Origin of the sequence: Polyangium sp. 6x1, from assembly GCF_029946515.1 — a bacterium.
GTDB lineage: Bacteria > Myxococcota_A > Polyangia > Polyangiales > Polyangiaceae > Polyangium.
In genome coordinates this window covers 1-55,221 of sequence record NZ_JARZHH010000073.1, presented here as the reverse complement: position 1 = coordinate 55,221, position 55,221 = coordinate 1, and the positions used below count along the sequence as shown (strand labels likewise).

The window sequence follows — 55,221 nt, the reverse complement described above, 5'->3', positions numbered from 1 at the left end:
AGTGGCGGCGCGGGCGGCAGTGGCGGCGCGGGCGGCAGCGGCGGCGCTGGCGGTATCGGCGGCGCAGGCGGCACAGGCGGTATCGGCGGCGCAGGCGGTATCGGCGGCGCAGGTGGGCAAGGCGGCACAGGCGGCAGCGGCGGCGCGGGCGGCATGGGCGGCGCAGGAAACGGCGGCGCCGGGGGCCAAGGCGGCTCCTCGCTTCTCTGCGGCAACGACCTCATCGAGCCGGGCGAGACCTGCGACGACGGCAACACCATGCCTGCCGATGGTTGCTCCTCCCAATGTCTCCTCGAGCCCGGCACCACCTGCGGCGACGCCGTCGACCTGCTCGCCAAGGGCCAGATGCAGGGCGAGACGCTCGTGTATGCCGGCACCACGATCGGCTCTCCCGTCCTCGGGTTCGGCGCGCCAACCTGCTCGGCCGGCGGCACGATGGCGCCTGCGATCGTGCATCGATACGTCACGGGCTCGTCTCCCGCGCGCGTGACCTTCGAGACCACGGACATCGGCGGCGCGCTCGACGATACCGTCGCCTGGGCTTACCTCGACTGCCTCGACACCAGCGCCGAGCACGCTTGCGACGACGACAGCGGCGACGGCCCCCTCGCGCGCGTCGAAACCGCGGTCTTGCCGCCCGCGACGCCCGTCTTCCTCGTCGTCTCGGGTTATGCGGCGGCCGACGTCGGCCCCTACGAGCTCCGCGTCACCGAGCGGCCTTTCGCCCCCGTCGAGGCCTCGGGCACCTGCGCAATGCCCTCCTCTGCATCCGCGGGCAACTACGCCGGCACCACGCTCGCCGCGGACGCCGCTGACCTCTCCGCGAGCTGCACCGGCGGCGGCCCCGAGGCCGTGTATGCGCTCACGCTCTCCGGCCCGGCCGATCTCTCGGTCCGCGTCGCGCCCTCCTCGCCCCTCTTCGACGTCGGCGTATACCTGCTCGACGCTTGCGCCATGAATGCAAACGAGCTCGCTTGCGCCGACGCCGAGCTCGGCGGCCACCCCGAGTCGTTTGACCTGACGAACCTCGCCGCCGGCACGTATTACGTCGTCGTCGACGGCTTCAGCGCGATGGATGTCGGCGCGTATGGCCTCGAAGCGACGATCCGCCCCGTCCTCGCCTCGGGCCTCGCCTGCGATCCGTCTGGAAAGACAAACCGCTGCGCCGCCGGCGCGGCCTGCGTCGACCTCGGCATGGGCCCCAAATGTGCCGCGGTGACGAACCTCCTCGCGCAGGATTTCTCGACGAACTTCGACCCGTTCTCCACCGTCGACGCCGGCGGTGACGGCAAGGGCTTCTACCGCTGCGACCCGCTCCTCGGCTGCCCCCAGGACAACACCACGGGCAGCGCCTCCGGCGGCGCTTACATGCTCGTCAAGGACGAGCTCGACGTCGCGCTCGACGGCGAGATCCTCGCCTCCCCGACCCTCGACGCGGCCCCGTTCACGCGCGTCTTCCTCGAATTCGACCACAATTTCGACCACTGGACCTCGGCCACGGACCGCGCCGCGGTCGAAATCTCCGTCATGGGCGGGCCTTTCAGCCCCATCGCCGCGTACACGCTCGACGCTTCGGGGCACGTCCGCATCGACCTCTCGGGGCTCGTCGCGGGCAAGCCCTTCGCCATCCGCTTCCATTACGACGACCAGACCGCCGGAGGCGACGCCCTCGCCGAGGAATGGCGAATCGACGACGTCCACGTTTACGGATTGTGACGCTCGCGCCCGACGCGGCGCACCATCCCTCGCGGCCTATCGCGAGGGTGGACGACGCTATCCAGCGGGAGTATGGGAGCGGGGCGAAACGTCCCGTTGCGTGACGGGGAGGAGGAATTCCATGAAGGTCTACGGTCATCCGGCGAGCACGTGCACGCGCAAGGTCCTTTGCGCTCTGGCAGAGAAGGGCGTGGATTACGAGTTCGTGCTCGTCGACATCATGAAGGGCGAGCAGAAGAGCCCCGAGCACCTCGCCCGCCATCCCTTCGGCGTCGTGCCGGTCCTCGAGGACGACGGCTTCGTGCTCTACGAGTCGCGCGCGATCCTGCGTTACCTCAACGCGAAGCTCGGCGGCCTCGCCCCGACGGACGCGAAGGACCTCGGGGTCATGGAGCAGTGGATCAGCGTCGAGCAGTCGTACTTCAGCCCGCCCGCGATGAAGGCGATCCTCGAGATCTTCTTCTCGCCGATGAAGGGCACGACGCCGGATCCGGAGGTCGTGAAGAACGGCAAGGAGGGCGCGGCGAAGGCCCTCGACGTGCTCGAGCGCGCGCTCGTCGGCAAGGAGTTCATCGCCGGCTCGTTCTCGATCGCGGAGATCACGTACGCGCCGTACTTCCAATACCTCTTCGACACGGGCCTCGGCGACATCGTCAAGGAGCGCCCGAACGTCGCGGCGTGGTGGAGCCGCATCAGCGAGCGCCCGTCCTGGCAGAAGGCGATCGGCAAGGCCCGCTGATTCGTTCGACGTCGTAAGAAATGAAAAAAGGCGCGCCGCCCGGGGAGAACCGGGGGCGCGCCTTTTTCGTTTCGCTCACTGCGAGCGCACGATCAGGTGGAAGCCGAACTCCGTCTCCACGACGTCGCTCATCTGGTTCACGGACAGCTCGAACGCCGCGTCCGCGAAGTTCTTCACGACCATCGAGCGCTCGATCTCCCCCACGGAGCCGCCGCGCGACGCCGCGCCGGGCTCCTCGCTGTACTCCTTCACCATCTCGTCGAAATCCGCGCCCTCACGCAGCTTGTCGCGCGCCTCCATCGCCCGCAGACACGCCTCCTCGCGCGTGCGCTTCATGGACGCGTCGGCGTTTTTCGACCCGGCGTACCTCACGAGGATGTGCTTGACGGTCACCTTCGGCGGCTCGCCGCTGAACTTCGCGCGCTGCGCGTTTGCCGTAGCAATACATTGTGCGGCCTTCTCCGCGTCCGGCCCGGCCGGCGCCGCCTCGGGCTTCGGCGCCTCGGCGACCTTCTCGGGCGCCTTTTCCGCGGGCGTGACGGGCTCCGGAGCTGCGCCGCCGCACGCCACGAGCAGCGTCGCGGCGAGGAGCGTCACGAAACCGCCTTTTCCTGCCTTCATCATTCCTTTTCTCCTTCTTTGTCCTTCGGCGCCTCGACGTTCGCCGCCTTCGCCTCAGCCGGCGCCGCCGCCGCGCGGTCGATCCGCTCGCGCAGCCGCCGATATGCATCCTTCATGCGCCCTCGATGCGCGCTCACCACGATCGCCAGGCCCACGAGCCAGAGCACCGCGATCGGGGCGACGGCCGTGTCCGTCACGTACACCAGCGTCGGACGGAACGGCCGATCCTTCGTCACGAGCTCACGGCTCGCGCTCATCGAATGCCGATAATCCGGCAGCGGCAGCGGCACCGGCGTCACGCCCTCCAGCACCCCGCCGCCCTTGTCCATCCAACCCTTGCCCGCCCGATCTTCGTCGAGCTTTCCGCCGCTCGCCGCCGTGGCCGGCGCCGAGGCCGTCTGCGGCGGCGGCTCGTAGCGGAGGTCCGACGATTTCATCGGCGCCCGCGAGCCCATCGCGGCGAGGCCGACGAGCCCCACGAACCCGAGCCCGCCGAGGAGCACGACCGTCGCGGCCACCCGCGCCGTGCCCTTCGCGAACACGCCCACGAGCCAGATGAGCCCCCAGAGCCCCAGCGCGATGAGCGAAAGAATGAACCCCGGCTCCCAGAGGAACCACAACGACGCGAGCACGATTCCACCCAGAATGCGGAGCGTCCGCAATCGCGACGCGCTCGTCCCCGGCCCCGGCCGCACCGCGGCCCACCCGGCCGCGAAGCCGATGCCCGACACCAGGAGATCGCTCCCCTCCACCGCCCATTTCGGCCGATCCCCGCCGAGCAGCGCCAGCGGGAACACCCCCGCGGGCAACCCCACGGTCAGATGCATGCGGCTCGCCGTCAATGCATACGACGGCATCGGCACCGTCACCGTCCCGAAGAGCGGCTTCAATCCCGTCTGCGAGAGCGATTGCACCTGCACGGATTGGCTCCCCGTCCGGAGGGGCACCAGGATCTCCTCCGCGTCCGCGCCCTGCCGCATGATCCGCTCGGCCTTCCCCGACGTGGACAGGAAGATCGGCCGGCCCGACGGGGCGAACGCGAGGTAATCGACGCCATTGTTCTCGTAGTTCACGTGATCCTGCGAGACCACGTCTCCGCGCGCCGTCACCACCACCGTCCGCTGGTGCGATTGCACCACCGCCGCGAGCGCGTCCACGGCCGCGAGCGGTGTCACGGCCGCCTCCATCTTCTGGCCTTTTTGCACCAGAAACAGCCGCGACGTCGGCTGCGACCGTGGAATGGGCGACTCGGCCGAATCGACCTGCCGCGCGTCCCCGGTCACGGCCACGCGATGCTCCGGATCGCTCTCGAGGAGCCACCACTCGTAGCCCGATCGCGCGTCCGGCGCCATCGCCTCGAGCTTCGCGAGCGTGCCCGTGATCGTCATCTCCGCCGTCCGGCCCGACGTCGGCAACACGAGCTCATTTCCCTCGACGCGGAAGCCCGTCGCGCCCGTCACGTCGAGCACCTTCTCGCCGAGCGTGAGCGGCAATCGCACGACCCCGAGGTCCGTCCCCGAGCGCATCACGAGCCGATATTCGAAGCTGATCTCGCGCCCCACGCGCACCGCGCGCGAGAGCTGGAAGACCGTGGGCCCCGCCTCGGCCGCCTTGTCTTGCCGGCTCAGGTGGATCGTCGTCCCCAGGATCCCGGACAAACGCGACCCCTCGACCACCGCGCCCGCCGCGAGGTCCGCCTCCAGCGTGTTCAGCGGCCCGGCGATCTGCAGCGTCAGATCGGTCCCGAGCGTCATCTTTCCTTTGAGCACGAACCGCTTGGCGGACGTGTGCAGGAAATACCGATCGCCCTCGAATCCGATCGCCGCTTCCTTGTCGTTCTCGGTCACGCCTTCGAGCCGCACCTCTTTCGGTGAACCGAACAGCGGCACGTCGACGGCCCCGTCCGCGAGCACCCGACCCACGAGCTCGAATTCGAGCGGCCCCTCCCCCACCCGGCCCGAGAGCTTCAGCGTCTCGAGCGTATAACATCGCGCCGCGCACGAAGGCCCCTTGCCCCGGTCCGCGATCCATTTCGACAGCGCGTCGAGCTCCCCGGCCCAGCCGCCCGGCGTCGGCGCCGGTTGCACGGGAGCCGGCGCCGCGGGCGGATCGGCCGCGCGCGCCATGCCCGGCGCGAGGATCAGGGCCGCCGACAGGATCCCGAGCGAGCGCCGCTTCAGGCCGAGAGAATCGCCTCGATCGGCAGCGCTCGCCCCAGGATCCGCTCGATCGTCGAGACGGGCGTCCCCGCGGCGGGCTTCACGTACCGTGCGTTCTGGTGATCGTCCGACGATGCCGTCCAGCATTTTTTATGCTCCTCCGCGAATGCGCGGAACGACTCGGCCACTTCCGCCTTGTGCCGCGACGTATAAACCTCGATCCCGCTCGACCGCAGCAAGACCGCGCGCGTCCTCTCCTTGTCGCGGTACCGCCCCGGATGGGCCACCACGTCGAGCGCGCCGTCCTCGCGGATGCAATCGATCGCCTCCTCCGGCGTCCACCCGAAGAGCTCCCGATCCTCCTCCCAGAACCGCACGTGATGATCACGGAACGCCGGAAACAACGTCGTCCGCGACGCGACGCGGTCCAGCATCGATTGCAGCGCCGGAAAATCGGCCGGCGCGAGCGCCTCGAATTCCCCTCCCGGATCGATCGCGCGCCGCTCCTCCTCCGTGATCCCTTCCATCCAGGCGAGCACGAACGCCTTCCATTTCGCCTGCACCCGCTCGCCACGCCGGTAGAGCGCCGTTTGCCGGAGGAGCGGCAACATCGAGAAGCGCGGCGGATAATACGCGAGCACGTGAAACTGCTCGGCCCGATCGGTCCCGAAATGCAGGAACGACGTCACCTCGAGGGCCGGCAGGAACAAGAGCCCCGCGTCCGCCGCTGCCCGCGCGGCGCGCGGCACGGCGGCGAGCACGTCGTGATCCGCCACGGCGATCGCGCGCATCCCGATCTCGCGACGGAAATTCACGTACGCCTCCGGCGTCGCGCGGCCGTCCGAGAACGACGTGTGCCCGTGCAGGTCCGTCGGGATCTGCATTCAGGGCAGCGTGTTCGTGATCGAGAACGAATAATTCGTGAAGGCCCCGTTCGGGTTGTCGTACTTGTCGGCCTTCAGCACCTTCGCGTTGTCCGCGTACCACTTCTCCGTGATGTTCGCGAACCCCGTGTAATCGGCGACGAGGTACGTCTTCACGTGCGTGTACATCATCATCCGCCGCGCCTTCGCGGGCACCTGGATCGTCGCCTCGTACGTCACGCGCCCCGCGCCCACGAACCGCGAATTCGGGGTCTCCGTGAGCGGCGCCTCGGGCCGCCAGTCGAGGCCGTCGTCGAAATGCACCCCGTAGGAGACCTCGTGCACGATCTTGCCGTAAATCGGGATCGTCACCATGCCGAACCGGCTCGCGCTCTGCGCCTTGCCGATCTGCGTGTCGATCAGCGATTTGTCGACGACCACGTCGGCCCGCCAGTCCGACACCGCGAGCAGGAGCTCGGCCCCCGCGATCGGATCGTCGCCCTCGACGATCCGGTTTCGTTTCGTCGACTGCGCCGAATCCATGAACAAGCTCTTGTTCGGCAGCTCCCCGCCGAACACCGCGAGCTTCGAAAGCTCCGCCGCCGTGATGCTCGCGGCCACGCCCGCGGGCGCGAGGTCCGTGATCGTGACCGCGAACGTGAGCCAGTCGGCCTTCGACGGCACGATGAACGTCTTCGTGATCGCTTTGAGCCCATACGAATCCGCGCCGCTGTACGTCGTCACCGCGGCCTTCAGGGAAGCGATCGTCGTCGCCTTGTCGATCGCGCTCACGGTCACCGTCGCCGTGATCTGTTGCAGCCGCGCGAGATCGGTCGGCAGCGGGCTGCCCGGGTAGAGCTTGTCCCAGAGCAGCCACACGGGCAGCTCGATCGAGAGCGCCTGGCCGGCGCGCAGGAACTCGTCCGTGTTCGCGTTGACGAGCTTCACCGTGAAGTTGCCCGGAAAGCCGTCGAGCGCGAGCGTGCCCGTGCCCGGCGAGAGCAAATCCTCGGCCTCGGCGATCGGCTCCTCGCCCGGCTCGATCGGCTCGGCCACGCACCCGGTCTGCGCCCCCGAGAGGGCGATGAGCCCCGAAGCCGCGGCGACGCCCGTCCCCGCCTTTCGCACCCTCACCTTGATCATTGCCCGAGGGTAAGATGAAGCCGCGTGCCGCGACAAGACCCGACCACACCCCTCCTTCGTGATCCCACCTCGCCGCCCGATCTCCTTTCCGTCCACCTGCGCGCGCGCGGCGCCTTCCCCGGCGCGAAGCCGAGCGCGCCCGTGGAGCTCCTCGGCGAGGCGTGCGACTGGCAAACGGGGATCCCGCTCGCCTCGACGCCGGGCGCGACGCCCGACGAGCGAATCGCCGAAGCCACGCTCGACCTCCCCGTCGGCCTGTATTCGTACAAGCTCCGCGCGGGCGGCGTCTGGTCGCTCGACCTCGACAACCCCCGGACGCGCTCGCGGGATCGCATTCGAAACAGCGTCCTCTCCGTCGGCGGCGCGCCCGAGCCGCTGCTCTTCGCCCCCGCGCCGCCGTTCGTCGTGCGAGCGCCCGAGGAGGACCATTTCATCCTGATCGCCGGCCTGCGCCGCGGTCATGGTGATTCGTTGCGCCTCGCATGGGAATCCGGCGACGAACGCGGCGCCCTCGAAATGACCCGCGCCGCCGAGGAGGACGAGCACCTCTTCTTCCGCGCCGAGCTCCCGGGCCCGGCGAGGCCCACCCGCATTCGATTCGATCCCGGCCCGAACGAGGCATTTTCCCTCGTCCCCGGCCCCGCGGACGATCTTCCCGCCTGGTGGAAAAACGCCGTCGTCTACACGATCTTCGTCGATCGTTTCGCCCCGCGCCCCGGCGCCTCCTGGGGCCACGATCCCGGCCGTGATCGCCCCGCCGGCGGCCACCTCGACGGCATTCGCCTCGCATTGCCGCGCCTCGCCGACCTCGGCGTCACCGTCCTTTATCTCACGCCCACGATCGTCGCCGCCTCCTGCCATCGTTACGACCTCGTCGATCCTCTCCAGATCGACCCGGCCCTCGGCGGCGAACCCGCCTTCGAGCGCCTCGCCTCGGAGGCCTTTTCCCGCGGGATCCGCCTCCTCGTCGACCTCGCCTTCTCGCACGCCGGCCGCGGCTTCCCGCCCTACGAGGACGTCCGCGCCCGCGGCCTCGACTCCCCGTTCGCCGCCTGGTTTCACTGGACAACCCCCTCCCGGGGCGCGCCGAAGCTTCGCCATTACGGCCGGCGCAAAGACGCCCCCTTGCTGAACCTCGATCACCCCGAGGTCCGGGCCCTCGTCCTCTCCGCCACCTCCTGCTGGGCGAAGCGCGGCGCCTCTGGCCTGCGCCTCGACATGGCCGCCGAGGTCCCCCACGACCTCGCCGTCTCCCTTCGCGACACCTTCCGCCGCGACAAACCCGACGCCGTCGTCCTCGGCGAGCTCGTCCCGGCGCACGCCCACCGCTGGACGAGCCGCGGCGCCCTCGATTGCGCCACCGATTTCGGCTTCCACGACGTCCTCGTCGATTTCCTCGCCAAACGCGCGATCCCCGCCGAGCTCGCGGCGCAGCGGCTCGCCCTGCTCGACCTCGATCGAGGCGCCCCCGGCGCCCGCTCGCTCCGGTTCGTCTCGACACACGACCACCCCCGCTTCGCCAGCGTCGCCCGCAAGCACGGCGGTCCTTCGGGCCGAAGCTTGCTCGGCCTCTTTTTCCTCCTCGCGTGGCCCGGCGTCCCCTCGCTTCTTTATGGCGAGGAATACGACCTCTTCGCCGAGACCCCGATCGCCGAGCCCGAGGACGTCTGGCCCGATCGAATGCCCCTCCCCCTCCGCCCGGATCCCGCCGGCGAGCGCGCCTTTGCAATCATCCGCTCCCTCCTCGCTCTCCGCGCATCTCACCCCGCGCTCCGCCGCGGCGCGCTCGAAATCCTCTTCGCCGAGGGCGGCCTCTTCATCTTTCGCCGCGCCCACGCGGGCGAGGTCCTCGACGTCGCCGTCAATGTCGCTTCCCCCGTCGACGTCGACCTCGAAGACGACGCATTCCCCTCCGCGTCGCTGCTCTTCGCGCTCGGCGAGGCGCGGCTCGCGGGCCAGACGCTCACGCTCGCCACGGACGCGGCGGCGCTCGTCCTCCGCGCCCGCTGAGGGCCCTGGCCACGGGCGCCCGATGCGCTACGCTGAAGGGCGACCCCGGCCCGACCGGCGCACGGAGCTTGCCATGAAAAACCTTTTTCATTTTGCAATTCTGATCCCGCTCGCCTCCGCGTCCCTTTATGCCTGCGACCACGAAGAGGGGGAGGGCGTCCCCGCGGGGTACGAGGACGTCGTCTACGGCGGCGCGACCACCGACGAGGCGCTCGCCGCCTTCCTCGCCGCCACCGAAGCGAGCCCGCCGGCGAACGTCGCCTCCCAGGCGCCCACGCTGACGTCCCCCATGGCCGGCGCGCTCCCGGCCTCCACCATTCCCACGTTTTCCTGGCTCGTCGGCGCCTCCTCGCGCCTCACGCCGCCCGCGCCCCCGGCTCTGCTCCGTGCCGAGCCCCGCGACGAGCCGCTCCTCGCCCCGCTCGCCGCGCTCCTCGGCCCCGTCCGCGCGGCGCATGCGCACGGCACGCCGTTCACGGGGTATGCGACCTGGCTCGTCGTCTCCTCGGACACCGATCCCAAGCTCGCCCGCGTCTTCACGAGCGAGACCTCGTGGAAGCCCACGGATTCGGTCTGGGCGCGGATCACCGCGGCCAAAGCGCCCATCACGGTCGAGCTCCAGGGCGCGCAGCTCGTCGACAACCGCATCGACATGGATGGCGGCCCCTTCCAGGGCAGCAAAACCACCTTTACGATCACGCCATGACCGCGATGCACCTTCGCGCCTTCGCCGCCGCCGCCCTGCTCACCGCCCTGCCCGCGTGCGGGGAGCCCCCGATCGAATATCGCTACGACCCGTACACGGGCGACGCATTCCCCGATCGACGCGAGCCCGTCGCCGTCCCCGCGGGCGGACTCGGAATCGTCACGGACAGCCTCTCGGACACGCTCTCGCTCCTCGACCTCGGCACCGGCGAAAAGCGAGGGTTTGTCCCGGTCGGCCGTGATCCCGTCGGGCTCGACGGCCCGCACCACGTCGCCGTCGATCGAGCGGGAGGCTTCGCCTACATCGGCCTCTCGTATCCCGTCGTGGCGACGGGCGGCCCGCACAGCTCGCACGGCAGCAGCATCCAGCCCGGCTACGTGCAAAAGCTCTCGCTCGCCGATTTCCGCATCCTCGGCCAGGTCCGCGTGGACGCGAATCCCGGCGACATCGTGGCCTCGGACGACGGCCGCCGCGTCGTCGTCTCCCATTTCGATCTCCAGCGCGCCATCAAGAACGCAGGCAACCTCGACAAGGCCCGCGCCACGCTCGCGCTCGTCGACCCCGACGCCGTCCTCCCCACGGGCTCGGTCGATCCGGCGCGGATCACGACCTGCGTCGCGCCGCACGGCATGGTCCTCTCGCGGCCCGACGGCGCCCGCGCGTACGTCGCCTGTTATGGCGAAGACGTCGTCGCCGTGGTCGACCTCGACAAACGCGAGGTGCTCGATCGAATCCCCGTCGACGCCTCCGGCGCCTCGATCGGCGATCCGAAATATGGCCCCTATTCGGCGGTCCTCTCCCCCGACGGAAAAACCCTGGCGCTCGGCAACACGGTCTCGAAGGACGTGCGTTTCTTCGACGTCGAGGCGAACGCGATGGATCCGGACCGCCAGATCGACACGCTCGGCGCGCCCTTCTTCCCGGCCTTCTCGGGAGACGGAAAGCGCCTGTGGATCCCCACGCAATCCCCGGACGCGCTCGTCCTCTGGGACCTCGAATCCGACCAGGAGATCACCCGCCGCGATTTCACGGCCACGGAATGCAAATGGCCCCACGTCGCCGATCGGCTCGACGACGCGCGGCTCGTCCTCATCTGCGAGGGTGATCACGTGGCGCCGGGCAAGGTCCTCGTGCTCGACGCGGCGACGCTCGCGACGCAAAGCGAGGCCGTCGTCGGCGTGTATCCCGACGGCATTGCCCAGATCCCGGGCTCGGCGCCCTGAGCCGACGCGGCCTCGGCGCTTCCATCTCCGTTGCCCAGGACTGCGAGCACAGAAACACGCGGGATCCCGGCGCATGGCGTTGTTCACGGGCTCCCGCGTGTATGGGCAATTGACACCCTGCCCATCGCGGTGGTACCGATGACCGCATGTCTCAATTGACGAATTTTCTCGAGCGCAGGCTCGCGCGACGCTTTCGCGCGCATGACCACGATCTCAATGGATTTTTGCAGCGACGTGACTTCGAGGTATCGGCCGTGCGTATGGCCGAGGAGTTCGGCCACGGGCCCGAATCTCCGGCCCGGCAAAGGCTCGTCGAGATCAGCTTGGGCTTGTGGGAGCACCTGCGAAAGGTCGCCGATTTCGACGCAGACGATCGCATCAGCTTGGCCGAGTACAAGGCTGCGTTCGCGGCGGGCATGCTCGAGACGCCGGAAACGTTCGATCAGAGCTATGTCCCCTACATCAACGCGGTGATGGACGTCGTCGATCTGGACCGCGACGGGAGGCTCACCGTTTCCGACGAGGTTCGCTGGATGGCCTCGTTGATGCGCGTGCCCGAACAGGTTTCTCGAGATGCGTTCCACCGCATCGACAAGGATGGCGACGGCTTCATCACCGTCAGCGATCTGGTCGAGGCCATTCGCGGTTATTACTTCGACGAATCGCCCGACTCCCCCGGCCACTGGCTACTCGGCCCGCTCGATTCTTGACCCCGAACGAGCTCGGTCATCCTTGCTCGCACGCCTTTCGTTCCGGCTTGCGGCCCCAAACCTGAAAGAACAGATGCGAAACGACCAGTGTATCGGGGTCGTCGCAATGGCGCTTCAGGTCTCGCGTGAGCGCGTTCAGCTCGTCGTCCTTGGCGAAGCCGCCCCTGACGAGCTCGTCGCGGACATTCTGGATGAAGTCGAGGAAGATGCTCCGGCGGTTATGGCCGTGCGGGTAGACGTGGGTCACCGGATTCACTTGAATCTCCGCGATCCCGGCGTCACGCAGCATCCGGTGGACTCTCCTCCCGATGAACAGGTCGACGCCCCTTGCGCGCGAATAGGCCTGAAAAATCTCGAACAGACGATCCCAGGCCGGGGAAGGCGGGTCGCACATGTGCGGTAGATAGTCTGCCTCGTGGCTCGCGATGACGCCGCCGGGACGCAGCAAAGAGACCATCTCTTCGACGACTCGTTCTGGCTCTGGAACGTTCACGAGCAGCAACCGACAGAACACCACGTCGAACGACGCTTTGGGCAGGTTCGTGGCCCTCGCGTCCCCTTGCACGACCTCGACGTTGGTCAGCCGTTGCTCCGCCACATACTCCCGTGCCGAAGCGACGAAACCCTCGTTCTTGTCCAGCCCGACCACGGTCCCAGACGGCCCCACGCGCTCGGAGAGCTGCTCGAGCACCCCCTGCGGCCCGCAGCCGAGCTCGAGGGCCCTTGCGCCCGGGCGAATCTGGCATCGATCGAGAAGCCACCGGGCCTCACCCGCGAGTTCCTCGATCTGCTTGCGGAGACGCTCTTCCTCCCGCTCGCTCTGCCCGAGCAGATAGATGTCGGATGCTGACATGCATTTCATCTCCTGAGGAGGGTGTTGGGACGTCAAGGAATTCCCAGATATGCGAGCAGATCCCCCATCTGCTCGTCGGACAGCACCTCCATCGAGAATGGCGGCATCTGCCCGCCGTACCCCAAAAACCCGCCGTGCCGCGTCTTCTGCACGAAGACGAGCCTCCGTTGCTCCGCCGTGTACGTGCCGAGCGGGTGCTCCGCGAGCGTCTGGTCCGGCAGAATGGGTGCCCGCGCCACGAGGCGGCCCTCGCCCGTCTTCACGGCGCCGTGGCAACTCTCGCAGGCGCGCGCATACACGCTCCCGCCCGCGGTCGCGTCGCCCGAGGGCGGCGCCGTGATCTGCACGGGCACCGTGAACGGCCAGGCCTCCTCGTCCGCGGGCCCCGCGGGCAGCGCGTCGAGGTATGCGAAGAGCGCGCGGCCCCGCTCGTCCTCGGCCGTCCAGGATTTGCTCGACAGCATGAAATAATAGAGGCAATGGTTCATCGAGCGGAGCAGCTCGACCTCCATTCCGCCCCAGTACGAGGCCCGCCGCGTCACGCCCGCGAGCGGCGCGCCGGGCAGGATCGGCCCGTCCGCGGACGGCTTCGACGTCGGGTGGCACGTCGCGCAGGAGAACGCATTCGCCTGGGTCTCGGTGAGGGTCGGGTCCGAAAAGAGCGCCTTGCCGTGCTCCTCCGCGGAAGCCTCCACGATCTCGGGCTCCGGTTCACACCCGCAAACGAGCCCCGAAAGGAGCGAGGCTCCGGCCAGAAAAGACATCCATCGCATAGGGCCCATCCTAGCAGCCGCCCATCGAGCTGGCTTGTGCCCGCCGCGCAGGCTGTAGTATCACCCCGGGAACCGTGCCCACGTACACCGGCGACGCCACCTACGACCTCGTCCTCTCGATCGCGCTCGGGTTTGCCCTGTTCGTCTCGGTCGCGGCGTGGTTCGTCCCCTCGCCTTATGGCCGCTTCGCGAGCCCGCGCTTCGGCGTCGCGCTCGACCCGCGCCTCGGCTGGTTCCTCATGGAGCTGCCCGCGACGCTCGCGTTCCTGACCTTCTACCTCCGCGGCCCGAACCGCGGCGCGCTCGTCCCGCTCGTCTTCCTCGGGATGTGGCTCCTCCATTACGGCAACCGCGGCTTTTATTTTCCGCTCTCGATGCGCGTCCCGAAGGGCCAGCGCTCCACGTTCGGGCTCCTCGTCGTGGGCACGGGCATCCTCGTCACCTCGATGCACGGCTACCTCCACGCCGACTTCATCACGCGCCTCGGCCCCCATTACGGCCCCGAATGGCTCACGGACCCGCGGTTCCTCGTGGGTTTCGTGATCTATTACATTTCGTTCGCCTTCACCTTGCACTCGGACTCGATCCTCAGGAACCTGCGCACCCGCGCGGAGGTCGAGAGCGGCGAGCGGATCTACCGCATCCCGCGCGGCGGCCTCTTCCAATGGGTCACGAACCCGAGTTACCTGACCGAGCTCACGGGCTGGGCCGGGTTTGCCCTCTGCACGTGGTCGCTCGCCGGCGTCTTCATCTTCGCCATCAGCGCGGCGAACCTCGTGCCGCGCGCGTTCGCCACGCACACCTGGTACCGCGAAAAATTCCCCGATTACCCGCGCGAGCGACGCGCCCTCGTCCCGTTCATCCTGTAGGGACCAGGATTCCGAGCGCGACGAGCCCTTCGAGCCCCACGAGCAGGCGGCGATCCCCGAGCGGCGCAGAGGCCCGGAGCGCGGCGAGCGCCTCGTGCGCGGGGCGCGGGCTCCGCAGCAAATCGAGCAGGGAGGCGATCGCCTTCGGCGGCACGAGCGACTCGACCGGCGCGATCACGTGCGCATCGGGCTCGCGCCCGTCCCAGCGCAGCATCGTCCGCGGATCCAGGGAGATCACCTCGGTTTGCCAATCGACCGCCTGGCGCCGCTTCCAGAAGAGCGCCTCGGAGAAACGCCGCTCCATGCTGTAATAACGACCGCGGCGATCCTGGTGCCCCGCGAGAAACACCGCAGGATCCGTGGCCGGCGCGGAGAGCGCCTCCGCGCCCGTCGAGAGCGCCCGATCGATGTCCGCCGCCGCCTCGATCGCCGAACGAAGGCCCCGCGTGACGCCGTCACCGGCCAGCGGATCCCCCGCGACCAGCGCGTCCCCGACCGCGCACCAGCGCGCGCCCCGGCCCGGCAGGAGCATTCCCGTGTCGGCTCGCACCATGCGCGGCGCCTCGTCCACGGTGCATCCTTCGGCGAGCGCCTGCACGTGGTTCGTCCGCGCGAGCGCCTGACGGAATCGCCCGAGCGGGTCCATGCGATGCGTCGTGGTCCAGAGATCCGGATCCGTGAGCAGCACGAAGAGCAGCGTTTGCCCCGGCTGCGGCGCGACGTACCACCACCCCTCCTCCGCCGATTCCAGGAAAAGCTCGGGCTCCACGTCCCGGCCCGCCGGGGGCTTCATCCGTACGACGATCGCAATGGCCCTGTCGCAGGCGACCCAGCGCCGCACGCTCGATCCGATCGCGCCCGCGGGCGCGCCGCGGCCGCTCGCGTCCACGAGGAACCTGCACCGGTATTCGTCGCCCTCGCGCGAGAGCACGCGAAACCCGCCAGCGGCCTCCTCGATCGTCGGGGCCCCCGTCTCTTCACGAAGCACGGCCCCATTTAGCGCCGCGGCGCTCGCGAGCATGGCGTCGAAGCGCGCGCGGTCCACGTGAAACCCTTCGCCGAGCGGATGGACGATCGACGAGCGCGTGGCGATCTCCGCCGAGCCCCAGGCCGACCGAACGCCTCGAAATGGCACGCACGCCTCGGCCCGGAACGCCTCGCCGACCCCGAGCGTGGCGAGCAGCGGCTCGATTTCGGGCCCGAACGTCTCGCCCACGCGCGGCCGCTCGAGCCGCCCCCGTTCGAGGACGACCACGCGGTGACCGCGGCCGGCCAGCGCAATCGCGGCGGCGAGCCCTGCCGGCCCGCCGCCGAGCACCACCACGTCGTGAATGTCCGTCACGGAAACCGGGGCGACCGCGCGTTGGGTTCGGCCATTCCCGGAGGCTACCGCCCTCGTTTGTCCCCGTCAATGAGGGATGAGGGCCATTTGGCGAGCCTCAGAAGTATGGACGGAAGAGAACCATCCCGTACGGTGCGGTCGTGTAGGCGCCGCTGCCGAACGTTTGCGCCTGGGCGCCGGCTTCCAGGGCGAGGCCGAGGATGTCGGCGATACGCACGCGATAGCCCACGCGCCCCGCGCCGCCGAACCCGTAGATCGAGTCGACGCCCCAGAGGAACGCGAGCCCCGCCGTGGCGCCGATGTAAAGCCCGTCCTTGCCAAACGGGGAAAACTCGACCCGCGGCCCCACCGTGCCGAACACCGCCGTCGTGTTCTTCACCCAGCCGCCGAACGGCGGCGGCTCGCAGTTGTTGCACTCCGCTTGCGGCGCGAGCCCCGGGTCGAACGTCTGGTACGGCCCCTCGCGCCCCATGCTCTTCTCGATCGTCGAGAGCTCGAGGCCCAGCGAGAGGCGATCGCTCACGTTGTAGCCCGCGTGGATGCCGAGCGTCGCCGCCACGTAGGCCGTGGGAATCACCATCGGCACGCGCACGGTCTGGTACGCCACGCCGCCCGAGATCCCCAGGTGGAACAGGCGGGGCTTGACGACCACGGCCGGCGCGTCCGCGGCCGCCTCCGCGGGCGGCGCCTCCTCGGCGGCGCTCGCGGCAGAGGCCGTCACGAGGGTTGCGAGAAGCGCGAGCTTCGAGGCGACGATAAGGGAGATTCGCATGCGGTCACCTGCCTGTGCCCCTGCGCGGGGTCTCGGGGGACGCGCTTCCTGGCCGTCCCGGGCTTCGTCCGGGCGATCGGCAATGAACATGCCCGGCCCCGAACGTCCTGAAAAGCCCGTCCAATGCCCCTGACGCTCCGCGCCATTTGCGCAGATTGTGAAACGTCCGTTGCGCAATTCGCGCAACCCGCCCCGGGCCCCTTGCGCAATCCGGCCAAACCGTGGCCGACATCACACACGCTCACGTTCCGCCCGGCGCGGCGTCTCCCTGGGCATGGTCGCTCGCGTGGAGTTTCCCGCGGCGATGGTATACGTTGCGCGCCACGCTCACCCGGGAAGAACCACGATGTCCGTTACCGAAACCAACGCCCCGAAGGCCCTCGAAGCCGCCGAGGGCACCCTCGCCGTGGAGGAGGTCGCCCGCCACCCGCTGCCGGGCATGGCGATCCCCGATCAGGTTGCTTTCAGCCCTGACGATCGCCTGATCACCTACCTGAAGAGCCCCGAGCGCAGCCTCGTGCGGCAGCTCTTCGTCTTCGATCCTGCGTCGGGATCGGAGAGCCTCTTTGTCTCGCCGCCCGACGGCGGCACGACCGAGGAGAACGTCTCGCTCGCGGAGGCGCTGCGCCGCGAACGACAACGCCAGCGCGAGATCGGCGTCACCACGTACGCGTGGGCGACCCGCGCGAGCCGCGTGCTCGTGCCCATCAAGGGCGATCTCTACGTGCAAGACGGGCCCTCCGCCCCGCTGCGCAAGCTCGTCGCGGCCGGCGGCGCGCCGATCCTCGACCCGCAGCTCTCGCCCGACGGCGCCGCGGTCGCGTTCGTCCGCGACGCCGAGCTCCACGTCGTCGACGCGACCGGCGGCGCGCCGCGGCAGCTCACGTCAGGCGCGCGCGGCACGGGCAAGACGCACGGCCTCGCCGAATACGTGGCGCAGGAGGAGATGTCGCGGCACCACGGGTACTGGTGGTCGCCCGACGGGCAATGGCTCGCGTTCGCCGAGGTCGACGAGACGCACATTCCCATCTATCGAATCGTCCACCAGGGCAAGGCGCAGGCGGGCGCCGAGGCCGAGGAAGACCACCATTACCCGTTCGCCGGCAAGGAGAACGCCCGCGTGCGGCTCGGCGTCGTCTCCGCGTCGGGCGGCGCGCCCGTCTGGATGGATATGGGCTATGGCGAGGAGGTCTATCTCGCCCGCGTCCATTGGCTCGCGGGCAAGAGGCTCGTCGCGGAGGTGCAAAATCGGGCGCAGACCTGGCTCGAGCTCGTGGCCTTCGACCTCGCGACGGGCGCGCGCACGCGCCTCTTGCGCGAGGAGACGAAGGTCTGGATCAACCTGCACGACCTCTTCCGCCCGCTCGCGGACGGCGGCTTCTTGTGGGCCTCCGAGCGGACGGGGTATCGACACCTCTATCGATACGATCACGCAGGAAACCTCGTCGCCGAGCTCACGCGCGGGGCGTGGATGGTCGACGACGTCCGCGGCGTCGATGAAAAGGGCGGCTTCGTCTATTTCACGGCCACGGCCGCGAGCCCGCTCGAATGCCACCTCTATGCCGTGCCCCTGGGCGGCGGCGAGATGCGGCGCATCACGACCGAGCCCGGCATGCACGTGGTCACCTGCGACCGCGCGTGCCGCCGCTTCGTCGACGTTCATCACGCGAAGGATCGCCCACCGACGGTCAAACTCCGCTCGATCGACGACGGCGCCGTGCTCGCCACGCTCCACGACGAGTGGGATCCTCGCATCACCGCGCTCGGCCTGACGCCGCCCGAGATCGTCTCGTTCACGTCGCGGGACGGCGAGACCCTGCACGGCGCGCTCTATCACCCGCCGGCGCATTTCGGCAAGGGCCCGTTTCCGACGATCGTGTACGTCTATGGCGGCCCGCACGTCCAGCTCGTGACGAACGGCTGGAACATGACGGTCACGATGCGCCCGCAATGGCTGCGCAGCCTCGGCTACCTCGTGGTCATGGTAGACAACCGCGGCAGCGCGCGGCGTGGGCTCGCGTTCGAGGGCGCGATCAAGCACCGCATGGGCTCGATCGAGGTCGACGATCAGGTCGACGGCGTCCGCTGGCTCGTCTCGCAGGGCCTCGCGGATCCTTCGCGCGTCGGCGTGTATGGCTGGAGTTATGGCGGGTACATGGCCGCGATGTGCCTCGCGCGCGCGCCCGAGACCTTCAAGGTCGCGGTCGCCGGCGCGCCCGTCACGCACTGGGACGGCTACGACACCCATTACACCGAGCGGTACATGGGCATGCCGTCGGAGAACCCGCGCGGCTACGAGGAGAGCAGCGTCATGCGCCACGTCGAGGGCATCCGCGGCAAGCTCATGCTCGTGCACGGCCTCATCGACGAGAATGTTCATTTCCGACACACCGCGCGGCTCCTCAACGCGATGATCGCCGCCCGCAAGCCGTACGACCTCCTCCTCTTCCCCGACGAGCGCCACATGCCCCGCCGGCCGCAGGACCGCATCTACATGGAGGAGCTCATCCGCGACTATTTCGTGCGGAACCTCTGAGGCACAGCACACAGATCCGACGGAGACGTCGCTGCAACGAGCGGCCTCTGCTGGTTCTTGACATGTCTGGCGTTTCCATCTAGAAGTTGAAAGTCACTTTCATCTATGCGGATGAGACGCTCGACCTCGGCCGTCCTGTTCTTTGGGGCATCGCTCCTGCCTCTGGCGGCGGCGCGCGCCGAGGAGCCTGCGTCGAGCGGCAAGGATAAGGACAAGGGCGCCGAGGTCGTCGTCACCGGGACCCGCACGCCGGAGCAGAGCCAGCGCGCCACGGTGCGCGTCGACGTCGTCACCCGCGACGAGGCCGAGCGGCGCGGCGCGACGAACGTGGCCGAGGCCATCGCGGGTCAACCCGGCGTCCAGATCAACCCGTCGGCCTACGGCGATATCGGCAATCCGAGCGCCATCCAGATCCAGGGCCTCGACCGGCAACGCGTGCTCATCCTCGAAGACGGCGAGCGCGTCATCGGCGACGTGGGCGGGGCGATCGATCTCTCACGAATGCCGCTCTCGGACGTCGCCCGCGTCGAGGTCGTCGCCGGGCCGATGAGCTCGCTTTATGGCACGAGCGCGATCGGCGGCGTCGTCAATGTCGTCACGGGACAACCCCTGCACCCGGGCTTCAGCGGGCGGGCGCGGCTCGAGGGTCGCAATCGCCGCGGGGTCATCGCGCAGGGGAACGCGGCGTGGCGCGGAGAGCGGCTCTGGGCCACGCTCGACGGCAATTTCTTCCGCACGGACGGCGTCTCGCTCGTCGAGGACGCGGTCGACCTCGCGATGCCCTCGCGCCTGCAGGGAATGCTCGGGGTCCGCGTCGGCGGCAACCTTAATGAGCGCACGCGCATTCAGGGCCGCGTGCGCTGGATTCACGACGCGTCCGAGGGACGAACGAGCCAGATCGTCCCGGGCCTCGGCACGTACCGGATCGACCTGCCGCAGCGCACCGATCGATTCACCGTGCACCTCGTCGAGCTCGTCGATCTCGGCCGGGGCCGGTCGCTGCGGCTCGCGCTCGGGCAACAATGGGCGTTCGACACGACCCAGAAAGACCGCTACGAGTCGCCGATCGACGAGACCCGCGAGCGCACGGCGACGCTCTCCAGCCTGGAGACGACGGCCACGTTCGCCGACGGCCGGCGCACGTGGGTCGTGGGCATGCGGACCGAGGTGGAAAAACTCTCGCAATCGCTCACGCGCGCCGAGCTCGTGAGCGGCAGCGTGCAGACGAGCACGATCGAGGAGCTCGTCCCCGTCACGCTGGGGAGCGTCGCGGGCTATGCGCAGCTCGGCTGGAAGCTCTTCGATTCGCTCACGCTGCTCGCGGGCGGCCGCGCGGAGATGCACCTTCGTTATGGCGGCGTCGCCGTCCCGCGGCTCGCGCTCTCGTACCAGCCCACGTCGAGCGTCACCGTGCGGGCCTCCGTCGGGCGCGGGTTTCGCGCGCCCGCGGCGAAGGAGATCGGGTTCGCCTTCGATCACGGCGCGCTCGGCTATCGCGTGCTCGGCAATCCCGACCTCCGCCCCGAGACCTCGTGGGGCACGAGCGGGGACGTGAGTTATCGTTCGAAAAACGGGTTTCAGGTGCGCGGCAGCGTCTTCGCGAACTGGATCGACGGCCTCATCGACATCGACATCCGGCCGGCGGCGAGCCAGGGCGGCATCGACGATTACACGTACCGCAACATCGGCCGCGCGCGCACGTTCGGCGCGCAGATCGACGGCTCGTATACGCTCGCGGGCGTCCTGCGCGCGGAGGCCGGGTATTCCTATCTCTGGACGCGCGACGACGAGCACGAGCGCCCGCTCGAAGGGCGCCCGCCGCACACGGTGGTCAGCGCGCTCCGGGCCGATTTGCCCTGGCGGCTCGAGCTCGTGGCCCGGTATCGAATGGTCACCGACGCCTTCCTCGACGAGGGCTTGCGCACGCCCGGCTTCCAGACGATCGACGCGCGGATCGCGCGTCCGATCTTTCGTGGGGCCCGCGCCTATGCCGGGGTGCTCAACGCGCTCGGCGTCCAGAAAGACCCCAGCCGATTGGGCGACCAGCGGCCGGTCCAGGGGCGGACCCTTTATGTTGGCCTCACGGCCGATTTTCCCGCGGAGGAACCATGAAACGATCCTTTTTGGCCGCAGCGATTCCGCTCCTTCTTTGTGCTTGCAGCGAGGAGGTGGGCAAACCCTCCACGACGGGCGAGCCCGGTCCCGTCGACACGGGCTTGAAGCTCGAGGTGCCCGTCCCCGCCGACGGGCGTGTCTACGTCTCGCTCGCAAAACCCGAGATCGTCGTGCCCGAGGGCGACGCCTCGATGTCGACGGCCTGGGACCTCGCATTCGAAAAGTACGACGTCTTCACGAACAGCGGCGCGTCCGGGGACGGCGAGGGCGGGGCGTTCGGGCCGCTCGACGCGGTGACGTACGACGAGGGCATCGCGCCGACGATCCCGTTCATGACGAAGGACGAGGCGGGCGGAGCCTTCCGTGATTTCTGGGCGTACGAGCCGAGCGCCCACCTGCTCTGGGTGCGTTACCACGTCTTCGGCGTGCGCGACGGCGACAAACAATGGAAGGTGCAGGTCCTCGGGTATTATGCCGAGCAACAAGGCGCGCCCGTGTCGGCCATTTATCGGGTTCGGTGGGCCGAAGTGACGTCCGCCGGCGTGGGCGCCACGCAGACGCTCGCCGACATCGACGGCACCGCGGGCGGCTCGGGTGCGCCCCTCGACGTGCCGAACGAATGCCTCGACCTCGGCACGGGCGCGCGGACGATGCACACGCCGGCCGAGGCGCTCACCACGAAGGACTGGCACCTCTGCTTCCGCCGCGCCTCGATCACCGTCAACGGCGAGCTCGGCGGGCCGCGCGGCGTGACCGCCGTGGATCTGAACGCGAGCGAGACCAAGGGCGAGACGCTCGACATCGTGAAAGCCCGCACGGACGACTCCGAGCTCCCGCGGTTCGACAAGGTCGGGTATGCGGAGCTGTCCGATCCGAAGCTCATCTGGCGCGGCGACCGCATCTTCAGCGCATTCTCGGAGTACTGGATCGATCGCGAGGCGAGCGCGCCCGCGCCGGCGAAGTCCTCGTGGCTCGTGCAATCGGCCGCGGACGGCGTGACGCGTTATCTTCTGGTCTTCGATTCCTTCGACGGCGCGACGGCCGACGGGCCCGGCAAGGTGACCCTGCGCGTCAAGCCGGAGGGCGTCGTCACGCAATGAGCCGGTGCGCGCCTATTGCGCGCACCGCGCAGCCTCTCTCGGAGGCGGGAAGAACCGCACGCCGTCGAGCTTCTCCGCGCCCGCCTTCCGCGTGATCTCCACCGCCACGGGGTATTTCTGGCAATCGAGGCCAAAGCTCGCCCGCGTGGCGCCGTCGCCCCCGATCACGTCGCCGATCCGACACCCCCCACGAATCTCCTTCAGGCCGGCGAGCAGCGCCTTCATGCGCCCGAGGTCCACGCTCGTATCGAAGAGCTCGGCCGCGCCGGCGTCGTCCCATCGATTCACGAGCCGCACGAGTTTGTCCCCGCCCGAGGCGAGCGCGCTCGGCGGCGGCAGCACGCTGTGGAAATCGAGGGCCTGCATGCGCGGCGGCGAGGTCGGCGCGAGCGTGAGCGACACGCCGATCCACCCCTTCTCGCATCCGAGCCGGAACGTGCCCCGGAGCGCGTTCTCCGCCTCGATCGTGCCCTCCTCCCGGCACGCCCCGTGCGCCGCGCGTAGCGCTTCGAGGTCCTTCACCCATTCCTCGCGTGGTTTGTCGAGGTAAAGCGAATCCGCAAAAATCGCGTCCGCCTCGGCATCGCTCCATTTCGCGACGAGCCGACGCGTGGCCTCCTTCGCACGCACGAGCGCCTCCGAGGGCACGAATGCGCGCGGCACGAGCGCGCCCGTGTCGTGCAGGCGCTGCAGCGCCTCGTACGCGAGCCGCTGCATGGGCGCGTACGTGAGGTTCGACATGGCGATCACACCGACGCCGTATTCGGGCAAGAACTGGATCACCGACCCATACCCGGGCAAACCCCCCGTGTGCGAGACGCCTCGCGTGAATTCGCACGTCTCGAACTTCCCGAGCCCGAACGCATAACCGGTCGCGTACACGAACGGCGGCTCCTCCCCGAGCCCGGGCGACGCCCAGAGCCCCGTGGCGCGGCCGCTCTCGTGCATCTCGCGCAGCGTGCTCCGCCGGACCGGACCCGCCTCCCGCTCGTCGCGTGGCGGCCACGCCGAGAGATGATACGCCACGTAACGCGCCATGTCGGCGAGCGACGAATACAGCCCGCCCATGGCGCCGTACGCGCCGTGGGGCAGGTTCACCTCGGGCACGAGCGCGTCGCCCTCCTTGCGATACCCCCGCGCGAGGTGCGCCTTCTCGACCATCCGCTCGTCGAGGACCGTCCGGTTCATGCCGAGCGGCGAGAGGATCCGCGTCCGCAGGTAATCCGCGTAATCGATCCCCGAGACGTTCGTGATCACGCGCCCGAGGATCGCGAATCCAGTGTTCGAATACTCGAACGTCGAGCCGGGGGACGTCGAAAACGGAAACCCCTCGCGCATCATCTTCGAAAAATCGGCGTCGGACAGGCCGAGCTGTCGATCGCCCCAGGGGTTGTCCTCGGGGAACCCGGCGCCATGGCCGAGGAGGTGCCGGAGCGTGATCGGCGCCGCGTCGCGCGTCGGATACCGGAGGCCAGCGAGCTCGGGGACGTATTTCACGGCCGGATCGTCGAGCGAAAGTTTTCCCTCGTCCCGGAGCTCGAGAACGGACATCGCCGTGAAGCTCTTCGTGAGCGAGGCGATCCGAAAGACCGTGTCCTTGTCGACGGGCGCCTTCGACGCGACGTCGGCCACGCCAAACCCTTTGGCATACACGAGCTCGCCGTCGATCACGATGCCAAAAGCGACGCCCGGAAAACCCCGCCGCGCCACCACGTCCGCGATATATCGCTCGATGGCAGGGAAGGCCCCGGCGAGCTTTTCTTTTCGCTGCGGATCGAGGAACACGGGCGGCTGCATCGCGGGGCGGGCGAACTGCATGTCGCGGCGCTCGGCCTTCGCGACCTCGGGCGGCTTCGGGGATCCGCAGGCCGAGGCGAGCAGCGCGACGAGCGGCAGCAAACGGCGGGAGAGCACCATCACGGGCGTATCTTCGCCCCGCCGGCGCGGGCGTGACAACGAAAAAGCGATTCCCGCTTTACGCCGGCGAACGCTCGACGTATCGACGATCGTCGTGACGATCGACGAGGGGCGCAAAGGAGGGACGCGCGCGGCCTGGGAGGCCCTCGGGCGTCATGATCCGGCCTCTGCCCGCGACGTGAATCAGGCGCTCGAGGCCGCGCGGCTCGCGTTTCGCCTCGGCGATCGGCGCCTCGTCGACGCGTGGATCACGCAGGCGCTCGCGCTCGCGACGGCCGAGGGCCCGCGCGAGGCGGCGAAGATCCACCTCGCCGCGGCGAGCCTCGATCGAAGCGCGGGGAGGTTTTCCGGCTGCCAGAAGCACGTCGAGCTCTTGCGCGCGCTCGCGCCCGACGACCCCGCGCTGCGCGAACGCGCGGCCGAGCTCCTGCGCGCGTTCGGCGCGCGTGAGCAGGACGAAAATGGTACGGCGCGCCAAACGTGTTTCCAGGAGGCCGAAGCGCTCGTGCGCCGCGCCCGGGGGAAGAGCGCGAGCGGCGATCCGCGCGGCGCCATCCGCGATCTGCTCGCGGCCAAACACGTCGCCGACGAGGACCAGACGTGGCGGATCGATCTGGAGCTCGTCGCGCTCGGCCGGCAGCATTTCGGGTTCCTCGATATCGAGACGCTCACGGCGATCGGCCGCGGCACGGACGAACCCGGCCGCGACATCGAGCGTGCGCTTCATCGTCGATTCGTCGCCCCCGCCCTCGATCGCGCCGCGCGCCTCGCGAACCGCGCCTGGGACGCGCTCCCGGAGGCCGCGCTCGCGCCACTCGCGTGGCGCCTCGGCGACCGATTCCGCGAGGAAGAAGGCGAGCTGCCGGCCCCGCGCGCCCTCCGGCTCCGCCTCCTCGCGCGCCTCTTCCCGGAGGCAATGCTCGCGCGGCTCGACGACCCCGAGCACCCCGCCGCGCCCCCGCTCCGCAGCTCGGCGCGCCACCGCGCCAAGGTTTTGCAATGGTCGATCCGCAGCCGGTCCCCCGCGGACGTGCTCGGCGAATTCGACGCGATCCGGCGGGACCATCCGCGCTCGCACCACCCGCACGCGTATCGGGGCGAATTGCTCCTCTGGCTCGGGCGCGTCGACGAGGCCGAGGCGGATTTTCGTGGCGGCCTCGCCATTCAACCCCGCGCCCGGTGGCTGCACATCGGCATGGGCGCCGTGCACGTCCTCCGGGGCGAACACGCCGCCGCGCTCGCCTGTTTTCAGCGCAGCATCGATTGCGCGCCCGCGCTCGTGGGTCCCACGCTTTTCGGGGTTCGTGGCGAGGCCCATCGATTGCGCGGGGATCTCCCGGCGGCCGTGGAGGACCTCGCGCGCACCTGCCGCGACACACCTTCCCGCGTGAGCGCCTGGGTGAACCTCTGGCTCGTCGAGGACGATCTCGGGCACGCGGAGGCGCGCGACGCGGCGTGGAGAGAGCTCCTGCGCCGCGCGCCGTGGCTGCTCGCGGACGCCGCCGAGGAGACGCTCGGCCTCGCCTTGCCGGCCGTCAACGAACCCCGCGCCCGCCGCGCCATTCTGGAGCACGCGCTCCGGATGCTACGGGGCAATCGCTCCTCGTCCTGCGTCACCTATTTCACGCGCGAAGGCGAGCTCCGCACGGTGTTTGCCGGGGGTTAGCCAGGACAACCGCGCTCGGAATCGCCATGGGCGATGCGCTCTCCTGCCACGAGGGCCCCCACGGCGCCGCAATACGCGCCGCGGCGGAGGAACCACGCGGCGAGCCCCGTGAGCCCGAGCGTCTGCGTGAGGACCTCGACGAGCGCCGGGTTCTCCGCGAGCGTGGTGCCGCCGAGCACGACCGTATCCGTCCCCGCGAGGCGCGCGATCCCCGCGCAAACGAGCGCGATGTTCTCCCCGACGAGCCCGACGAGCGCGTGCGCGAGGTCGGCCGGCTCCGTCGAGGCGAGCTTCGCGAAATTGGACGCCGTGAGGTGCGCCGGAATGGGCGCGCCCTGCGAATACACGTCGCCGACGAGCAAATCGACCGACCCGCGCGACCCGCGCGCCGCGAGCGCCGAGAGCTCGGCGAACGAGGCCGCGCCCACGAGGAGCTTGCCAAGCCCGACGAGCGTTCCCCCGCCGAGCCCCGTCCCGCCCGCGCGCACGGCCGAGCCTCCTTCGACGACGAGCACCGACGTCCCCGTGCCGGCCGACACGAGCAGGTGCCGCGCGGGCAAGACGAGGCCCTCCTCGGCCGCGAGCGTCGCCGCGCCGAGCGACCAGGCCTCGAACTCGGAGACGCTGGTCGCGGCCGCGAAGGGCGCGCTCGCGCCGAGCACGGCCGCGCCGCCGCCCGTCATCACGATGCGACGTGGAGCGAGCTCGACGATCCGCGCGCGGACGGCGTCGAGATCCCGCGAGGGCCAGCGCTCGGTGTGCAGTTCGCCCTGACGAAAGGCGATCTTGGTGAGTGTCGCGCCGAGGTCGAGGCCGAGGACAGGGAGGGCGGGCGGCATGGTGACCGCACGATATCACGGAATCAGGAAGCCGTGGACGAACCCTCGGTGGATGACAGCCGCCGCCTGTCGGGGCGCGCGTTCGGGCTTGTCATTGCATCTGCCGTCGTGGCAGGTTCGACGCGGGAAACCGCTGGCTCGTCTGGGGGACGCGGCACGGCAAAGACGGGGGATGAATACGGAGATGCAGAACGATTCTCAAGCGCGTCGCTTTTTTTCGACGAATCCCGACGTGTGTCTCGTCGTCCGGCCCGACGGCACCATTGCCCAAAGCAACCTGGCTGCCGAGCGCGTGTTCGGCGCCGGCGTCCGGCAAGGCGCGCCGCTCGGGGAGCTCGGGGCGCTCTCCGCCGCGTACGAGGAGGTCCACGAGGGAGGAGAGCCGTCGGTCTTCGATTGCAGCTTGCGGGAGAGAGATGGGGGGCGTGCGCCATACGTGTGCGTCGCGTGGCGGGCGGAAGGCGACGAGATTTACGTGGCGCTGCGGCCAAAGGGCCATCTGGACGTCAGCGAGCTCAAGCGCGTCGAGCAAGAGCTCCTCGCCAAGATGGAGCTCATCCACAAGCAACAGCAGGTCATCAAGGATCTCGGGATCCCCATCATCCAGGTCTGGGATCAGGTGCTCACGCTTCCGCTCGTGGGCGTGGTGGACAGCGCGCGCGCCGCCGACGTGATGGAGAACCTGCTCCAGACCGTCGTCCAGACCCGGGCTCGCTTCGCGATCCTGGACCTCACTGGCGTCGACCTCGTCGACACGGCGACGGCGGCCCATCTCCTGCAAATGATCAATGCCATTCGCCTGATGGGGGCCGAGGGCATCATCACGGGCATCCGACCCACGGTGGCGCAGACGATGATCGGGCTCGGGCTCGACATGTCGACCACCACGACGCTCGCGAGCTTGCGCGACGCGCTGAAGCTCTGCATCCGGCGCATGAGCAGTTCCTGACTTCGAGGTATGGTTCGTCATGCCCTCGCCGAAGCTCGCGACCCCCGACATCCTCGCCCCGGGCCTCGACGCGCTGTTCGTCGGGATCAACCCGGGGCTCCTCTCGGCGCAGAAAGGGCATAACTTCGCCAATCCGGCGAACGCGTTCTGGAAGCTGCTCCACGAGAGTGGCCTGGTCCCGCAGCGCCTCGCGCCCGAGGAGGAGATGCGCCTGCTCGATCACGGCCTCGGCCTGACGAACCTGGTCGCCCGCGCGACGCGCGGCGTGATGGACCTCGGGCGCGAGGACTACGACGCGGGCAGGCGCGCGCTCACCACGAAGATCCGGAAGTACCGCCCACGCATCGTGGTCTTCGTGGGCATCACGGTTTGTCGGAGTTATTTCAACAAGAAGGCCTCGGAGCCCATCGCCTGCGGTGAGCAGCCGGAGGAGCTCTGCGGCGCGCGGGTCTTCGTGGTGCCGAATCCGAGCGGGCGCAATGCGCATTTCTCGTACGCCGAGATGCTTGCGCACTACCGGGTCGTCGCCCGCGCGCTCGGCCGCGCCTGACGAGGATCACGCGCCCTACGGCACGAGGCAGGGGGCATTGCCGCAAGGATCGATGACCTTGCCCGTCGAGCGCAGGAACTCGGAGATCTGCAAGCGCGCGCCGGGCTGCACGCGCGGAATGCCGTGGGGATCGACCCCGTCGCGCAGCGGCTCGTTCCCGACGGGCGGCGCCGGCGTGCCCTTGTTCGTCGCCATGTCATAGGGCCCCGTATCCCAGACGAAGAGCGCCGAGCCGAAATGCGGGTAGCTCTCGAGCGGCTGGATGCCGAAATACGGGTTCACGTCGATCGAGCGGCCCGGATTCAAGACGGGCACGTGGATCCCCGCGCCGATCGTGCGCGCCTCGATGTCGGCCGACCATTGCGTGACCTGATGGTCGGCGAACGCGTTCTGCATGAGCACGGCGTGGGCCGGCGTCTTCGGGAGCGGATCATTGCCGACGTGCCAGGCATACCCGTTCGTCTCGCCGCGATCCCAGAGGTTTTGCATGGCCGAGAAGATGAAGCGCCGGTCGAATTCGTTCGTGTAGGCCTGATCCATGAACGGCCGGAGATCATCGAAGCCCGTGGCGCGGTCGAGCAGGACGCTGTAATTCATGCCCGTGACGCCGAGCACGCCGCGGCGGATGTCCTGCGAGATCGCGACGACCGCGCCGCCGAGGATGCCGCCCTGGCTGATGCCGTAATAGAACACGTCGCTCGTGTCGATGAGCGGCTGGTTCTGCGGGCCGCCCCGGAACGCCGGATCCGAGATGAAGCCCTGCGGGTGGATCATGAGCCGCGCGAGGAAGAGGTTGTTCAGGAGGCCCTGCTGGAGCCGGTCGGCGAGCGTGTTCATCCGGCCCCACTCGGCGACCAGCTGGAGGATGTTGAGGTCGTCGCTCGAGGACATGCCGATGAAGTCCGTCGCGCAGAAGACGAAATTGTACGCGTTCGAAAGCTCGCCGGTCGCGGCGCCGCCGTTCACCTGGCTCGCTGCTCCCTGCTGGCCGTGGCCATAAAGCGCCGCGCGGCCGGGGACGACGGGCTGCGTGTTATCGTTCCCGTCCGGGAGAGCCGCACGCGGGACGTTGCAGATGAAGTTCGCCTGGAGCGTACCGTTGCCGTCGAGCTGATCCGGCAGTCCGTCGTTCGGTGCATTGTAATTGAACGACGAACCCGAGACGCCGTTCGCCTTGTTCAGGTAGTTCGGGACGGTGAACGTGCCGATGATGCGGCGCGAGCGGTTCGCGTCGGGGTTCTGGAGGACCTGCGTGACCGTGAACGTCGGCGCGGCATTGCCGAGTTTGTCGAAGGCGTCGTCCCGGATGTGGAGCATGCGGCCGGTGGTGCTCTTCGCGCTGGCCGTCGTGAAATCCCAGGCGAGGTAGAGCTCCTTGCGCTCGACGCCCGCGCCCGCGAGGACGTCGAAGATCTTCTCCATCGAATCACGCCGCGCCTCGATCGCAGGCACGTTCGAGGGGATCGCGTCGCGGTAGACCTGGAACGCGTCCGAGGCCTCGATCACCTGCCCGGCGCTGTCCTTCAGGTTGCGGAGCGCGACGACGTACCTGCGCCCCTCGCGGAAGTTGATGCCCGCGCGAATGATGAGCGCGCGCGTCGCGTCGCTCGTCGCATACGAATCGAGCTCGCCCCAGACGAGGTGGCGCTCGAGGGTCTCGGCGTCGATCACGACGAGCGGCGAATCGGCTTCGAGCGAGCGATCCATGTGCGTGATCGGACCGATCCCGGTCATGCCGAGGTCGAGGCCCGGCACGTACGTGAGCAGCATCTGGCCCGGGGAAAACCCGTCGGCGCGGTTCCAGTCCGTCGGATCCATTCCGATGCCGCCGGGGCTCACGATCGACCCCGCGGGGAGGCCCGCCGCCGGAGAGAGGTCGACCTCGACATTGATGGGCATGGACAGCGGGTCGAGCGCGAGGCGGCGGCCGGTGCTCGTCGTGGGGTCGGCCACGGTGAAATGGTCGTTCGGCCAGGGGAAGAGACAATGGGCCGCGTCCAGGAAATCACAGCGATCCGCATTCGTGACGTCGATCGTCGTGGGATCGACGCTGAAGACCGGCGGATCGTCGGTGCATTGCACGAGGACGCTCTTGACGTCGGCGCCCTCGACCGTCCCCTTCCCCGCCTCGACCGTACACGTTTGCGCGGGATTCGTGGGCTGCGCGAGGACCGTCACGTCATAGGCGTCGCCGTCGACCTCGGGCGTCGTGAACTGGAAGGCGCCATCCATCGCGACGGAGAGGTCGTCCTTGCCGTTGTTCTGGAGCACGAGGCCCGTTCCCTTGAGGCCCGAGGCCGTGCCGCCAATCCATCGCGGATTCGGCGGGAGGGTCACACAATCGACGGAGACACCCTTCACGTCGGCGCCGGCCACGACGCCCTTGCCCCCGGTGACGGTACAGCTCTGCGCGGGGTCCGCGGGCTGCACCGCGACCTTGACCTCGTAGCCGTCGCCGTCGGCGAGCGCGGGCTGGAAGGTGAATTCACCGTCGGCGTCGACCTCGAGGTTCGAGAAGAGCGCGTCGGGGAGGGCGACCTCGAGGACGAGGCCCTTGCCGGCGAGGCCCTTCACCGTGCCTCCGAGGCTGTATTCGGCGGTCTCCGCGGGCGGCGGCTGGGGGGTTCCGGTCGTGGGATCCGAGCCGCACCCGGCCGCGCCGACGGTGGCGAGCACGAGCGCGTAGGCAAGACGAGTTGTACGCATTGGAAGATCCTCCGTGAGGCGCGAAGCTATCACGGAGGACCCCCCGACCGATACGAGGCCGGCGCGCCCGTCAGATCACGTCGGTCGCCGCCGCGAATCCGATCCGACCGATCTCGCTCGCGCCCTTGCGCGCCACGAATTCGCGGAAGCTCTCGCCCTCGGCGCGCTCGGCCACGTAATGCCTCGCGATCGCCGCGATCACCTTGGGCGTCTCCTCCTCGGGCACGCGGCCGTCGAGGCGGTCGCCGATCTTCGCGTCGGGGCCGCAGCCGCCGCCGACGCGCAGCGAGTAATGCGGCCGCTCCACGCCGTCCTTGCCCTTCACCATCAGCCCCGTCATGCCGATGTCCGCCACGTGGTGCTGGCCGCACGAGTTCGGGCAGCCGGAGATCTTGATGTCGAAGGCGCCGATCTTCTGCACGAGATCATCGGCCTCGGCCCGGCTCCCGCTCTCCGACAGGTGCTCGCGCACGCGGGCGCCGACGCCCATGCTCTTCGTGATCGCGAGCGAACAATAATCCGCGCCCGGGCAGGCCACGATGTCCGTGATGTGCCCGGCGTCGGGCTCCGCGAGGCCGATCTGCGAGAGCGCGCGGTGCAAGGCCACGAGGTGGCCCTCGGGGACGAACCGCATCACGAAGTTCTGCGTGTTCGTCGTGCGCACCTCGCCGTTGCCGTACGAACGCGAGAGCGCCGCGAGCCTGCGCATCTGCTCGGCCGTGATGTCGCCGAGCGGGAGCTTGACCGTCACGACCCGGTAGCCGGGCTGGATCTGCACCAGCGTGTTCGTCCTCTTCCAGCGCGCGAAGGCGGCGTCGCCGATCGCGTCGCCGCCCGAGGCCGGCGCAGGCGCCTCTTCGTTCGTGTACGCGCCGACGTATCGATCGAGCTCCGCCTCGATCTTCTCGCCTTCCTCGGCCTTGATCTTCGCGAGCTCGTCGTCGAGCCGCTTCATGAACTCGGCCTCGCCGAGCTTGCGCAGCAGGAACTTGAGGCGCGCCTTCTTGCGGTTCTTGCGCTCGCCGTCGCGCCAGAAGACACGGATCACCGCGTCGCACGCGGCGAGCACGTCCCGCTCGGGCACGAAGTCACGCCAGAGGTGCGCGACCTCCGGCGTCGAGCCGAGTCCGCCTGCGACGTACACGGCATACCCGCGCCCCGCGTCGGTGACGCGCGCGAGCAGGCCGAGGTCGTTGATCATGATCTGCGCGTGGTCGCGCGCGCTGCCCGTCAGGCCGATCTTGAACTTGCGCGGCAGCTTCCGGTTGTGCGGATGGAACAGGAAATATTGCGTGATCGCGTGGGCATGCGGCGTCACGTCGAAGACCTCGTCCGGCGCCACGCCCGCGAGGTGCGACGCGGTCACGTTGCGCACCGTGTCGGCGCAGGCGCCCACCGTGGTCACGTCCGCCTGGGCGAGGACGCGCTGAAGCTCCACCGTCTCCTCGATCTCCAGGTGGTGGAGCTGGATGTCCTGACGCGTCGTGACGTGCGCGAGCCCGAGCGCCCAGCGCTCCGTCACCTCGGCGACCGCCTCGAGCTGCGCCGCCGTCATGCGCCCGCCCGGGACCTTGATGCGCTGCATGTGCTTCACGTGCGCGAGCTGCGCGTACACGCCCATCCCGAGGCGCAGCGGGCGGAACTGGTCGGGCGTGATCTCCCCACGCTTGAACCGCTGGATGTTCTCCGCGTACTCGTCGAGTGCGGTCTGCATACGTGACGCTGCGTCAGACATGGCAGCAGACTTTATGTCTCCCTTTTCCGACGCGTCAAGTGCGACAATCTTTCCAGGCCGGAGGCCTCGGGAGGATGCTCGCCCCTTCGCGCCCGGCGCCAATTCCGCTAGGACGGTCCCGTGAAGAACGCCCTCCCGACCAGCACGGACGCCGTTCACGCAGGGGAACGGGTCGATCGCCCCCACCACACGCTCGCGCCGTCGATCGCGCTCACGGCGACGTACACGTTCGATGACTCCGACGACCTCGAGCGGTTCATGCGCGGCGAGGATCCGGACCCCGGGCGGCTCGACTACGGGCGGTACGGAAACCCCACCGTGCGCGAGGTCGAGGCGCGCATCGCCGCGCTCGACGGGACCGAGGACGCGCTGCTCTTCCCGAGCGGCATGGCCGCCCTGACGACGACGATCCTCGCGTTCGTGAAGGCGGGCGACGACGTCGTGCTCTTCCGCGACACGTACCGCAGGACGCGGCAGTTCGTGGTGAACATGCTCTCGCGGCTCGGCGTGTCGCACACGCTGCTCGAGCCCGGGGACCTCGACGGGCTCGCGGCGGCGATCGGGCCGAAGACGCGGCTCGTGATCACCGAGATGCCGACGAACCCCTACCTGCGCTGCGTCGACGTGGAGCGGCTCGCGGAGATCTGCAAGAAGACGCGGGCGAAGACGCTCGTCGACGCGACGTTCGCCACGCCCGTCAATGCGATGTTCTCGGCCATGGGCATCGACCTCGTGGTGCACAGCGCGACGAAGTACCTCGGCGGGCACAACGACGTGCTCGGCGGGAGCCTGTCCGGGCCGTCGTCGCTCCTGTCCCTGGTGCACGAGGCGCGCGACGTGCTCGGCGCCGTGTCCGATCCCCACGCGGCGATGCTGATCGGGCGCGGCATGAAGACGCTCTCGCTGCGGGTCTCCCGCCAGAACCAGACGGCGCTCGCGGTCGCGCGCGCGCTCGAAGCCCACCCCGCCGTGGAGCGCGTGTATTACCCGATGCTCGAATCCCACCCGGATCACGCGATCGCCAAGAAGCACCTCGCGGGCGGCGGGGGCGTCGTGTCGTTCGTGGTCCGCGGCGGCAAGGACAGCGCGCGGCGCGTGGTCGACGCCTGCAAGCTCGCGCGGATCGCGCCGAGCCTCGGCGGGGTCGAGACGCTCATCGAGCAGCCCGCGATCATGAGTTATTCGGAGCTCGGGCCAGAGGAGCTCCTGGCGGTCGGGATCGCGCCCGGGCTCGTCCGGCTCGCCGTCGGCATCGAGGAGACCGAGGACGTGGTCGCCGACCTCCTCGAGGCCATGGACGCGGCCGCGGGCGCTTGATCAGCTTTTGAAGGGCTTCAGCGCGAAGCGGGCGCGGTCGAGGGCGTCCATGCCCGACCGATCCGTGAGCCAGCATTGCGAATAACCGCCGCGGATCTCGGGCAGCTCGTCCCGCTCGGCGAGCTGTTTTCCCACGAATGCGAGGATGTCGCGGGCCTCGCTCGGCGAGAGCGTGATGCCGAGCGAGGCGCGCACGACGACCACGATCGTGTTGCTGGGCCAGCGCCCGATCGTCGATTTCGCCGGGCCGAGCGCGCGGGCGAGGTGGACGAGCTCGCCGACGGTGCGCTCGAGCCCGAGGCCGGTGAAGGGCCGCGCGCGTGGCCCCTCCGCGCGCGGCGGGTCCTGGACCTGGAACACGAGCACCGAAAAAGGAATGCCCGTGTTCGCGCTGAACTGATACTCGGCGTCGAGGATCTCGACGAGCCCCTGCTGGTCGAGCACGCCCTTCACCTCGCTCCGCAAGGTCGGCTCGTACGTCACGGGCGCGTCGCTGAAGCGCGACCGAGCCTTCTGGCTGTTCGGCGCGGGCGCGCTCGGGGGCGGCGTCGGGTCGTCACGCAGCCGGTCGCGGCTCGACCGGGGCGTGGGGATCGACATGGGAGGGCGCTGGGAGATGCGCCGGCCCGCCTGCGAGGGCGGAGGCAGCTCGGAGAGCGGCAGGATCGGCGCGGACGGAGGCACGCTGAGCGGGACACGGAAGAGGTCGGCGAGCTGGCCGATCGCCGTCGTCGCCCGCTCGGGCCGCTCCCGGGGATCACGCGCGCCGACCTTGCGGAACCACTCGTCGAAGCCCGCGGGGAGCTGGACGCCGCGCCTCGCCGCGCGCGTCGCGGGCGCCTCCGGCAGCTCGCCGGCGATGATCTTGCCGAAGAGCGCATACACGCTCGGGAGCTGCAGGAGCTCGGGCCTCCAGTATGCCTCGCCGACGAGCAGCGTATAAGCGACGTGGGCGAGCGAATAAATATCGGCCGAGGCCCGGATCCCGCCGTCGCCGTGAATTTGCTCCGGCGCCATGTAGAGGGGCGTACCGACGACGGCGGTCGTGTGCGCGAGCGTGGTCGCGACGGCGACCTTGGCCACGCCGAAGTCGAGGATCTTCACGCAGTGCCGGCCGTCGTCGCGCGTCGTGACGAAGAGGTTTTCCGGCTTGAGATCGCGGTGGACGATGTTCGCGGCGTGCGTCTTGTCGAGGGCGAGCGCGACCTGGGAGAGGTAGAGCACGGCCTCGGCCTCGGGCAATGGGCCGCGGCGCTTCACCATGCCGCCGAGCTCCTCGCCCACGAGCAGCTCCATCACGAGAAACGGCAGCTGCGTCGCCGTGTCCACGCCCGCGTCGAGGACCTGCACGAGGTGCTCGCTCTCGATCCCGCCCGTGACCGTGGCCTCCTGGGCGAACCGGCCGCGCATCACCGAATTTTCCAGCACGGCCGGGTGCATGACCTTCAGGGCGCGCCTTCGGTTCGTCGGCTCGTCGTGGACCTCGAACACCGCCCCCATCCCGCCCGACTTGATGCTGCGGACGACGCGGTAACGGTCGTGGAACAAGGTGCCTGTGACGAGCATGGAGGAGACCGGCTCGCGCATCCTAGACCAAATGCGCCGCGCGTTGAAAGGGGTTCTGGCACACAGGACCGGTCCGTCCGGCCGCTTGGGCGCGTTCTAGCGCAGTTTTACGTCGCTTCCACGAGCTCGCGGAGCGAGACGGGCGAAAGCTCGGAGAGGCCGTGGATCTCGGCATAACTGCGCAGGACCTCGCCCGGACAGGCGGAGGCGAGCACGCAGCGGGCCTCGTGGGGGCACCGGATCGCGGAAGCATGGAAGGCCGCGTGTTCGGCCTCGCCGGCGCGGTGGCGGAAGCGCGGGTCGCGGTACTCGGTGCCGGGCAGCGGAGGCCGCTCGGCAGGAGCGTCGAGCCAGGCCCGCGGCGGCAGGCCGTGCTCGTGCATCCGTCGAAAAACCACACAAGGGACGACGCCCTGCACGTTCATGCGCGCGCCGCGCGCGAGCGCTCGGGACATCACCTCGGCCACGTCGCTCATGCGCGGCGCGGATGAAAAATACCGATCCGCGCGGGATTCGAAGCTCGGGTAGGGCATGTGCGGGAAAAAGGACAAACCCCGCTCGGCGGCGAATCGCGCGACGCCTTCGAGCTCGCCTGTGCCCTCGCGCGTGGCGACGCTGAGGATCCACACGGCGTCGGGCGAGACGCGGGCGAGCAGGTTCTCGAGGGCCCGGGCGACGAGGGCGTGCGCGCCCCTCCGGCCGACGATCCGGTCGTGCGCCTCGGGCGACACCGAATAAAGCGGCACGTGGAAGCGTTTGTCCTCGGGGAGGGCGGCGACGACGTCGTCGCAGAAGGCCGGATCGGCGAGGCGCGTGCACGGCGAGAAGACGTGCGCGGCGCGGTAGCCGAGGTCCTTCGCGCGGCGGAGGACGTCGAGGATCCGCGAATGCGCGAGCGGATCGTAGCCATTGATGCGGACGGCGCGCACGCCGCGCCGCCGGTTCGATTCGAGGTCGGCGAAGAGCCGGGCGAGCACGCGGTCGCCGCCGTCCTCGGCAGGGGCCGTCTCCTTGATCGAGCAGAACGCGCAGGATTGCTCGCAATCGGCGTCGATCGCGAGGTTCAGCACCTCGCTGTCGGCCGAAGGCTCGGCCTCCTCGGGCGCGGACGGCAAGAGGAGCGCCGGCGCGACGTCCGAAAGGATGTCCGGAAAAACGACGTCGAGGCCCTCGTGATCGCGCAATTGCAGGACGAACGCGACGAGCGCGCGGAGCTCGTCCGCGCCGACGGGATCGGCCGCGGCGAGCGAGAGGTGCTTGATCGAGAAATGCGCCGTCGTGGCGAACGCGGGCTTCGTGTCGTCGCGGCGCCCGACGAGGAGCAGCAGCCTGCGCGCGTCCGATTCCCGGCGGAAATCCAGCACGAGCTCGAGGCCTCCATCGTGGGATTTTTGCAAATACGAGCTGGGATAGACGTCGACGAGGGAAAACCCCGCGGCGGCGGGCGCGCCCTCGACGATCTCCGGCGAGAGCAGGGCGCGCAGGCCGTCGCGGCCGAAGAGCAGGCGGCCTCGCTCGCGGGAGCGGCCGAGCGCCTCGGCGATCGTCTTTCCCGGGCTCCGTTCGAGCAGCGCGTCGATCGAGGCCGCGACGGCCATCACGAGCCGCGAGACCTCTTCCCGCCGCTCGGGCGTGCGCTCGGCGATCGCGCCGCGGTACCGCACGGCCGAGCGCGCGAGCCGCCGGAACACGGGGCCGGGCGCGCCGTGCGGCAGGACCGTGACCTCGACCCAGTCCGCGCTGCCTTTCGCCTCGAACCGCGCCGTGAGCCGGTCGTCGCCTTCGAGCAGGATCGCCTTGCAGGAAAATCCCCCGAGCCGGAGCGGCACGAGGGCCATCTCCATGCCCGACGCCTCCGGCCGCGCGAGCGCCGTTTCGTTCGTGCTCAAACGGATCCCCCGCCGGCCTGGTCCCAGGCCTTCACCCACGCCGCGAACCGATCGATCGTGGCGCGGTCGCGGGCATAAATGCGCGATTGCTCGCTGTCGGGCACGTCCTCGGAGAAATACACGATATCGTACCGGGACGAACGCCGATACGCGGGTTCGGCCGGATCCGTGGGCGTGACGATGAACGAGAGGGTTCGTCCCTCCATTTCGAGCTCGACGACGGGCACGGTACGGCGGAACGTGCGGAGGCGGGCGCCCTTGTTTCGCCAACCCTCGGGGTTCGGGAAGGCGGGGCCGCCGAAATCACGGGCGAAGGCCGCGGAAAGGGCGTCCACGAGGCAAAGCATGACGTCGGGTTCGGACATGGGGCTCATCCGGAGGCGCGCGTGTCGCGCTCGAGGTCCTGGACGGCCCGGCCAAACGCCTCCGCATCGAGCTGCCGCAGGGCGAGGAGCGCGGCGACGCGGTGCAGGCGCGCCTCCGAGAGGTCCGACCGGACGAGGGCCTCGCGCGCCGATTGCGCCTGGCTTGCGCGGATCCGCGACGTCGCGCGCCCGAGCGAGAAGGCGCCGAGCAAAAGGAGGAGCGCGCCGACGCCGAGCAGGAGCGACGCGAGGAGCGCGCCCTCCGGAGCGAACAGGGCCCGAAACCCCGCAATGGAGGCGAGGACGACGACCCCCACGAGCGCGACGACCGCGCCGATCGCGCCGAGCCGATCCATCCACGCCGCCCGCGCGTGCTGTCGCATGGCGATCCCGCGGTGCAGATCGGCCTCGCGATCGAGCCGGACGGCGAGCTCCGCGAGTGGGTCGTCGCCCGCGAGCGAGGGCAGATCCGCCTGCGCGAGGATCTCCGAGGCCTGGGCCGCCGTCGGATCTTCGAGCGCGCGCATCGCCGTCCCCGCGCCGCTCTTCACGGCGCGCGCGGCCCGGTCCGCCGCGGGCGCGACGCGACCTTCGATCGCCGCGCCCACGTCGCGCGCCATCGTCTTCGCGCGGTCCTTGATCCGCGGGGCGCTCGGCTCGACGTCGCCGTCCTCGACCGATGCCACCTTGCCCCAGCCGCCGCGTCCTGCGCTCGTCGTCTCTTCCATGGCACAGCTCACTGCCCCACGATCGGGGCGGAAACGATACAGAAACGTCCCACGGGTGCCAAGCGTCGCCGCGCCGGGCGGGCGGGATCGACGGATGAACGACCCTTGCAGCGACCGGGCCGACTTCGTTAGAGTCGCCGATGCATGTGGGCCCGAGCGCATGGTTCCTCTCCCCGATGCGCACGCGTGTTCCCCTCGCGCCGCGCCCTCGCGCTCGCGGCCACGCTCGCGCTTGCCGGAGGGCTCGTGCAAGCCTCGGGATGCGGGCTCCGGGTCGCGGAGAGCCCGACGCAGCCGATCCCGTGTTTCCACGCGATGGACTGCCCGCCCTCGGACGATCCGTGTGTCGTGTCGACCTGCTTCGAGCAGCAGTGCGCGATGGTCGCGGCGGCGCAGAACACGGTCGTGCGGGATCAAAAAGCGGGCGATTGCCGCATGCAGGTATGCGACGGCAATGGCCACCCGATGGAGATCGACGACGACGTCGACGTGCCGGCCGACGACGGGAACGAGTGCACGGCCGCGGCTTGCAATCAGGGCGCAGGCGTGCACGCGCCCGTCGAGGTCGGCCAGACCTGCGGGGAAGGCGGCGTGTGCAACGGCAAAGGCGCGTGCGGCGCGTGCCTGCCGGGCGCCGAGCGCTGCGAGGGGAACGCGGTCGCGACGTGCAGCGAGGAGGGCGCGTGGGAGGAAGCCGCATGCCCCGCGGGACGCCCGATCTGCACGGGAAAGGCGTGCGTCGGGCTCCGTCACGTCGCGGCCGGCGGGGCGCATACCTGCGCGCTCTTCGAGGACGGATCGGCGCGTTGCTTCGGCGCCGCGGGCGTGCGGCGGGGCGCGTATGGAGCCCGGCCGGTCCCGGGCGTCGTGGGCGCGGTCGAGCTCGCGCTCGGGGGCGCGCATGCCTGCGCGCGACGTGCCGACGGGACCGCGCTTTGCTGGGGTCACAATGCATTCGGGCAGGTCGGCGACGGCACGACCGAGGGCCCTCGCCCGCCGACGCCTGTCCTCGGCCTTTCGGGCGCGACCGCGATCGCGGCGGGCGCGGCGCATACCTGCGCGATCGTGGACGGCGGCAAGGTCGTCTGCTGGGGACGCGGTGACCGCGGGCAGCTCGGCGGAAAACCCCCGGGGCCCGCGGCCAAACCCCCGGCGAGCGACGTCCCCTCGCCTCTGCCTGCGTCGCCGGGCGGCGCGCCTTCGCCCGTCGCGGGCCTCTTCGGCGCCACGAAAATCGCGCTCGGCGGCCGCCACGCCTGCGCGCTCGGGCCCGGCGGCCAGGTCGCCTGCTGGGGCGAGGACGAGAGCGGCGAGCTCGGCCTCTTCCGCCCGCCGTCGTCCCCCGCCAAACCCAGGCCCGGCCCGCGCCCCACGCCGCGCCTCGTCTCCGTCAAGGGGATCGAGGGCGCGATCGCGATCGCGCTCGGCGCCGCCTTCGGGTGCGCGCTGCTCGAAGACGGATCGGCGCGCTGCTGGGGCGACAATGCCGCGGGGCAGCTCGGCGATGGCACCACGGACCCGCGGGCGGAATCGGTCGTCGTCAAAGGCGTGGCCGGTGCCACGGCGATCGCGCTCGGCGCCGAGCATGGCTGCGTGCTGAAGGAGGGCGGCGCGGTGACGTGCTGGGGCAAGAACGATCGTGGCCAGCTCGGCGACGGCACCACCGAGGCGCGCCTCTCCCCCGCCTCCGTGCCTGGCCTCGCGCGCGTGCGCGCCCTTTCTGCGGGCGGCGCGCACACGTGCGTGATGCTCGACGACGGCGCGGCGCGATGCTGGGGCGGAAATGGCGCCGGCGAGGTCGGCGACGGCACGACCACGGATCGGGGCGCCCCCACGGCCGTCACGTGGTGACGATTTTATGACCCGCGACGCCTCTCGGAGGCGGCGCGCTCGGATATACTGCGGCTCGGCTCGGAGGTAAACGACATGAAGCTTTTCTGGGGTTGCTTGAGTTTGCTTACGATCGGCCTCGCCGTCGGCTGCAGCGCGACGGGGGGCGGCAGTAAATTCGACAATGAAGGCGGCAGCTCGGGGGACGGCGGCTCGGGTTCGGGGAACCAGGGAGGAGGCGGGGACGGCGGCGGCTTCATCCCCGGCGCGGGCGGCAGCGGCGCGTTCGGCCCCGGTGACGATTGCAGCGACGCGGCGAAGCTGATTTACGTCCTCTCGGACGCGAACGAACTTTACAGCTTCGATCCGCCGGCGAAGAAGTTCACGTACATCGGCGCGCTCGGCTGCCAGACCACGATGATGCCGAACTCGATGGCGGTCGATCGCGAAGCGGTCGCGTGGGTGAACTACGTCGAGTCCGACCCGTTCCTCGGGGACGACACGGCGGGCGTGATTTACAAGGTGAGCACGAAGGACGCGAGCTGCCAGCCGGCGCCCACGGTGCAGCTCCCCTCGAGTTGGTACCGCCTCGGAATGGGTTTTTCCACGAACGAAGGCGGCATGGGCGAGACGCTCTACGTGACGGGCACGGGTACGATCGGCGGGACAGACAGCCCCGGCCTCGGGAAGATCAACCCGCTCACGTTCGGCGTCGAGCCGGTCGCGAACTTCTCCCCCGGCACGTTCAAGGGCCAGAGCGCCGAGCTCACGGGCACGGGCGACGGCCGGCTCTTCGGGTATTTCACGACGTCCCCCGTGCAGGTCGGCCAGATCGACAAGACGAACGGCGCCGTGACGAAGCCCGTGCCGATCACGGGCCTGGAGACGCCCTCGGCGTGGGCGTTCTCGTTCTGGGGCGGATCGTTTTACCTCTATGCCGCCGCGGGCCTCAGCAATTCGAACGTGACGAAATACGACCCCACGACGGGCAACATCGACAACGCGTACATGTCCGACATCGGCTTCCGGATCGTCGGGGCCGGCGTCTCCACGTGCGCGCCGCTCGAGCCGCCGAAGTGACATGACGATCGGGCGCGGGGTGCAGGCGTTCGGCGTCACGGAGCGCGGTGTGCGGTTCCAGAACGACGACGCCTTCCGCATCCTCGGCGGGCCCTCCGGCCACGTGTGCGTCGTGGCGGACGGGATGGGCGGGCATGGCGCGGGAGACGTCGCCTCCGGGTTCGCCGTCTCCCTCACGACAGAATGTCTCGTCGCGCCGGGACAAGGCCCCGCGCCCGATCGTATTCGCGCAGCCATCGCCGCTGCCAACCGCGAAATCTTCCGCCGAAGCAACACGGAACGGCGGTTCCGTGGCATGGGCTCGACGGTAGCGCTCCTCTTTCTCCCGCAGGAAAGCCGGGTCGCCCATGTCGCGCACGTGGGCAACAGCCGGGTCTACCTCTATCGAGAGGGCGCGCTCCGGCGACTCACGGAGGACCATTCCCTCCGCGAGCTTTTCCGGCGAAACCCCGACAAGCGCGCCGAGCTCGACCTCCCGGAGGCCGACCTGGAGAGCATCGCCGCGGGCGTCGTCCTGCGCGCCCTCGGGATCCACGAGACCGTGGAGATCGACCTCGCAGAGGTCGAGGTTTGTCCGAACGACCGATTTCTCCTCTGCACCGACGGCCTCTGGGACCCGGTCGACGACGCCCGCATCGCCGAGTTGCTCCAGGAGGGCGGGGACGACGTGGAGGGGACGTGCCGGAGGCTCCTCGCGGAAACGAAGACCGTGGGAACATACGGGACGGACGAACTGTTCGGCGCGGACGACGTGGCGCTGGTCGTCGCGAGGGTGTTGACTTGCGACCCGTCTCGGACGTAGCGTGCCCCTGGTCTCGTTTCAGGAAAGGATCCCGGTCGTGCAACAGAATCCCGGTTATGGTGGTGGCTACGCTGGCGCGCAGGCTGGCGGCGCTTCGTTTCAGGTCATGACGATCGACGCTGGCTGCGGCGGTACCATCGAGCACAGCAAGATCTCCGACCTCGCGAACCAGATGGGCGCGCAGGGCTTCGTTCTCTCGCACGTCTTCATGGACGTCCGGAGCGCGTTCGGCCCGTTCTGCCCGAAGCGTTGTGCCGTGCTGGTCTTCAAGCGTGGCTGAGCCGTCATCCCCGCGTAGACTCGAGCTCGCGGGGGTGCCTCCGGCCGCGTTCGCACTGAGTGAGCTCGGTCGTTATCCTTCCTTTGCTCATCATCCGACCTGCGGGCGGCACGATCATCACCTCGTCCGCCCGTTTGGCGTGCCCTTGTGCCTGGGCTGTGCCTGCATGTACCCGGGCATCGCGGTCCCGCTCATCGCCCTTTTCTTCGTTTCACCCGCGCACGACATCACGACCGCTTTCTGGGTCGCGGTGGCGGCCCTCGGCTGCGCCGTGCCGACGTTCTTTCAGCCCTTCATCCAGCGTCGCTGGTACAAGATCCCCGCGCGCTTCCTCCTCGGCGTCGGCTTCGGCCTCGTCGCGAGCGCCGCGTGGATCCTCCCCTGGACGCTGGTTGGCTGGGCCATCCGCGCCGCGCTCGTCGCGATGACCCTCGGCCTCGGCACGGCGGCCTTGCGCCTCCGCGCCAAACGCCTCGACGACCCTTGCAAAAATTGCCCCTGGGGCGCCTTCCCGGTCTGCGCGCACAACCTTCCGGCGCTGCGCCGCATCCGGGAGCAGCAGGGGCCCGACCCGTTCGTCGACTCTTTGATCGCGGAGCTCGAGCCTCTCGCGCCCTACCCGCCTCGCCTCGGTGAGGCCCCCCCGGTCCCGCGGCCGGGCCAGTTCCAGTTCCACGCCCCGCCGCCGAACCTCTGATCGAAGCGAAGCTCAGCCTTCCGTGAAGGGATCGCTGCGCTTGCCGATCCACGCGGCGACCTTCGGCCAGATCTGCTTCGGGCCTTTGCTCGACGTGGACAAACCGATGTGGCCGACGGGGAAGCGCATGATCTCCTTGTCGCTGGAGCTCACGATGGAGTTCAGGATCTCGCTCGACTTGGGCGGCGCGATCGTGTCGTTTTCGGCGATGATGTTGAGCAGCGGGACCTTGATGTTCGAGAGGTCCACCGTCTGCCCGGCGACCTTCATGCGGCCGTGGCAGAAGTTGTTGTACTGGTAGCAATCCTTGATGTATTGCCGGTAAATCTCGCCGGGGAACTGCACGTTGTCCGAGGCCCATTGCTCCATGCCGAGGAACGTGGTGACGAAGTCGGGATCGTCGATCCGGCGGAACACCTCGAGCCATTTCGTCATGCGCTGGATCGGCGCCATCGACGAGAAGCCCGTCTCCATGAGCTCGATCGGCACGTTGCCGTAGGCGTCGACGAGCGCGTCCACGTCGAAGCGGCCCGGCTTCGTCCAGTCGGCGAAGACGCCGCCCTCGTGGAAATCGACCGGCGTCGCCTGCGCCACGAAATTGCGGAGCCCCTGCGGGTGCAGCGCCGCATAGGCGAGCGCCATCGTGCCGCCCATGCAGTAGCCGTACATCGTGAGGTCCTTCGCGCCGCTGAGGCGAAGCGTCCACTTCACGGCGTTCTTGATGAGCACGTTGAGCACGTCGTCCCAGCCCACCCGCCGCTCGGCCGAGCCGGGCGTGCCCCAGTCGATCGCGTAGACGTCGTAGCCCTGGCCGACCATGAATTCGATGAGGCTGCGGCCGGGCAAGAAGTCGAGGATGTAATAGCGATTGATGAGCGAGTAGACGAAGAGGATCGGCGTCGCGTGCTTGCGCGTGGTGGGCTCGAAGCGGAGCAGGCGCATCTTGCCGTTCGTGTAGACCACCTTGTGCGGGGTCGGGGCGAGCGGGGGCTCGCCGACGTCCGCGGCGCGGAGGATGAACGGTTTTACGTAATGGTACGGGCTCATCGAGCCCTTCTGCGCGGCCTGCAGGATCTCGCGCGAGAGATCGATCTGACCCGACACGAAGGAGCGGAGGCGCTGGGTGGTCGATTGCGTCGTCATGGGTCCTTCTCCTCGTCAGGAGGGGCGATCGGTCGCCGCGCTGCCGGTGGCGTTCGTCCGCGGAGCCTCGCCCCCTTGCGCCAGGGCACGATTCTTTTCGAGCGCATCGATCACGAGCTCGAGCTGCGACGAGAGCGCCTCGATCTGATTGCGGACGTCGCGCACTTCCTCGCGCAGATCGTCCATCTCCGTCGAGGTCGGCAATCGGAGGAGGTGGAGCCAGTTCTCCTGGGCCTCGACGTACGCCTTGCGGGCGCGCAGGGCGCGGTTCAGGGTGCCGCCCACGAGGTCCAGGTACCGCTCGTTGCGGCCGAGACGATCGAACGCCTTGGTCATGCCTTTTTCGGCGGCGACGAACGCCTTGCCCGTCGGCGTCTCCGGCCCGAGCCAGTGCCCGAGGCCCTTCACCACGCGGGTCAAGAGCTTCGGTTCTTTCTTCGTTGCCACGGCATCCTCTCCCTCTCGCGCCTTCACCGCGCGTACTTTTCTTTCAGCTCTCTCTTCAAAATCTTGCCGGCCGCCGAGATCGGCATCGCGTCGACGAAGAGGACCGATTTCGGGACCTTGTATTTCGCGAGGTGATCGCGGCAATGGGCCAGGATCGCCTCCTCGGTCGCGCTCTCCCCTGGCTTCGTGACCACGATGGCCCGGCCGACCTCGCCCCATTTCTCGTCCGGAACGCCGATCACGGCGACCTGCGCCACGGCCGGGTGCTCGTACAGGACCTTTTCGATCTCGGCCGGGTAGACGTTCTCGCCGCCCGAGATGAACATGTCCTTCTTGCGGTCGGCGATGTAATAGAACCCGTCCTCGTCGACGCGCGCCATGTCGCCCGTGTGGAACCAGCCCTCCGCGTCCACGGACGCACGCGATGCTTCGGGATTGTTGAAATACCCCGAACACGCGCTCGGGCCCTTCAGCACGAGCTCGCCGACCTCGCCCGCGGGCAAGGGGCGGTTGTCGTCGTCGACGATACGAACGTCGATGAAATAGTTCGGCTTGCCGATGCTGCCGGCCTTCGTCTCGGCGTATTCGGGGTCCATCGAGAAGATGCCCGGGCCGAACTCGGTCATGCCGAAGCCTTGCTTGAAGACGACGCCGTGTTTTTCCCGATACGCGCGGATGATCGGCACGGGCAGGGGCGCACCGCCGCTCGTCAAGAAGCGCAGCGAGGAGAGCTTCGCCGATTCGAAATGCGCCGATTGCATCATCATCTGGTATTGCGTCGGCACGCAGAAGAGCACCGTCGCCTTCTCGCGCTCGATGAGCGAGAGCATGTCGTCGGCGGTCCATTTGCGCATGATGACCACCGTCCCGCCGAGCGTGAGCAGGGGCAGCGTGTAAACGAAGAGCGCGCCCGTGTGGAACATCGGCGTGTGCGTGAGCGTCACGTCCCCGCGCGAGAGCTCGTGGATCACTGTGTTCAGCGTGTTCCACGCGATCATCCGGTAGGAGATCTTCGCGCCTTTCGGCAGGCCCGTCGTGCCGCCCGTGAAGAGCAAGCAGACGATGTCCTCGGCCTCCACCGCGTCGTTTTTCACGGGCCGCGCCTCGCGCGTCTGCACCGTCGCCGCATAGGGGCGGCTCCCCTCGATTCCCTCGCCGTCGAGGTGCAGCCACGTCTTGACGGACGCGCAATCCGATTGACCCGCGATCTCGCCGATACCGGCGCGGAAGTCGTCGCCGAAGATCATCACCTTCGGCTCGGTCTGGTAGACGAGCTCGGCGATTTCACGCGGGTGGCTGCGCCAGTTGAACGGCACGAGCACCGCGCCGAGTTTCGCGCACGCGAAAAACGCGTCGAGGAACTCGACGCCGTTCATCGCGAGGATCCCCACGCGATCGCCCTTGGAGACCGCGGCCTCGTCCCGCAGGAAGCCGGCGAGCCGATTCGCGCGGCGGTTCATTTCGCGATACGAAAAGCGGCCCGCGTCCCCTTTGGCCACGTCGACGACGGCGAGCGATTCCGGGAAATATCGCTCACCCCGCTCCATCCAGTCCCCGATGTACATGCTCTCGTTCTCCGCTCGCCGGCGCGCTCGCCCGCGTTTCGCCTGGACAGAGCCGAGCTTACGCGAGCTCGTCGTGGCTTGGAAGTCCGCTCAAAGGAAGGGCGCGCCGAACGTGTCGCCCGCGCGCTTCGTCGCCTCGAACGCCATGCGCTGCCATTCCGCGGCGATCCGCGCGCCGTAGAGCAGCGACGCCTGGCCGATGCGCGCCATGCCCCGCAAGACCACGCCGATCTGCGCCGCGCCCGCCGTCTCCAGCGCGTCGAGCCCCTCGAACAGGTCGGCCGTCGCGCTCCGTCCCCGGTAGACCTCGCGGTTTTGCTGCACCTGCGAATCCGCCCGTTCGCTCATCGTCTGCTCCTCACCCCTTCAGGATCGCCTTGAATTCACGGCAAATCCCGTCCGTCGGCAGCCGAACCTAAACCCCGGCTTTCCGGGTGTCAAGCAAACCTTGTTGCACTGCAACAATACTCAGGGCTCGCGACGCTTCTTGCCGACGATGCGCTTCAGCTCGTCGAGCTCGCGGCGGAGCGCGGCGATCTCCTCGGCCTGCTCGTCGCGTTCGTTCGGGTCGGCCGGAGGGGCCTCGTCCTCGGGCGCAGGCTCGCGCGGCGAGGACCACGGCGCGTTCTTGCCGCCGCCGAGCATCGCGTTGAGGAAAGGTAGCGCGCCGAGGGGGCCGATCGGAAAGACACGCGCGCCCTTCTTCGCGAGCAAGTAGATGTCGAGCGCCCAGATCACGGTGCGCTCGAAGAACTCGGCCAGCGCGTCGTCGCCCATGCGGATGAGCTGGCGCAGGAGCGGCACCGGCAAGAGGCGCGCGGCGCCGCGGCTCTCCAGGATGATCTGCGCGAGCGTCGACTGCGTCAGGTCGCGGCCGGTCTTCGCGTCGACGACCTCGACGTCGTCGCCACGCCGGACGCGCGCCTCGACCTCTTCGAGCGTGACGTAACGACTCGCCTCGGTGTCGTACAGCCTCCGGTTGCCGTACTTCTTCACGACCATGCGGACGGTCGTACACCCCGATCGTCCAGATCGCAATGGCCTGCTGCGCCGCAACAATGCACGCGAGCCATTCCAGCGCGCGCGCGGCTTTGCTACGCAGGGCGCCATGCATCTCGGCGACTGGCTCGGACGACGCGCGGCGCTCTGCCCCGACAAGGTAGCGCTGCTCGACAATGGAGCAGGGGGGCGGGCCGTGACGTACCGGGCCTGGGATCGCACCGCGAACCGGACGGCGCATTTCCTGCGAGAGCGGCTCGGGGTGCGGCGCGGTGATCGGGTCGCGGCGCTCGCGATGAACGACGTCGCGATGCTCGATCTCTGGTTCGCCTGCGGCAAGCTCGGCGCGATCTTCACGCCGCTGAACTACCGGCTGACGCCCGGCGAGCTCGGCCAGTACCTCGCCGCGACGAGCCCCGAGGTGCTCGTCTACGGGCCCGAGTTCGCCGCGACGAGCGAGGCGCTCCGGCGCGAGACGAGCTTCGTCCCGCGCGCTTTCGTGGCGATGCGCGGCGCGTCACGGGCGCGCGGGGACGACGTGGATCTCGGCGAGCGCGACGCCGCCGTGGACCGGCCGCCGCCGGCGTTGCAGATCGGCTGGGACGAACCCTGGGTGCTCTGCGGGACGGGCGGGACGACGGGCACGCCGAAGGCCGCGATGCTGACGTACCGGTCGATCACGGCGAACGCGGTGAACACGATCTCGAGCTGGGGTCTGTCGTCCTCGGACGTGGCGCTGCTCAACGCGCCGCTCTTCCACACGGGTGGCCTGAACGTGTTCACGGCGCCGCTCGTGCTCGCGGGCGGCACGTCCGTGGTCTGTCGCGCCTTCGATCCGGACGAGGTCTACGCGGGCGTGCGCGACCAGGGCGCGACCGTGTTCTTTGGTGTTCCAACGATGTTCCTCTCGCTGTCGCAGCATCGTCGGTTCGCCGAGCGGGAGCTCGGGGGCTTGCGCATCTGCATCAGCGGCGGCGCGCCGTGTCCGGAGCCGCTGTTCCACACGTACTGGGAGCGAGGGATCGACCTGAAGACGGGCTACGGGCTGACGGAGGCGGGGCCGAACAACTTCTGGCTGCCGCCCGCGGACGTGCGTCGGAAGGTCGGATCGGTGGGCGCGCCGCTGTTCTTCGTGGAGGCGCGGGTCGTCGACGCGGCGCGTGAGCCAGTGCGTCCGGGCGAGGTGGGCGAGCTCGAGGTGCGCGGTCCGCACGTCTTCGGCGGCTACTGGGGCCGGCCCGAGGAGACGGCGAAGGTGATCGTGGACGGCTGGCTACGCACGGGGGATCTCGCGCGGTGCGACGAAGACGGGCATTTCTACATCGCGGGCCGCAGCAAGGATCTGCTGATTTCCGGGGGCGAAAACGTGTATCCGGCCGAGATCGAAGCGGTGCTCGCGGCGCACCCGTCGGTCGCGGAGGCGGCGCTCATCGGCGTGCCGCACGAGAAATGGGGCCAGGTGGGCCGGGCGATCGTGGTGCTCGCGCCGGGCGCGTCGCCCGACGCCGAGTCGATCCTCGCGCACTGCCGCGCGCGGCTCGCGAAGTACAAGGTGCCGCAGTCGGTCGTGTTCGCCCCCGAGCTGCCGCGCACGGGCGCCGGCAAGATCGACAAGAAAGCGCTGGAAAAGCAGCACGGCTGAGCGCCGCGCGTGCTCAGGCGGTGGCGCGTGGAGGCAACGCGGCGCGGACCTGATCGACGAGGTGCGCTTCAGGGAGGTGCTTGGGAACCGCGCCGTGCACGCCCATCACCTTCGCGAGGCGCTCGAGGGGCCCGGGCTCCATGTCGCTGCAGAGCAGCACCTTCACCCCGCCGCGGCCGAAGGCGTCGCGGATCATGCGGACGAGCAGCGGGCCGTCGAGCTTCGGCATGTTGACGTCGAGGAGCACGACGTCGCAGAGCGTCTCCCGGATGGCCTGCAAGCTGCCGAAGGGGCCGCGGTGGAACCGTGCGGTGAAACCCGCGCTCTCGAGGGTGCGCACGGCGCTGGCGCCGAAGACCGCGTCGTCGTCGATGATCAGGATGCGCGGCATCGGACCGTCCTTCCGTGGGCGTTCCCCGGGGCGAGCGAGCAAGCTCACCGCGCCGTGCCGACGGACGCGGCCTTGCTCAGGCCGAACCAATGAGAGTCGTGCTTTCCCTCCGGCGCCGAGGTAACCCACCAAACGTGCGTCAGTTGTTTGGCGCGTGGTCATTGCGGGTATAGCTCCTCCGTTGGGGCGTCAAGAGCGTTTTCCAGCCGGATGCTTGTCCTACGTTTGTCTAACGTATGGATTGATTGTTCAAGGTTTGAAACTCATACGCAAGCGAAATTCTGGCGCAATTTTCGGACTGTGACGGTTCGTACAGAAAGGACTGGACAGGCGCAAAAGGGCCGTACGCCCCGGGCGCCGCGCGAGGTGTGAGGTGGGCGTCGACGAGCGCTCGGGCCTGGGGTATGGCTTGCCCGTCGCCATGACGTTCCAAGACATCATCCTGACGCTCCAGCGCTTCTGGGCCGAGCGCGGCTGCCTCATCGTGCAGCCCTACAACTCCGAGGTCGGCGCAGGCACGTACAACCCCGCGACGTTCCTCCGCGCGCTCGGACCGGAGCCGTGGAACGTGGCCTTCGTGGAGCCCTCGCGCAGGCCCTCGGACGGCCGCTACGGCGAGAACCCGAACCGCGCGCAGCAGTTCCACCAGTTCCAGGTGATCCTGAAGCCGAGCCCGCTGAACATCCAGGAGCTCTACCTGGAGTCGCTGCGCGCGCTCGGCACGGACCCCTTGCAGCACGACGTGCGCTTCATCGAGGACGACTGGGAGTCGCCGACGCTCGGCGCCTGGGGCCTCGGCTGGCAGGTCTGGCTCGACGGACAGGAGATCTCGCAGTTCACGTACTTCCAGCAGATCGGCGGCATCGACTGCAAGCCGATCTCGGGCGAGCTGACGTACGGGCTCGAGCGCATCGCGATGTACCTGCAAGACAAGGACAGCATGTACGACCTCGACTACTCGCGCGCAGGCGGGCAGGTCGTGCGCTACGGCGAGCTGTTCCAGCGGGCCGAGTGGGAGTGGTCCACGTACAACTTCGAAGAAGCCGACGTGGAGGAGCACTTCGCAGCGTTCGACAAGTGCGAGTCCGAAGCGAAGCGGCTGCTCTTCCGAGGCGTCGACGCGACCGCGAAGGGCGCGAAGCCCGACCCGAAGAAGGCGCTCGTGATGCCCGCCTACGACTTCGTGGTGAAGGCAGCGCACCGCTTCAACGTGCTCGACGCGCGCGGCGCGATCAGCGTGACGGAGCGGCAGAGGTTCATCGGTCGCGTGCGCGGGCTCGCGAGGCTCGTGGCCGAGAGCTACCTGGCGCAGAGGGAAGCGCTCGGGTATCCGCTGATGCCGAAGGTGGCCGAAGCGGCGGAGTAGCAGCCCGCGAAGGTTGGCAGCGCCGGGGGGGTTGGGGCAGAGTGGCGGGCGTATGGCTCGTCCGAAGATCGTCCTGACGGAACAGTTGAACTTGCCCGCGCGCAAGGCGCGGGAGGTTCGTGCTGCGTGTGACCCTCGGTTCGATCTCGTCGACAAGGACCTGCGGCTCCTGCGTACCGACCTGTCCGCGGTGCGAGGAGGAAGCCGGACGAAGCGCATGGAGGAGTGCATCCGGGGCGCGCTCGTCGGCACCTACCAGGTGCAGCTCCTCAGCGGGCATCCTGGCAGCGGGAAGTCCACCGAACTCCGCTGGCTGGAGGGGGAGCTTCGCAAGACCAAGGACGACATCGCGTTTCATGTGCTCTTCGTGGACATCCAGGAGTACCTCGACGTCCGCGACGTCCAGCTCCCGGATTTCGTGACGGCGCTCTTCGCTGCGCTCCTCGACGATCCGCTCCTCGGCCTCCTCATCGACAAATCCACGGTCGCGAAGCAGACGGCCCGCAGGATGTGGAAGCGTGTGGTCTCCTGGCTCGCGGCCATTGGGTTGACGCTGGAGGCCGAGATCCCCGTCGGTGAAGCGAAGGTCAAGCTGGGTGTCATGAAGTCGCCCGGCGTGCAGAAGCGATTTCGCGACGTGAGCCGCGACCACATCATCTCGTTGATCACGGAGCTGCGAGAGCTGCTTCAGGCGCTTCGTCCGGTGATGGCCGAACAAGGGTTCGACGACCTGGTCATCATCGCGGACAACCTGGAGCGTGTGGAGCGCCTACCGCTCGACGACGGGAGCAAGCGCACGACCCACGATTTGTTTTTCCTCGAGCAATTGCCTTTGATTCAGGACGCCGACGTTCACATCATCGTGACCATCCCTGTTTCGCTGCATTTCACCCAGGGGCGCTTACGACAGGCCTTCAGCGCGCCGAGTGACGTGGTCCTGCCGATGATCACGGTCCGCAAGCGAGGTCCGGACGTGGATGTGCCGGACGAAGCAGGCATTGCCGCGCTGCGGGGGCTGCTCGAAAAGCGTATCGCCCTGCCCGTGGTGTTCGCGGACGAGGACGCGATTCGTCATGCCATCATGCAATCCGGCGGCTGCCTTCGAGACTTGTTCCGCATCGTGACGACGGGAGCGCTGAACAAGCCCACGCTCGGCCTCACGCGGGCGGACGTGGACGATGTCGTGCGAGAGTTCGGGAGCAACATGGAGCGGCTCCTTCAGGGACGAGGCTTCTTGCGCGAGCTGCATCATGTCGTCAGGACGGGGTCGTTCCCGGACGACTTCGACGACGACCTGCGGCAATGGCTGCTCTACGAGCTCATCGTGCTCGAATACAACAAGGACACGTGGTACGACGTGCACCCGTTCGCCCGACGCACGCGCGCCTTCCAGGACGCGGGGAAGGCGAAGGCGCCTGCATGAACCGCATCGCGCTCGACATCGATTCGAACGGTCGAGCGGAGGTTCTGCGCGAGGCGCTCGCGGGCAGCCTCGGGTTCACGATGATCTTCATTCACGCGCCCCCGGGGCCGGTGCGGGAGGAAATCCTGGCGCGGTTGCGAGGGTGGGCGGGCCAGGACGAGGTGCCGCCGCTCGTGGAGGTGGACCTTGGGCCGGGGGAGTGGCCTCATTATCGATTGCGGGCTCTCGGGCTCGAAGATGCCGAGCGGACGATGGTCGTGCTGACGGGGCTGGAGCAGCACATCGTGGGGGATCAAGCGTCCCCGCCGCTGGCGAGCTTCAACTTCGCGCGGGATGCGCTGCCGAAATGGCTTCCGGGGCCGCTCGTCATCGTGGCTTCGGACGAGGCGTTCGTGGCGCTCTCGCTGAGCGCGCCGGATCTGGTGAGCTGGCGTGCGTATGAGCTGACGGTGCACGCAGCGGACGGGAGGCCGAAGAGCGAACCGCCGGCGAGGATGTTGCAGTACGAGTTCCCGGATCCGGACGCCGCGGCGGAGGTGGAGAGGTTATCGGGGATCTTGCAAGGGGTGCTCGAACGGAAGACGGGGCATTCGGAGATCGAGGCGGCGCGGTTGCGGCTTCGGCTGGGGCAGGCGCTCGTGCGGGCGTACCGGTACGCGGAGGCGGAGGAGGAGCTCTCGCGGGCGGTCGAAGCGTTCGAGGCGGAGGGGCGGGACGGGGAACGGGCGGAGGGGTTGTTCTGGTTGGGGCAGAGCGCGTACATGCGCTCTGATCACGACGTCGCTCGCGCTCGCGACGGACAGGCCCTCCCGCTCTTCCGAAAGGTCGGCGACGTCCTCGGCGAGGCCAACTGCATCAAGAGCCTCGGCGACATCGCCCTCCGACGCTCCGATCACGACGCCGCACGCGCTCGCTACGAACAGGCCCTCCCGCTCTACCAAAAGGTCGGCGACGTCCTCGGAGAGGCCAACTGCATCAAGCGCCTCGGCGACATCGCCGTCCACCGCTCCGATCACGACGCCGCACGCGCTCGCTACGAACAGGCTCTCCCGCTCTACCAAAAGGTCGGCTCCGTCCTCGGAGAGGCCAACTGCATCCGAAGCCTCGGCGACATCGCCCTCCGACGCTCCGATCACGACGCCGCACGCGCTCGCTACGAACAGGCCCTCCCGCTCCACCAAAAGGTCGGCGACGTCCTCGGCGAGGCCAACTGCATCAAGAGCCTCGGCGACATCGCCCTCCGACGCTCCGATCACGACGCCGCACGCGCTCGCTACGAACAGGCCCTCCCGCTCCACCAAAAGGTCGGCGACGTTCTCGGCGAGGCCAACTGCATCGAGCGCCTCGGCGACATCGCCCTCTACCGCTCCGATCACGACGCCGCACGCGCTCGCTACGAACAGGCTCTCCCGCTCCACCGAAAGGTCGGCGACGTCCTCGGAGAGGCCAACTGCATCAAGAGCCTCGGCGACATCGCCCTCCGACGCTCCGATCACGACGCCGCACGCGCTCGCTACGAACAGGCCCTCCCGCTCTACCGAAAGGTCGGCGACGTCCTCGGCGAGGCCAACTGCATCCGAAGCCTCGGCGACATCGCGTGCGCAGACGGCGAGGACGACACGGCGCGCGCCCGGTTCGAGCAGGCCCTCCGGCTGTACCAGCGCATCGCCGAGCCCTTCTCCATCGGCTGGACCCACGTGCGCCTCGCCGACCTCGCTCCCACCGAAGCCCTCCGCCAGCACCACCTCGAAGCCGCCCGCGCCGCCTGGTCCAGCATCGGGCGCGATGACCTCGTCGCAACCCTTCCACTGCCGTAGCACGCAGGGCGACGACGCCCTCCGCGAACGTGACCACGCCCTCCGCGAACGTGACCACGCCCTCCGCGAACGTCACCACGCCCTCCGTGAACGTGTCCACGCCCTTCGCGAACGGGTCCACGCCCTCCGCGAACGTGACCACGTCCTCCGCAAACGTGACCACGCCCTTCGCGAACGTGACCACGCCCTCCGCGAACGTGACCACGCCCTTCGCGAACGTGACCACGCCCTCCGCGAACGTGACCACGCCCTCCGCGAACGTGACCACGTCCTCCGCAAACGTGACCACGCCCTTCGCGAACGTGACCACGCCCTCCGCGAACGTGACCACGCCCTTCGCGAACGTGACCACGCCCTTCGCGAACGTGACCACGCCCTCCGCGAACGTGACCACGCCCTCTGCGAACGTGTCCACACCCTTCGCGAACGGGTCCGCGCCCTCCGCGAGGGCGTCCACGCCGTCACTCGTCCGGAATGAAATCGCGCCGCGTGCAGATCGAAACCACCGGCAAGCCTGCCTGACGGATCGCCTCGGCCCCGCCTTCGAGCCGATCCACGATCGCCACCACGCCCACCACGCGCGCGCCCGCCGCCGTGATCTTGTCGACGGCCTTCAGCGTCGAGCCGCCCGTCGTGATCACGTCCTCCAGCATCACGACCGACATCCCCGGCACGAGCGCGCGATCCCCCTCGATGAGCCGCTTCGAGCCGTGGTCCTTCGCCTCCTTGCGCACGTAGAGCGCCGGGAGCGGGCGGCCTCGGACGAAGCTCGTCAGCGAGACGGCGCTCGCGAGCGGGCAGCCGCCGAGCTCCACGCCCGCGACCGCGTCGCATCGCGGGAGGCCGTCGAGCGCGTCGAACATGAGCGCGCCGAGGAGGAAGTGCCCCTCGGCGGTCAAGGCCGTCTGCTTGCAGTCGATGAAGAAGTCGCTCTCGCGCCCGGAGGCGAGCACGACTCGTTTGCGTTCAAATGATCGTTCGCGGAGCAGCTCGACGAGCCGCTCTCGCTCGGTTTTGCTCACTTCGCGCCCTTACCGCGCCTGATCTGCGCCTTGGCACCCTTGGGCACCGCGGGCACGACCGGGGGCGGGGGGCCGCCCGAATTCTCGACGGGAGCGCTCTCCGGCGCTTCCTCGCCCGCCGCGAGCGCAGGCTCGGCCGCAGGCGCAGGAGGCGGCGCGACAGGCGCAGGCGCCGGGCGGGCCGGGGCCGGGCGAGGCGCAGGACGCGCAGGGGCAGGCGCAGGCGCCGGGCGGGCCGCA

46 protein-coding genes and 1 pseudogene are annotated in these 55,221 nt (G+C 69.2%); 23 read left to right on the top strand and 24 right to left on the bottom strand.

Annotation, left to right across the window (positions count from 1 at the left end):
* The coding region (locus QHF85_RS41365) for a myxococcus cysteine-rich repeat containing protein (protein ID WP_281332958.1) at positions 1–1,716 on the top strand (1,716 nt) is incomplete at its 5' end.
* Between the two features lie 121 nt (positions 1,717–1,837).
* A complete protein-coding gene (locus QHF85_RS41360) occupies positions 1,838–2,455 on the top strand; it encodes a glutathione S-transferase N-terminal domain-containing protein (RefSeq protein ID WP_281332957.1) in 618 nt (205 codons plus the stop codon).
* 75 nt (positions 2,456–2,530) lie between these two features.
* On the opposite strand, the gene QHF85_RS41355 is transcribed toward QHF85_RS41360, so the two are convergent.
* The 4 genes from QHF85_RS41355 to QHF85_RS41340 are packed head-to-tail and all read right to left on the bottom strand — an operon-like array spanning position 2,531 to position 7,241.
* Positions 2,531–3,079 carry a peptidylprolyl isomerase gene (locus QHF85_RS41355; protein WP_281332956.1) on the bottom strand — a complete coding sequence of 183 codons (549 nt, stop codon included), beginning with the start codon at positions 3,077–3,079 and terminating at the stop codon, positions 2,531–2,533.
* Positions 3,076–5,202 carry a hypothetical protein gene (locus QHF85_RS41350; protein WP_281332955.1) on the bottom strand — a complete coding sequence of 709 codons (2,127 nt, stop codon included), beginning with the start codon at positions 5,200–5,202 and terminating at the stop codon, positions 3,076–3,078. Before QHF85_RS41350 ends, QHF85_RS41355 begins: the two co-directional genes overlap by 4 nt.
* A gap of 50 nt (positions 5,203–5,252) precedes the next feature.
* A complete protein-coding gene (locus tag QHF85_RS41345) occupies positions 5,253–6,119 on the bottom strand; it encodes a PHP domain-containing protein (RefSeq protein ID WP_281332954.1) in 867 nt (288 codons plus the stop codon).
* On the bottom strand, positions 6,120–7,241 hold the full coding sequence (locus QHF85_RS41340) for a hypothetical protein (protein ID WP_281332953.1): 1,122 nt from the start codon (positions 7,239–7,241) through the stop codon (positions 6,120–6,122).
* Positions 7,242–7,265: 24 nt separating this feature from the next.
* Between QHF85_RS41340 and QHF85_RS41335 the strand changes: the two genes are divergently transcribed.
* From QHF85_RS41335 to QHF85_RS41320, 4 genes are all read left to right on the top strand, one after another.
* Positions 7,266–9,251 (top strand): alpha-amylase family glycosyl hydrolase, encoded by a 1,986-nt coding sequence (locus QHF85_RS41335; RefSeq protein WP_281332952.1) that lies wholly within the window; start codon positions 7,266–7,268, stop codon positions 9,249–9,251.
* Positions 9,252–9,324: 73 nt separating this feature from the next.
* Positions 9,325–9,957, top strand: coding sequence for a hypothetical protein (locus tag QHF85_RS41330; RefSeq protein ID WP_281332951.1), 633 nt, complete (start codon positions 9,325–9,327; stop codon positions 9,955–9,957).
* Positions 9,954–11,180 carry a YncE family protein gene (locus tag QHF85_RS41325; protein WP_281332950.1) on the top strand — a complete coding sequence of 409 codons (1,227 nt, stop codon included), beginning with the start codon at positions 9,954–9,956 and terminating at the stop codon, positions 11,178–11,180. The genes QHF85_RS41330 and QHF85_RS41325 overlap by 4 nt, the downstream gene beginning before the upstream one ends.
* 146 nt (positions 11,181–11,326) lie before the next feature.
* A complete protein-coding gene (locus QHF85_RS41320) occupies positions 11,327–11,890 on the top strand; it encodes a hypothetical protein (protein WP_281332949.1) in 564 nt (187 codons plus the stop codon).
* 16 nt (positions 11,891–11,906) lie between these two features.
* Here the strand turns inward: QHF85_RS41320 and QHF85_RS41315 are convergent, their stop codons facing one another.
* Together QHF85_RS41315 and QHF85_RS41310 are read right to left on the bottom strand one after the other, a co-directional pair.
* Positions 11,907–12,743: a methyltransferase domain-containing protein gene (locus QHF85_RS41315; RefSeq protein ID WP_281332948.1), complete on the bottom strand. Its 837-nt coding sequence runs from the start codon at positions 12,741–12,743 to the stop codon at positions 11,907–11,909.
* Positions 12,744–12,775: 32 nt separating this feature from the next.
* On the bottom strand, positions 12,776–13,516 hold the full coding sequence (locus QHF85_RS41310) for a c-type cytochrome (protein WP_281332947.1): 741 nt from the start codon (positions 13,514–13,516) through the stop codon (positions 12,776–12,778).
* A 74-nt stretch (positions 13,517–13,590) separates the two neighbouring features.
* Between QHF85_RS41310 and QHF85_RS41305 the strand changes: the two genes are divergently transcribed.
* Positions 13,591–14,385, top strand: a complete 795-nt coding sequence (locus QHF85_RS41305) for a methyltransferase (RefSeq protein WP_281332946.1) — start codon at positions 13,591–13,593, stop codon at positions 14,383–14,385.
* Here the strand turns inward: QHF85_RS41305 and QHF85_RS41300 are convergent.
* Together QHF85_RS41300 and QHF85_RS41295 are read right to left on the bottom strand one after the other, a co-directional pair.
* A complete protein-coding gene (locus tag QHF85_RS41300) occupies positions 14,375–15,727 on the bottom strand; it encodes an FAD-dependent oxidoreductase (RefSeq protein WP_281332945.1) in 1,353 nt (450 codons plus the stop codon). The two genes, QHF85_RS41305 and QHF85_RS41300, sit on opposite strands and share 11 nt — an antisense overlap.
* Before the next feature lie 97 nt (positions 15,728–15,824).
* Entirely contained in the window at positions 15,825–16,499 is a 675-nt protein-coding gene (locus QHF85_RS41295) for a hypothetical protein (protein WP_281332944.1), read from the bottom strand.
* Between the two features lie 346 nt (positions 16,500–16,845).
* Here QHF85_RS41295 and QHF85_RS41290 point away from each other — a divergent pair, with 346 nt between their 5' ends.
* The 3 genes from QHF85_RS41290 to QHF85_RS41280 all read left to right on the top strand — a co-directional run bounded on the left by QHF85_RS41290 (position 16,846) and on the right by QHF85_RS41280 (position 22,250).
* Positions 16,846–19,035, top strand: a complete 2,190-nt coding sequence (locus QHF85_RS41290; RefSeq protein WP_281332943.1) for a S9 family peptidase — start codon at positions 16,846–16,848, stop codon at positions 19,033–19,035.
* A gap of 111 nt (positions 19,036–19,146) precedes the next feature.
* Positions 19,147–21,147, top strand: coding sequence for a TonB-dependent receptor (locus QHF85_RS41285; RefSeq protein ID WP_281332942.1), 2,001 nt, complete (start codon positions 19,147–19,149; stop codon positions 21,145–21,147).
* On the top strand, positions 21,144–22,250 hold the full coding sequence (locus tag QHF85_RS41280; protein ID WP_281332941.1) for an HmuY family protein: 1,107 nt from the start codon (positions 21,144–21,146) through the stop codon (positions 22,248–22,250). The genes QHF85_RS41285 and QHF85_RS41280 overlap by 4 nt, the downstream gene beginning before the upstream one ends.
* A gap of 12 nt (positions 22,251–22,262) precedes the next feature.
* Here the strand turns inward: QHF85_RS41280 and QHF85_RS41275 are convergent, their stop codons facing one another.
* The gene (locus QHF85_RS41275) at positions 22,263–24,167 is read right to left on the bottom strand and encodes a serine hydrolase domain-containing protein (RefSeq protein WP_281332959.1); all 1,905 of its coding nucleotides are present in this window, start codon (positions 24,165–24,167) and stop codon (positions 22,263–22,265) included.
* A 94-nt stretch (positions 24,168–24,261) separates the two neighbouring features.
* Between QHF85_RS41275 and QHF85_RS41270 the strand changes: the two genes are divergently transcribed.
* Positions 24,262–25,833, top strand: a complete 1,572-nt coding sequence (locus QHF85_RS41270; protein WP_281332940.1) for a tetratricopeptide repeat protein — start codon at positions 24,262–24,264, stop codon at positions 25,831–25,833.
* On the opposite strand, the gene QHF85_RS41265 is transcribed toward QHF85_RS41270, so the two are convergent.
* On the bottom strand, positions 25,830–26,672 hold the full coding sequence (locus tag QHF85_RS41265; protein ID WP_281332939.1) for a hypothetical protein: 843 nt from the start codon (positions 26,670–26,672) through the stop codon (positions 25,830–25,832). The genes QHF85_RS41270 and QHF85_RS41265 overlap by 4 nt on opposite strands.
* A 184-nt stretch (positions 26,673–26,856) precedes the next feature.
* Between QHF85_RS41265 and QHF85_RS41260 the strand changes: the two genes are divergently transcribed.
* Both QHF85_RS41260 and QHF85_RS41255 read left to right on the top strand, forming a co-directional pair.
* Positions 26,857–27,621 (top strand): STAS domain-containing protein, encoded by a 765-nt coding sequence (locus QHF85_RS41260; RefSeq protein ID WP_281332938.1) that lies wholly within the window; start codon positions 26,857–26,859, stop codon positions 27,619–27,621.
* Positions 27,622–27,640: 19 nt separating this feature from the next.
* A complete protein-coding gene (locus QHF85_RS41255; RefSeq protein WP_281332937.1) occupies positions 27,641–28,171 on the top strand; it encodes a mismatch-specific DNA-glycosylase in 531 nt (176 codons plus the stop codon).
* A gap of 15 nt (positions 28,172–28,186) precedes the next feature.
* Here QHF85_RS41255 and QHF85_RS41250 read toward each other — a convergent pair whose 3' ends face one another.
* On the bottom strand, positions 28,187–30,877 hold the full coding sequence (locus tag QHF85_RS41250; RefSeq protein WP_281332936.1) for a hypothetical protein: 2,691 nt from the start codon (positions 30,875–30,877) through the stop codon (positions 28,187–28,189).
* Positions 30,878–30,947: 70 nt separating this feature from the next.
* Positions 30,948–32,591, bottom strand: coding sequence for a nitrite/sulfite reductase (locus QHF85_RS41245; RefSeq protein ID WP_281332935.1), 1,644 nt, complete (start codon positions 32,589–32,591; stop codon positions 30,948–30,950).
* 141 nt (positions 32,592–32,732) lie between these two features.
* Between QHF85_RS41245 and QHF85_RS41240 the strand changes: the two genes are divergently transcribed.
* Complete coding sequence (locus QHF85_RS41240; RefSeq protein WP_281332934.1) at positions 32,733–33,929, top strand: PLP-dependent aspartate aminotransferase family protein; 1,197 nt, start codon at positions 32,733–32,735, stop codon at positions 33,927–33,929.
* Here QHF85_RS41240 and QHF85_RS41235 read toward each other — a convergent pair whose 3' ends face one another.
* From QHF85_RS41235 to QHF85_RS41220, 4 genes are all read right to left on the bottom strand, one after another.
* Entirely contained in the window at positions 33,930–35,516 is a 1,587-nt protein-coding gene (locus QHF85_RS41235) for a serine/threonine-protein kinase (protein ID WP_281332933.1), read from the bottom strand.
* An 86-nt stretch (positions 35,517–35,602) separates the two neighbouring features.
* Entirely contained in the window at positions 35,603–37,384 is a 1,782-nt protein-coding gene (locus tag QHF85_RS41230) for a radical SAM protein (protein WP_281332932.1), read from the bottom strand.
* Entirely contained in the window at positions 37,381–37,749 is a 369-nt protein-coding gene (locus QHF85_RS41225) for a hypothetical protein (RefSeq protein WP_281332931.1), read from the bottom strand. The genes QHF85_RS41230 and QHF85_RS41225 overlap by 4 nt, the downstream gene beginning before the upstream one ends.
* A gap of 5 nt (positions 37,750–37,754) precedes the next feature.
* The gene (locus tag QHF85_RS41220) at positions 37,755–38,477 is read right to left on the bottom strand and encodes a hypothetical protein (protein ID WP_281332930.1); all 723 of its coding nucleotides are present in this window, start codon (positions 38,475–38,477) and stop codon (positions 37,755–37,757) included.
* Between the two features lie 186 nt (positions 38,478–38,663).
* On the opposite strand from QHF85_RS41220, the gene QHF85_RS41215 reads away from it, so the two are divergent.
* From QHF85_RS41215 to QHF85_RS41195, 5 genes are all read left to right on the top strand, one after another.
* Positions 38,664–40,328, top strand: a complete 1,665-nt coding sequence (locus tag QHF85_RS41215) for a hypothetical protein (protein WP_281332929.1) — start codon at positions 38,664–38,666, stop codon at positions 40,326–40,328.
* 75 nt (positions 40,329–40,403) lie between these two features.
* Positions 40,404–41,387: a hypothetical protein gene (locus tag QHF85_RS41210; RefSeq protein ID WP_281332928.1), complete on the top strand. Its 984-nt coding sequence runs from the start codon at positions 40,404–40,406 to the stop codon at positions 41,385–41,387.
* A 1-nt stretch (position 41,388) separates the two neighbouring features.
* Positions 41,389–42,189 (top strand): protein phosphatase 2C domain-containing protein, encoded by an 801-nt coding sequence (locus tag QHF85_RS41205; RefSeq protein ID WP_281332927.1) that lies wholly within the window; start codon positions 41,389–41,391, stop codon positions 42,187–42,189.
* 37 nt (positions 42,190–42,226) lie between these two features.
* Positions 42,227–42,469 (top strand): hypothetical protein, encoded by a 243-nt coding sequence (locus QHF85_RS41200; RefSeq protein ID WP_281332926.1) that lies wholly within the window; start codon positions 42,227–42,229, stop codon positions 42,467–42,469.
* A 166-nt stretch (positions 42,470–42,635) separates the two neighbouring features.
* Positions 42,636–43,166 carry a hypothetical protein gene (locus QHF85_RS41195; protein ID WP_281332925.1) on the top strand — a complete coding sequence of 177 codons (531 nt, stop codon included), beginning with the start codon at positions 42,636–42,638 and terminating at the stop codon, positions 43,164–43,166.
* A 12-nt stretch (positions 43,167–43,178) separates the two neighbouring features.
* Here QHF85_RS41195 and QHF85_RS41190 read toward each other — a convergent pair whose 3' ends face one another.
* The 5 genes from QHF85_RS41190 to QHF85_RS41170 all read right to left on the bottom strand — a co-directional run bounded on the left by QHF85_RS41190 (position 43,179) and on the right by QHF85_RS41170 (position 47,323).
* Positions 43,179–44,309, bottom strand: coding sequence for an alpha/beta fold hydrolase (locus QHF85_RS41190; RefSeq protein ID WP_281332924.1), 1,131 nt, complete (start codon positions 44,307–44,309; stop codon positions 43,179–43,181).
* 15 nt (positions 44,310–44,324) lie between these two features.
* Positions 44,325–44,756, bottom strand: coding sequence for a hypothetical protein (locus QHF85_RS41185; protein WP_281332923.1), 432 nt, complete (start codon positions 44,754–44,756; stop codon positions 44,325–44,327).
* 23 nt (positions 44,757–44,779) lie between these two features.
* Positions 44,780–46,321 carry a long-chain fatty acid--CoA ligase gene (locus QHF85_RS41180; RefSeq protein ID WP_281332922.1) on the bottom strand — a complete coding sequence of 514 codons (1,542 nt, stop codon included), beginning with the start codon at positions 46,319–46,321 and terminating at the stop codon, positions 44,780–44,782.
* A gap of 90 nt (positions 46,322–46,411) precedes the next feature.
* The gene (locus QHF85_RS41175) at positions 46,412–46,669 is read right to left on the bottom strand and encodes a hypothetical protein (RefSeq protein WP_281332921.1); all 258 of its coding nucleotides are present in this window, start codon (positions 46,667–46,669) and stop codon (positions 46,412–46,414) included.
* 120 nt (positions 46,670–46,789) lie between these two features.
* The gene (locus QHF85_RS41170; protein ID WP_281332920.1) at positions 46,790–47,323 is read right to left on the bottom strand and encodes a polyhydroxyalkanoate synthesis regulator DNA-binding domain-containing protein; all 534 of its coding nucleotides are present in this window, start codon (positions 47,321–47,323) and stop codon (positions 46,790–46,792) included.
* A 106-nt stretch (positions 47,324–47,429) separates the two neighbouring features.
* Here QHF85_RS41170 and QHF85_RS41165 point away from each other — a divergent pair, with 106 nt between their 5' ends.
* Complete coding sequence (locus tag QHF85_RS41165; protein WP_281332919.1) at positions 47,430–48,962, top strand: long-chain fatty acid--CoA ligase; 1,533 nt, start codon at positions 47,430–47,432, stop codon at positions 48,960–48,962.
* Between the two features lie 13 nt (positions 48,963–48,975).
* Here the strand turns inward: QHF85_RS41165 and QHF85_RS41160 are convergent, their stop codons facing one another.
* Positions 48,976–49,353, bottom strand: a complete 378-nt coding sequence (locus tag QHF85_RS41160; protein ID WP_281332918.1) for a response regulator — start codon at positions 49,351–49,353, stop codon at positions 48,976–48,978.
* 421 nt (positions 49,354–49,774) lie between these two features.
* Here QHF85_RS41160 and glyQ point away from each other — a divergent pair, with 421 nt between their 5' ends.
* From glyQ to QHF85_RS41145, 3 genes are read left to right on the top strand one after another with little or no spacing between them, the layout of a single operon-like run.
* Positions 49,775–50,719 (top strand): glycine--tRNA ligase subunit alpha, encoded by a 945-nt coding sequence (gene glyQ / locus QHF85_RS41155; protein ID WP_281332917.1) that lies wholly within the window; start codon positions 49,775–49,777, stop codon positions 50,717–50,719.
* A gap of 52 nt (positions 50,720–50,771) precedes the next feature.
* Positions 50,772–52,142: a hypothetical protein gene (locus tag QHF85_RS41150; RefSeq protein ID WP_281332916.1), complete on the top strand. Its 1,371-nt coding sequence runs from the start codon at positions 50,772–50,774 to the stop codon at positions 52,140–52,142.
* Entirely contained in the window at positions 52,139–53,959 is a 1,821-nt protein-coding gene (locus QHF85_RS41145; RefSeq protein WP_281332915.1) for a tetratricopeptide repeat protein, read from the top strand. The genes QHF85_RS41150 and QHF85_RS41145 overlap by 4 nt, the downstream gene beginning before the upstream one ends.
* Positions 53,960–54,420: 461 nt before the next feature.
* Here the strand turns inward: QHF85_RS41145 and pyrE are convergent, their stop codons facing one another.
* Positions 54,421–54,981: an orotate phosphoribosyltransferase gene (gene pyrE / locus QHF85_RS41140; protein ID WP_281332914.1), complete on the bottom strand. Its 561-nt coding sequence runs from the start codon at positions 54,979–54,981 to the stop codon at positions 54,421–54,423.
* Positions 54,978–55,221 (bottom strand): annotated as a pseudogene (locus QHF85_RS41135) (hypothetical protein); the annotation flags it as partial. The gene pyrE and the pseudogene QHF85_RS41135, both read right to left, overlap by 4 nt.

What these genes read in the sequence shown, in the direction of transcription:
- QHF85_RS41360 (WP_281332957.1), top strand. Translation starts at nt 1,838, where the DNA reads ATGAAGGTCTACGGTCATCCGGCGAGCACGTGCACGCGCAAGGTCCTT.
- QHF85_RS41355 (WP_281332956.1), bottom strand. Translation starts at nt 3,079, where the DNA reads ATGATGAAGGCAGGAAAAGGCGGTTTCGTGACGCTCCTCGCCGCGACG.
- QHF85_RS41350 (WP_281332955.1), bottom strand. Translation starts at nt 5,202, where the DNA reads ATGGCGCGCGCGGCCGATCCGCCCGCGGCGCCGGCTCCCGTGCAACCG.
- QHF85_RS41345 (WP_281332954.1), bottom strand. Translation starts at nt 6,119, where the DNA reads ATGCAGATCCCGACGGACCTGCACGGGCACACGTCGTTCTCGGACGGC.
- QHF85_RS41340 (WP_281332953.1), bottom strand. Translation starts at nt 7,241, where the DNA reads ATGATCAAGGTGAGGGTGCGAAAGGCGGGGACGGGCGTCGCCGCGGCT.
- QHF85_RS41330 (WP_281332951.1), top strand. Translation starts at nt 9,325, where the DNA reads ATGAAAAACCTTTTTCATTTTGCAATTCTGATCCCGCTCGCCTCCGCG.
- QHF85_RS41325 (WP_281332950.1), top strand. Translation starts at nt 9,954, where the DNA reads ATGACCGCGATGCACCTTCGCGCCTTCGCCGCCGCCGCCCTGCTCACC.
- QHF85_RS41320 (WP_281332949.1), top strand. Translation starts at nt 11,327, where the DNA reads ATGTCTCAATTGACGAATTTTCTCGAGCGCAGGCTCGCGCGACGCTTT.
- QHF85_RS41315 (WP_281332948.1), bottom strand. Translation starts at nt 12,743, where the DNA reads ATGTCAGCATCCGACATCTATCTGCTCGGGCAGAGCGAGCGGGAGGAA.
- QHF85_RS41310 (WP_281332947.1), bottom strand. Translation starts at nt 13,516, where the DNA reads ATGCGATGGATGTCTTTTCTGGCCGGAGCCTCGCTCCTTTCGGGGCTC.
- QHF85_RS41295 (WP_281332944.1), bottom strand. Translation starts at nt 16,499, where the DNA reads ATGCGAATCTCCCTTATCGTCGCCTCGAAGCTCGCGCTTCTCGCAACC.
- QHF85_RS41290 (WP_281332943.1), top strand. Translation starts at nt 16,846, where the DNA reads ATGTCCGTTACCGAAACCAACGCCCCGAAGGCCCTCGAAGCCGCCGAG.
- QHF85_RS41285 (WP_281332942.1), top strand. Translation starts at nt 19,147, where the DNA reads ATGAGACGCTCGACCTCGGCCGTCCTGTTCTTTGGGGCATCGCTCCTG.
- QHF85_RS41280 (WP_281332941.1), top strand. Translation starts at nt 21,144, where the DNA reads ATGAAACGATCCTTTTTGGCCGCAGCGATTCCGCTCCTTCTTTGTGCT.
- QHF85_RS41275 (WP_281332959.1), bottom strand. Translation starts at nt 24,167, where the DNA reads ATGGTGCTCTCCCGCCGTTTGCTGCCGCTCGTCGCGCTGCTCGCCTCG.
- QHF85_RS41265 (WP_281332939.1), bottom strand. Translation starts at nt 26,672, where the DNA reads ATGCCGCCCGCCCTCCCTGTCCTCGGCCTCGACCTCGGCGCGACACTC.
- QHF85_RS41260 (WP_281332938.1), top strand. Translation starts at nt 26,857, where the DNA reads ATGCAGAACGATTCTCAAGCGCGTCGCTTTTTTTCGACGAATCCCGAC.
- QHF85_RS41255 (WP_281332937.1), top strand. Translation starts at nt 27,641, where the DNA reads ATGCCCTCGCCGAAGCTCGCGACCCCCGACATCCTCGCCCCGGGCCTC.
- QHF85_RS41250 (WP_281332936.1), bottom strand. Translation starts at nt 30,877, where the DNA reads ATGCGTACAACTCGTCTTGCCTACGCGCTCGTGCTCGCCACCGTCGGC.
- QHF85_RS41245 (WP_281332935.1), bottom strand. Translation starts at nt 32,591, where the DNA reads ATGCAGACCGCACTCGACGAGTACGCGGAGAACATCCAGCGGTTCAAG.
- QHF85_RS41235 (WP_281332933.1), bottom strand. Translation starts at nt 35,516, where the DNA reads ATGCGCGAGCCGGTCTCCTCCATGCTCGTCACAGGCACCTTGTTCCAC.
- QHF85_RS41225 (WP_281332931.1), bottom strand. Translation starts at nt 37,749, where the DNA reads ATGTCCGAACCCGACGTCATGCTTTGCCTCGTGGACGCCCTTTCCGCG.
- QHF85_RS41220 (WP_281332930.1), bottom strand. Translation starts at nt 38,477, where the DNA reads ATGGAAGAGACGACGAGCGCAGGACGCGGCGGCTGGGGCAAGGTGGCA.
- QHF85_RS41210 (WP_281332928.1), top strand. Translation starts at nt 40,404, where the DNA reads ATGAAGCTTTTCTGGGGTTGCTTGAGTTTGCTTACGATCGGCCTCGCC.
- QHF85_RS41205 (WP_281332927.1), top strand. Translation starts at nt 41,389, where the DNA reads ATGACGATCGGGCGCGGGGTGCAGGCGTTCGGCGTCACGGAGCGCGGT.
- QHF85_RS41195 (WP_281332925.1), top strand. Translation starts at nt 42,636, where the DNA reads ATGTACCCGGGCATCGCGGTCCCGCTCATCGCCCTTTTCTTCGTTTCA.
- QHF85_RS41190 (WP_281332924.1), bottom strand. Translation starts at nt 44,309, where the DNA reads ATGACGACGCAATCGACCACCCAGCGCCTCCGCTCCTTCGTGTCGGGT.
- QHF85_RS41180 (WP_281332922.1), bottom strand. Translation starts at nt 46,321, where the DNA reads ATGTACATCGGGGACTGGATGGAGCGGGGTGAGCGATATTTCCCGGAA.
- QHF85_RS41175 (WP_281332921.1), bottom strand. Translation starts at nt 46,669, where the DNA reads ATGAGCGAACGGGCGGATTCGCAGGTGCAGCAAAACCGCGAGGTCTAC.
- QHF85_RS41170 (WP_281332920.1), bottom strand. Translation starts at nt 47,323, where the DNA reads ATGGTCGTGAAGAAGTACGGCAACCGGAGGCTGTACGACACCGAGGCG.
- QHF85_RS41165 (WP_281332919.1), top strand. Translation starts at nt 47,430, where the DNA reads ATGCATCTCGGCGACTGGCTCGGACGACGCGCGGCGCTCTGCCCCGAC.
- QHF85_RS41160 (WP_281332918.1), bottom strand. Translation starts at nt 49,353, where the DNA reads ATGCCGCGCATCCTGATCATCGACGACGACGCGGTCTTCGGCGCCAGC.
- glyQ (WP_281332917.1), top strand. Translation starts at nt 49,775, where the DNA reads ATGACGTTCCAAGACATCATCCTGACGCTCCAGCGCTTCTGGGCCGAG.
- QHF85_RS41150 (WP_281332916.1), top strand. Translation starts at nt 50,772, where the DNA reads ATGGCTCGTCCGAAGATCGTCCTGACGGAACAGTTGAACTTGCCCGCG.
- QHF85_RS41145 (WP_281332915.1), top strand. Translation starts at nt 52,139, where the DNA reads ATGAACCGCATCGCGCTCGACATCGATTCGAACGGTCGAGCGGAGGTT.